Source organism: Roseivivax sp. THAF197b (assembly GCF_009363255.1).
Classification (GTDB): domain Bacteria; phylum Pseudomonadota; class Alphaproteobacteria; order Rhodobacterales; family Rhodobacteraceae; genus Roseivivax.
This window is the reverse complement of sequence record NZ_CP045318.1, coordinates 1,754,088-1,809,946: the sequence shown is the minus strand read 5'-3', so window position 1 is coordinate 1,809,946 and position 55,859 is coordinate 1,754,088. Positions and strand designations below refer to the sequence as shown.

Genomic DNA, 55,859 nt, shown 5'->3' with positions numbered 1-55,859 from the left:
CCGCCGATCCCGCCCGTGGCAAAGACCGAAATGCCCGCAAGACGCGCGGCGATCATCGTGGCGGCCACGGTGGTGGCGCCGGTGCGCCCCTCGGCCATGCAGACGGCCAGATCCGCGCGGCTGAGCTTGGCGACCCGCTCTGCCTCGGCGAGCTGTTCGAGCTGTGCCGCATCAAGCCCCACGCAAAGCGTGCCATCCAGCACGGCGACCGTGGCGGGCACCGCGCCCGCATCGCGCACCACATCCTCGATCTGGCGGGCCACATCGAGGTTCTGCGGCTTGGGCAGGCCATGCGTGATGATCGTCGATTCCAGCGCCACGACGGGCTGTTTTGCCTCCAGGGCGGCGGCAACATCGGGCGAGAGGTGGATCAGGCTCATGAGGGGGTCTCTCCGGATACGTATTGGGCGGCTGCGTCGAGGGCGCGGGCGAGGGCGGTCGCGCGCTCGGCTCCGCGGGCCTCGCTGGCGATATGGGCGGCCATGAACGTGTCGCCCGCCCCGGTGACGCGGGTGACGAGGACTTGCCTTGGCGTTGCGGTCAGAACGCCATCGGTGCTGGCATCGGCAGCGGGTTGTCCACCATCGGTCACGAGCGCGCGTGCCGCGCCCCGTTCAACAAGCGCCGTGGCGGCCTCGGCGGCGGTTGCGAAGCTCTGGTGGCACAGGATGCCCGCTTCTTCGAGATTGACGTAAAGCGTGCCGCGGGCTGCGCGCAGGAAGGGCATCAGACGTTCGGCCTTGCCGGGCGAGGCAGGCGCGATGCGCAGATCCGCGCGGGAGAGGCGCGGATCATGGGCGATTTCCTCGAGGAGCTGCGCGGTCAGGTTGCCGTCGATGGCCACGGGACCCGGATAGGGCGCCTCTGCCGTGCCGAACGCGCCGTCGCCCAGGGGGGCCAGGATTTTGGCCCCTGCCGCTTCCAGCGAATGCGCATCGGCAATCGCCGCGATCAGCCCGTTCGCGCCCTCGACCGCCATGTAGCGGTCCGTCGGCAGGTCGTCGGAGCGGTAGACATACGCCGTCTCGAGCCCGAGGCCCGCGCATTGGTGCAGCAGCTCGTCCCCTTCTGCGTCGCGCCCCACCGCGCTCAGAAGGGCGGGACGCATGCCGAATCGTGCGAGCGTCATCGCGATGTTCAGCGCCACGCCGCCCGGCAGGCGGATGATCCGGCCCGGCACATCCGCACCCTTTTCCATATGGGACGGCGCGCGTCCGATCATGTCCCACAGGACGGAGCCGATGCAGAGGATGTCAGGTGTGCGCGTCATATCTCCGTTCTGACCGAGTGCGCGGATCGCCGCAAGTCATTGGCGGCGGTCGGCTAATTCCCCTCGCGTCATGAGGCCCGCGCCTTGACATCGCGCGCTTTGCGCCACTTGGTTCGGGGCATCTTCCAGTTCACGAAAGTCGTCCCGCATGGTCCGCTCCGTCCTCATTGCCCTCTTCTGTACGCTGGCCGGCCTTGCCACGGCGCATGAGGTCCGGCCGACCATCGCCGATATGACCACCGATGGCGACATGCTGCGCCTGTCGGTCACGCTGAATGCCGAGGCGATCGTGGCCGGTGCGGATCTTGAAGGGGTGGAGGATACCAACGCGCTGGAATTGTCGGACGAGATCGACGCCCTGCGCGCGCTGTCCCCTGAAGAGCTGGGCGCGCGCCTGTCCGAGATGCGCGGCACGCTGACCGATCGGATCGAGATCGACGCGGGCACGGAGGCGGTGCCGCTCACTATGACGGAGATCAGCCCCGGCCCCGTCGGCAATGTCGAGATTCCCCGCGACACGGTGCTCGGGTTCGAGGGCCGGCTGCCCGCAGGCGCCGACAGCATCACCGTGACCTGGCCTGCCGAATGGGGCACGCTGGTCCTGCGCCAGCAGGGCGTCGCGGAACCCTTCACCGGGTTCCTCGAAGGCGGCACACCCTCGGGTCCCATCGACATCAGCGGGGGCGGCGCCGAGACCGGGCTGCAAGCGTTCCTGAGCTACATCCCGGTCGGGTTCGAACACATCCTGCCCATGGGCCTAGATCACATCTTGTTCGTGCTGGGGCTCTTCTTCCTGTCGGCGCGGCTCGGCCCGCTTCTCTGGCAGGTCTCGGCCTTCACGCTGGCCCATACGGTGACGCTGGCCCTTGGCGCGCTCGGCTATGTGAACGTGCCGGGCTTTATCGTGGAGCCTATCATCGCGGCCTCGATCGTCTTCGTCGCGGTCGAGAACATCGTCTCGAAGGGGTGGTCGAAATGGCGGCCGCTGGTGGTTTTCGCCTTTGGCCTCCTGCACGGGCTCGGATTTGCCTCGGTACTGGGGGAGTTCGGCCTGCCCGCGGGCCAGTTCATCCCGGCGCTGATCGGGTTCAATATCGGCGTGGAGCTGGGACAATTGACCGTGATCGGCATCGTCTTCGCGCTGGTCTTCGTGGCCCTGCGGGTCGACGCGCTCGATTATTCGGAGCGCACGGGCCAGGTCTTCTACGGCGTGATGGCGGTGATCTTCATCATATTGACCGTGCTTTTGTCGAGCAGCGGTCTTCTGTCGGGCTTCGAGGCGTCGGCGCCGGTCTTCCTGATCCCGCTCGCGGCGCTCTCGTTGCTGTGCCTGCTGGCGGCGACCAATGTCGACAAGCTGGATGCCTACCGCACCTTTGTCGCCATTCCTGCCTCGGCAGGGATTGCGCTGGTGGGCACCTATTGGTTCGTCGAGCGGGTCTTTCTGTAACCTGCCCAACCTTGCCCTTCATTCGGTGGGCCCGTCTTCGTTGAACATCTCGGGGTCGGTGTAATCCCGGCCCAGATGCTCGACCGACAGCTCCGACAGAATGCCTTCCGCCTTCAGCGCATCATAGGCCGAGGCGACGTCCTGCTGTGCCACGGAGCTGTTCTTCGGCACCGCGATATAGGTCGGTGTGACGAAGACGGTTTCGGATGAGACGGTGATCGCGAAGCCGAGATCCCGAAAATACTCGGCGAAGCGGGCGCTGGTCACACCATGCGTGATGCTGCCATCCGCGGCCACGAGCTGGCGCAGCATGTCGGTATCGGTCGCGAAATCCACGATCTCGGCATCGGGATAGCGCGGCGATCCCATCTCGCCATCGCCGATCATGAAGTTGCCCTCCAGAAAGGCGCGGTAGACACAGCCCGAACAGACGCCGATCCGGTCACCCGGGCCGGGCTGGGGCAGGGGGTCGCCACCGGTCTCCGCCCCGATCAGCACCACGAAATCGTAGTAATAGGCGCCCACGAAATCGAAGACTTCCCGGCGTTGATCGGTGATCGACATGGAGGCCACCGCAAAGGGCCAGTCGTCGGGCCAGTTACCGCTTTGGATCCGGACGAAATCGGCCGGGATGAAGTCCGGCACCAATCCCAGTTTGTCGGACAAGGCGCGCGCCACGGCCACGTCGAAGCCATCGGCCACGCCATCGGGACCACGAAACGACAGGGGTGGATACTCGCTGTCAAAGGGCAGGGTGACGTCCTGCGCCTGTGCGCCGTCGCCGGTGACCAGCCCGACGAACAGGGCGACGCCCAGAGCGACCGATCCCAGGCGCCGCAGGTTAGCTTCCGGGCGTTTGATGCACATCCACACTCTCCTGAGACCAGTCCTTGAGCAGCGTGACGAAGGAGCCGAAGTAGAAGCCGATGATCAGCCCGCCCCAATTGGCCAGCGTCTCCGGCACCTCGTATCCCGGGGACAGGAGCGGCATCAAAGCCACCACACCGATCACCGCCAGCGCGATGATCGACGAGACCGAAACCGCGCAATACACGACAAAGCGTTTCGAGGCCTGATCGAGGCCCACGCGGGTCGTGCGCACCTCCGGCTTGGTGACGGGGGTCGGTGTGTTCATTCCGGGCTCCTTTCTGAAATGCGCAGGGAGATGTCTTTGAGGTCGCGGATGCGGACATCCGGTGCGGCGGTCGCAAATTCGAGCCGCGTCCCGGCGCGCTGACCGGCCTCCGCGAAGGCGGACCATTGCGCTTTCAGGAAGGGTTTTTCGGCGGCATCCGCGATGATCGTGTCGATATCGGGCCCTGTGCCGAAGCCCGACATCTGCTCAAGGCAGGTGGCCCAGTCGAGAAACAGTCGACGCTGGGCCGACCATGCCATGCGGATTTCATCTGCATCGGCCAGCGCGCGGGCTGCGTTTTCTGACAAGGAGATGCAATCGCCCGCACCTGCATGTAGGGCCGAGAGGTGCTGATATACCCGAACGATCGGCAAGCTGGCCAGATCCGCATCCGCCGTCTCCAGCGCCTCGATCATGCTCGTGCCCAGCATCACCGCCGCATCGCGCACAGTACCCGCTGTGCCGTAGGACCGGTCGGGATCGCGGGCGCCTACAAGCGTATCGAGAAGGTCCACGTCGATGAGCCAGCGATTGCCGAAATCGAGCTCGGAATATTTCGGCAGCAGAAGTGCCAATTCCTCTCGCGTGGCGGGGGTATGGGTGAGCCTGCCGCTTCCGCTGTCCAACTCGGCCCGCAGGACCTTTATGAACAGCAGGTAATTGTCGAGATCGGGGGAATAGTCGATCGCGCCCAAGGCCGCCTTGTAGGCCCGTTCGAAATCATCCTCGCCCAGTTGCGACAGGCGCAGGATCTGATTGACCTCAAGGCGGTAAAGCTCTGCGAATTGCGCGCGTGTCTTCAGAACGACCGTGCGCTTGATCGGTGGGCCGCCCAGGTAATTCGGCGTGAGCCGCGCCACCAGAAGCGTGGGATCCGCAGGCAGAAGGTTCTCGAACTGACCGATATCGACCCGGACATAGCTGCGCGTATCGCTGCTGTCCCCGACATGATCGAGCCTGCCCGCGCCATAGACGAACCTGTTGGGATTGCCGGTGGCTTCGGGGTTCTTTGCGTCATAATGCGCATCGAGATCGGCACCCGGTCCCGGCTCCGTCTCGTAGAGGCGGTAATGCACGGCCGGTGCGGTCTGCAACGTGTAGGACTGGTCCTCGATCGTGACTTCGAAACGATATCGGTCCTGCGCCGACCCCGTGGTGCCGAGCGTGGCCGACAGGCTCGCAGCCGCAATTATCCCGAACAGTCGCATCCCGTGATCGTCCCGTCTGAATCGAGACTTTCGCTGCAGCATGTCAGGCCATTGGAAAGCTGGCAGCAATGCAGGGCGGGCCCATCGGCGTCCATGGGCATGCAGGACGGACGCTCTGGCGCGGGAGAAATGACCGCAGACAATAGGAAAATGAGCGACAAATAAGCCATTGCGAAAGGTCTCGGATGTGAAAAACAGTCTTAAAATATGGTATGAGCGTACATGCAAAACGCGAATTTGTAAACGATACTCGCGTTAACCGATTTTCTGCGCTTCACACCCTTGCGAAGCAGGCCCGGCCGGTGTAACGCGCACTCACTTAATCCCGCAGGCGGGGCGGGCGTTCAGGGGAGACATCCCTGACGTCCACCGGTTGTCCGGGGGCAGATGCCCCGGATCACATCCCCGCCAAGGCGAAAACCGGAAAGGAAACGGCATGGCTCTTCCCGAGTTCTCCATGCGTCAGCTCTTGGAAGCTGGCGTTCACTTTGGCCACCAGACGCAGCGCTGGAATCCCCGCATGGGCGAGTTCATCTACGGCGAGCGTAACGGCATTCACATCATGGATCTGACGCAGACCGTCCCGATGCTGGACGCTGCTCTGAACGTCATCCGCGAAACCGTCGCAAAGGGCGGCTCCGTGCTCTTCGTCGGCACCAAGCGCCAGGCCCAGCTGCCGGTCGCGGAAGCCGCTGAGAAATGCGCGCAGTTCTACATGAACCACCGTTGGCTCGGCGGCACGCTGACCAACTGGCAGACCGTCTCGCAGTCGATCAAGCGTCTGAAGTCCATCGACGAGCAGATGGAAGGTGGCGCAGAAGGCCTCACCAAGAAAGAGCGTCTCGGCATGGAGCGCGAGCAGGGCAAATTGCAGGCCTCGCTGGGCGGTATCCGCGAGATGGGCGGCCTGCCCGACCTCCTTTTCGTCATCGACGTGAAGAAAGAGGCGCTGGCCGTGCTCGAAGCCAAGAAGCTGGGTATCCCGGTCGTGGCCGTGGTCGACACCAACTGCTCGCCCGACGGCATCGACTACATCATCCCCGGCAATGACGACGCCGCACGGGCCATCGCGCTTTACTGCGATCTGGCATCGCGCGCGGCACTCGACGGCATGTCCGGCCAGATGGAAGCGGCTGGCGTCGATCTCGGCGCGCTCGAGGAAGCCCCCGCAGAAGAGGCGGTTTCCGAAGAGGCAGCACCGGCCGCCGACGCTTGATCCTTTCGGGCCGCGTCTGGCTCGCGGCCCGAATTCCCATGCGATTTGACCGGGCAGGGGCCTGCATCGTCCCGCCCGATGACCCAATATCTTGAGGAGAGCCCCATGGCGATCACAGCTGCACAGGTGAAAGAACTGCGCGAAATGACCGGCGCTGGCATGATGGATGCCAAGAAGGCGCTGACCGAAAATGACGGCGACATGGAGGCGGCGGTCGACTGGCTCCGCACCAAGGGCCTTGCCAAGGCCGCGAAGAAGTCCGGCCGCACGGCGGCAGAGGGCCTCGTGGCCGTGTCCGTCGATGGCGGCACCGGCGTCGCGGTCGAGGTCAACGCGGAGACCGACTTCGTTGCCAAGAACGCCGAGTTCCAGAACATGGTCTCGGAGATCTCCGGCGCGGCGCTTGGCGTCGACAGCGTCGAGGCGCTGGCCGAAGCCGAGGTCGATGGCAAGCCCGTGAAGGACAAGATCACGGACGCCATCGCCAAGATCGGCGAGAACATGACCCTGCGCCGCATGGCGAAGATCGAAGGCGGTCAGGTCGTATCCTACGTGCACAATGCAGCCGCAGACGGCATGGGCAATATCGGCGTGCTGGTCGCGCTGTCGGGCGACAATGCCGCGTTCGGCCGTCAGGTCGCGATGCACATCGCTGCGGCCAACCCCGCATCGCTCGGTGAAGCCGATCTCGACCCCGCCGTTGTCGAGAAGGAGCGTCAGGTCCAGATCGACATCGCGCGCGAATCCGGCAAGCCCGAGCAGGTCATCGAGAAGATGATCGAAGGCCGCATGAAGAAGTTCCTCTCCGAGATCACGCTACTCGGTCAGGCCTTCGTCATCGACCCCGACAAGACCGTGGCCGAGGCCGCGAAGGATGCGGGCGTCGAGGTCACCGGCTTCGTGCGCATGCAGGTCGGTGAAGGCATCGAGAAGAAGGAAGAGGATTTCGCAGCAGAGGTCGCAAAGGCTGCCCAGGGCGGCTGATCCTGCGCGGCGCATCTTGCGCTGCTCCTTGTGAAAGACGGGAAAAAGCCGCTTCTTTCGAAGCGGCTTTTTCCTTACCAGAGAACTCGTTACGCACCCTTTTTCACCGGTCGCGCAAACCGCGCTGTCTCAGCGCAAGGACCCGACCGATCAATGACATTGGGGATGAGAACAAGATCGGTCGGGCTTCGGCGGCCGGACTGAAAATGCAGCCGACACGTCGAACGGTTTGCACCAGAAACCACGCAGAGCCCTGAAATTGCAGGGATATGTGGCCGTGGACTGTTCCTGACCCTTAGGGCCAACATCGTTGGAACACCGTAAGCGTCTCATTTGACGCAGCGTAAGGAAAGTCCGGAAAACCTGACCTTAAGGTAAGCCGCGCGTATTCGGCCTGTCAGATCAGAGATCGAGCACGAACATCTGGTTCTGAAACGACGCTTTCAGCACCGCCTGCGCGGTCGTCTCGACGTTCAGCGCGGCCCGGGCGAGCCTGAGATGTTTCTCGACCGTCGCGGGCGTCAAACCCATCAGGGCCGCGGTATCCGCCGTGGTCTTTCCATCGCCAACCCATTCGAGCGCTTCGCGCTGGCGGCGCGTCAGTGATTGATTGGGTGGCGTATAGGGCAGGGTCAGGATCTTGAGATGCGCGACATTGCACAGGATCAGGATCGTGTCCGAATGCGCCTCCCAAATGGCATCCACCGCGTCCTGGTCAAGGCCGATCCGTGCGGTCAATGCGATGGCGCCCTTGGCCCGGCGCGACACCGATCTGAACGACACCGAATAACCTGCGGTCACGTTGCGCGCACGATTGAACATCAGAACGCGCCGTTCAGCCGCGCTCAGAACGCCCTCGTCCTCCATCTGCTTGAGGACGTTCCACGAACACGCGCCATCGTGATTGAGGGCCCAGCGGACCATCGGCGCGTCGCGGTAATACTGATCGTCGAAGAAGGCTTGCGTGTAGCTCGGCGGGTGGTTCGTCAGCACGAGGAAATCGTCGGGATCGCCAAGCGATTGTCCGGAGCGGAACTGCGTGAACCCGTAGAACAGCCGGTCGAAACCGTAGCGCGCCATGGCGTCGCACAGATCGGCCCAGACTTCCTCGATCTTCTCATGCTGGGTGAGTGCAAGAACGCGTTTCTGAAGATCGACCGGATCCACCGGGTCGAGCGTTGCCTTCACGTTGATGCAGTCCATGAAAACGTCTCCGTAGAATGCGTCTGTGATAGCGTCAGCTTGCCTTGTCTGTCTAGCGCGGCTTGTCGTCATCCGTGGAGGGGCCAAGAGATGTGCAGGAGGTCTGACCGCGATAGCGCTGGCTTCAGCCACATCTTCTGTTTACATAATACTGATTATGAGACTTACTGGTGTACGCGGGCACATTCTAAACTGGGTTGCGACAAATCCCCTATCTTGCTGGAAAGCAAGGAGAGTGGAATTGGCCCACACAGAACTGGATTTGCGTGAGAGGCGCACAATCGAAGACATGCTGAATGCAGAAGTGCCTGTCAGCAAGATCGCAGCTGAGATCGGCAGGCACCGCTCAACCGTCTATCGCGAGATCAAGCGGAACTATTTTACCGACGAAGAGCTGCCAAATCTGAACGGCTACTACGGCATGAATGCGCAGAAATATGCGTCTGACCGACGCGCTCGAAGGCGCAAGCTGATCCGCCTCGATGGTCTGCGTGCCCATGTCATCGCTCAACTGAAGGTCGGCTGGACGCCAGAGCAAATTGCCGGGCGTCTTGATTTCGATGGGCAGCCAATTCGCGTCAGCCACGAGACGATCTATGCGTATGTCTACAGCCGCGAAGGCCAATCCGAACAACTGGCGCGCCACTTAACAAGCCGACGCAAGAAGCGTCAGCCGCGCTATGCCAGACGCCCCAGAGGCCAAGTATTTCCGCCAGATCGATCGATCCATAAACGCCCGGACTACGTGAAGACGCGCGAGACTTTTGGCGAATGGGAAGGTGATCTGATGATCTTTGAACGTTCCCAAGGCACGATGAACGTCGCCTCACTGGTCGAGCGAAAGACCCGGTTTGCCGTCCTGTTCCGCAACAACGACCGCAGCTCGACACACTTCATAAACAAGCTGATGGACGTGATGGAACCCCTGCCCCAGCCCGCTCGCCGTTCGATCACCTTCGACCGTGGCTTCGAGTTCCGCGCATGGCGCAAGCTGAAGTCCGGCATCGGAACGGAAAGCTGGTTTTGCGATCCGCAGGCACCCTGGCAAAAGGGTTCGGTCGAGAACCTAAACAAACGTGCACGCAGATATCTACCGCGTGACACCCAGCTCGCGGCGCTCTCAAATCGCAATATGAAGGCGATTTGTGACCGCCTGAACGGGACACCCAGAAAATGCCTCGGATGGCGCACCCCAACTGAAGCCTTCAGAGAAGAGATGAAGAAACTGAGATAGCGGAAAACGTCGCAACGACCCTTGAGCCATCAGCGCAAAGTTAGAATGTCCCACATCTGCAAAGTAGAAGTGTCACACTTCCCTGTTGAGCAAGCAGGATTGGAGTGCGTCTGTGGGACTGGTGATCATGAGCGAGCGCGAGCTGAACTGCATAGAAGTACTGAGCCAAGTGACCCAAGGCCGGATGACGTCTGTTACGGCGGCCAACGTGCTCGGATTGAGCCGACGACAAGTTCACCGACTGCTGAAGGTGTTTCAGTCTGACGGTCCGGCAGCGATCCGGCACAAGGCGCGTGGCCGGGCCTCGAACAATCGGATTGATCCGGCGGTGCGTGAGTTCGCTGTCACGCTGGTGCCCGAGAACTACATCGACTTCGGCCCGACCTTTGCAGCTGAGAAGCTCGAGGAAGACCACGGGCTCAAGGTCTCGCGCGAGACGTTGCGCAAATGGATGTCCGGTGCCGGGATCTGGCTCTCGCGCAAGCAACGACGGACATTCCATCAGCCGCGTTTGCGCCGGGAGTGCTACGGCGAACTGATCCAGATCGACGGCTCGGGTCATCACTGGTTCGAGGATCGCGGGCCGTCCTGCACCCTACTCGTCTTCATCGACGATGCGACCAGCACGCTGATGCATCTGGAGTTCGTGGAGTCCGAGAGCACCTTCAGCTACTTCGGCGCGCTTGAGCATTACCTGCATACACATGGTCGTCCCGTGGAGTTCTATTCGGATAAGCACACAGTGTTCCGTGTTGCCCAGCAAGGCGCGAAGTCAGGCCATGGGATGACCCAGTTTGGCCGTGCTCTGAACGAGCTGAACATCGAGATCCTCTGCGCCAACAGTTCCCAGGCCAGGGGCCGTGTCGAGCGCGCGAACCGGACGTTACAGGATCGACTGGTCAAGGAGCTGCGTCTGGCAGGCACCTCGGACATGGGCGCCGCGAACGCGCTCCTTCCCGCCTTCATGGACCGTTACAACGCCAAGTTCGCCAGGACCCCGCGGCGCCGGGATAACCTGCACCGGCCCCTCAATACCGAGCCGGACCGGCTGACCGATATCCTGTGCTGGCGTGACGAGCGCTATGTCGGCCAACAGCTGGCCTTTTCCTATGATCGGTTGCGGATCATTCTCCACGAGAACGAAATCACGCGCGATCTGCCCGGCAAGTACATCGACACCTTCGAGTTCGTGGACGGCCGATTGGAATTCCGATGGAGGGGCGTCTCGCTGCCCTACTCCGTCTTCGACAAGGACCAGCGCGTGACCCATGCCGCCATCACCGAGAACAAGCATCTGAGCGCCGTTCTGGAACACATCAAGGCCGAGCAGGACAAGGCACCGCCGAAGAAACGCCGCGCGGGCAAACAGCGCACCCGCTACGAGCCAACGGGACGTCGAAATAACGGCTGGAACACGCTTTCCGACCAACAGAAAATTGCCAAACGCAAAGCCAGCCAGGGCTGCGATATCTAAGGTCTCCGCCCTGTCAGGCTTTGCTCCCCTCAGCGCCCCTTGGTGACACTTCTGCTTTGCAGAGCTGGTGACATTTCTACTTGGTTGCAACAACTGGCGCACAGAATTGGGCCCCCTGACCATTCAACCACCGCACCAAGACAAGGCGGCAAGTATTTGGCAATCGGCACTTTTCCCAGCGCGTCTGCGCATACCGTCAGAAAAGCGCCCGCGCCGCAGCCACAATGCCATCCCGCGACGGCAAGGTCGCCGCATAAGCCGGGCCCGTCGCGATGAAGCAGTCTTCTGCCGTGATACGCGACACGCCCGTCCGTCCGGCTTCCGCAAAGAGCGTCATCAACCCCTCGGATTGCGATCCGGTGCGGCGGCACTCATCGACGATCAGCACCTGACGACAGCCCTCCGTCGCCGCGACGATCGCCTCCGCATCGAGCGGCGCAAGCCATCTCAGATCGACGATCCGTGCGGATATGCCCTGGGCGTCCAGGTCTTGGCGCGCCTGTTCCGACAGGAATACCCCATTACCATAGGTAACGATGGCCAGGTCCGTACCCTGCCCCAGAACGCGCGGCACCGACAGCGGCGCGGTCTCGTCGGGTTCGGGATAATGCTGCATCCAGCCGCCATCGCCGGGCTCCATGAGGTCGCGCATGGGATAGAGCGCGATCGGTTCGATCATCACGACCACGCTCTGCTCTTCCTGTGCCAGCCGCACGGCTTCACGGTACATGCGAACGGCGTCCGCGCCGTCTGACGGACAGCCGATGATGATGCCGGGAATGTCGCGCAGGACGGCCAGCGAGTTGTCGTTGTGGAAATGCCCGCCAAAGCCCTTCTGATAGCCCAGCCCCGCGATGCGCAGCACCATCGGGTTGCTGTATTGACCATTGGAAAAGAACGGCAGCGTCGCGGCTTCGCCTCGGATCTGATCCTCTGCATTGTGCAGATAGGCCAGGAACTGGATTTCCGGCATGGGCAGATAACCTTGCTGACCCAACCCGATGGCGAGGCCCAGGATGGATTGCTCATCGAGAAGCGTGTCCATCACCCGCATCTGTCCGAACTTGGATTGCAAGCCCTTGGTGATCCCGTAAACGCCGCCTTTGCGGCCAACATCCTCTCCGGCGACGATGATTTCGGGAACGTCCAGCATCAGCTCCGCAAGCCCCAGATTGATGAGCTTGTTCATCGGCTGCTTCTGCTCCATGGCGCGCAGATCCACGGGCCCAAGCGTTTCCGCGCGCGCCTCGGGCGATGGCCCGTTGCGGTGCGGGACGCTGCGGCGTGGCGGGATCAGAGCCGCGCTCACCTCCGCGGCGCTTTCCAGATGCGGACGAGTCATCGCGTGTTCCGCCGCTTGGAAGCATTGTGCTGCAACATCCTCATACGATGAGAGAATATCGGGTTCTTCAAGTCCTGCATGAAGCAGGTGGCGCGCGGTGTAGAGCAAGGGATCGCGCGCCTCGTTCGCGGCGATTTCCGCCTCGCTGCGATAGGCATTCTCCACATCCGCCCCGGCATGGCCGTAAAGCCGCACGCAACTCAGATGCAGAAGACCGGGGCGTTTGGTGCGGCGGATCTCCGCGGCAAGACGGAGTGCTGCGGCATGGGTGGCGACCACGTCGCAACCATCGACACGGGTGTAGGACAGGCCCGGACGCGCCCGCAGGACCGCATCCACCCAGCCCTCCGGCGAGGCGGTCGAAATCCCGATGCCGTTATCTTCGCAGACGAACATCAGCGGAAGCGGCGCGCCCTGCCAGGCGGTCCAGCCCGCGCAATTGAGCGCACCTTGCGCGGTCGAGTGATTGAGCGAGGCATCCCCGAAGGAGCACATCACCAGCCGGTCTTCCGGCTGGCCGCGCCGCCGGTTCAGTCCTAGCGCGAAGGCCGCGCCGACGGCTTTCGGCAAATGTGACGCAATCGTAGAGGTTTGCGGCGGGATGTTCAGGTGTTTTGACCCCAAAACCTTGTGCCGTCCGCCCGATATCGGGTCCTCGCTCGAGGCGGCGAAGGACAGGGCCATGTCACGCATCGCGTCGATGTCTGCCTGCGCGGAGCGCGCGGTCTGAAAGGCACCGTCACGGTAATGCAGGAAGGCCGGATCCTCGACGCGAAGCGCGCCTGCAACCCCAGCCATGCCTTCATGACCCGAGGAGCCGATCGTGTAGAACCCCTGCCCCTGCGCCTGCAGCCAGCGCCCGGCGCGATCCATGTGCCGTGAGACGAGCTGCGCGCGCCAGAGCCCCAGAAGGCCGTCGAGATCGAGGCCCGCATCCCCTGCCCGCACATCCCCGGTTTCCGGAAGATCCCGCGCGCGGACCCGCTCCAGAAATTGCTCATGCACCCGTGTCGCTGCGTCCATAATCGGCCCCAATGCCTTGCATAGAAAAGGGCGCGAGGAAGATCCCCGCGCCCGGCTACCTTGGCCCCCGCGATGAGAGGCCGCAAGGGCTCGAAAAGCTGCGCCTCAGAAGAAGGCCTGCAGGCCGGTCTGCGCGCGGCCCAGGATCAGCGCGTGCACGTCATGGGTGCCCTCATAGGTGTTCACCGTCTCGAGGTTGACCATGTGCCGGATCACCTGGAACTCCGCCGAGATGCCGTTGCCGCCATGCATGTCCCGCGCCATCCGCGCGATATCCAGAGCCTTGCCGCAATTGTTGCGCTTGATGATCGAGATCATCTCGGGCGCGGCCTTGGCTTCGTCCATCAGGCGACCGACCCGCAGCGCGGCCTGAAGGCCCAGCGAAATCTCGGTCTGCATGTCGGCGAGCTTCTTCTGGAAGAGCTGCGTCTGCGCAATGGGCTTGCCGAATTGCTTGCGGTCGAGCCCGTATTGACGCGCGCCGTGCCAGCAGAACTCGGCCGAACCCATGACACCCCATGCAATGCCGTAGCGCGCGCGGTTGAGGCAGCCGAACGGACCTTTCAGCCCTTCGACATTAGGCAGAAGCGCGTCTTCGCCCACTTCCACACCTTCCATCACGATCTCGCCCGTGACCGAGGCGCGCAGGCTCAGCTTGTTGCCGACCTTCGGCGCGGACAGGCCCTTCATGCCCTTTTCCAGCACGAAGCCACGGATCTTGCCGCCATGGGCTTCGGACTTGGCCCAGACCACGAACACATCAGCGATGGGCGAGTTCGAAATCCACATCTTCGAGCCGGTGATCTTGTAGCCGCCGTCGATCTTTTCGGCCCGCGTCTTCATGCCCGCAGGATCGGAGCCCGCATCGGGTTCCGTGAGGCCGAAACAGCCGATCCACTCGCCAGAGGCCAGCTTCGGCAGGTATTTCTGGCGCTGCGCCTCGGTGCCATAGGCGTAGATCGGATACATCACGAGCGAGGATTGCACCGACATCATTGATCGGTAGCCGGAATCCACGCGCTCGATCTCGCGCGCGACGAGGCCGTAGGACACGTAGCCCGCGCCAAGCCCGCCATATTCCTCGGGGATCGTCGTGCCCAAAAGGCCCATCTCGCCCATCTCTCGGAAGATCTCAGGCTCGACGGTCTCATCCTCATAAGCCTTGATCACGCGCGTCTGCAGCTTTTCCTGCGCATAGGCACGGGCGCTGTCGGCGATCATGCGTTCATCTTCCTCGAGCTGATCGCTGAGGCGGAAGGCATCTTCCCAGTCGAATGCGCCAAGGTTGGGGGCGTCCTTGGCCTTGAGTTCCGGCGTCTCTGTCAGGTCTTTCATCGCACGTCCTCCTAAATCGGTTGCCTTGTTCTTACCTTGCGCCCATGGCAACAAAAAGCGACATTACCTCAAGAACCCATGCACGAGACGCAAGTATCCCCCCTGTCGCGGCGTCTGTTGCCGCCATTGACCGCGCTCCGGGCGCTCGAAGCGCTGGATCGGCTGGGCACGGCGTCCGCTGTCGCGCGCGAGTTGGACCTCAGTCAAAGCGCAATCTCGCGGCAGATCAAGACGCTGGAGGAACAGCTCGGCCTGACGCTCGTGAACCGCGAGGGGCGCGCGCTGGCGCTGACGCCCGAGGCGCAGGATTACGCCGCCGAAGTACGCGCGGCCTTGAAGCGCATCGCGCAGGCCTCCCTGACGCTTCGGATGCCCTCGAAGGCAGGCGCCTTGTCGCTGTCGATCCTGCCCTCCTTCGGGATGCGATGGCTGGTGCCGCGTCTGCCCGATTTCACCCGGCGCCACCCGGAAGTGACGATCTCCTTCACAACGCGGCTTCGCCCGCCCGATTTCAGTGCGGAGCCTTTCGATGCCGCTGTGGAGTTCGGGGCCGCTGCCCGACCCGGCACGGAACGACTGTTTCTCCGGCCAGAGCGTGTGCTGCCCGTGGCAGCGCCCTCGCTGCTGCCCGATGGTCCGGTCGCGCTGGCGGCGCTGGCCAAGCTGCCGCTTCTGCATATCGACACCCGACCCACCGCCTGGGAGGATTGGTTCGCCGCCCAGGGTGCAGGCCAGGGCGCCCTGCCCGGCACCAGTTTCGACCAGTTCACCACGATCCACGAAGCCGCCCTTCACGGGTTGGGGGTCGCACTGCTTCCGGATTACCTCATCGAGGAGGACCTCGCCCGCGGCCCGCTCATCCGCGCGACGAATGCACCGCCCGCGACGCTGGGGGCCTATCACCTGGCCTGGCCTACGGACCGGCCCGTCACCCCCGCGCTCAAGGCTTTCCGCGACTGGCTGGCCAACACGGCCGAGGGTGAAGACGACCGTCTACCGCGTTGATCCTATTCAGGTAATGCAAAAACCTGGCCGGGATAAATCAGGTCCGGATCGCGGATCTGGTCGCGATTGGCCTCGAACACCTTCACGAAAAGCGGGCCCTCGCCGTAGCGCTCCCGCGAAATGCCCCAAAGCGTGTTGCCGGGCTGGACAGTGACCGCAAAGACAGGGGTTTCAGCCTCGGCGCTGGCCGCATCGAGCGCGGCGCGGCTTTCCCGTTGGAACGGGCTCTCGATCCGGGCAATCACCCTGCCCTCAGCATCCACCCGGTCAAGCCGAAGCGCGTAGACCCCGGCCTCCGTCCCGGCGAGATCGGTCTGCCACCGCCCGCTATCTCCCACATCCGTCAGCACGATTTCCTGGTTGTCGAGATAGACGCGAAGGCTGCCATTCGGGCTCGCCCGCCCGGTCAGGACCACCTGCCCCGCCGCATCGTAGGAAATGCTGTCTAGCGCCACGAAATCCCCTTCGGGGGGCGTCGCCGGATCGCTTGCGGGCTGGACGATTTCGACGCCCTCGGGGCGCGAGATCAGAACCGCCGAAGGGCTTGCCTGCGCGTCGTCCGGTGCTGTGTCCGTCGTGACCTGGACATCGGGTACGGCAATGGGGTCCGGAGGAGACGGCGGCGCCCTGTCGGGTTCCGCACGTCCAGCACCTTCGGAAGATAGCGCGACCTCTTCGGTCTCATCTGCTGGTGCGGGGGGATCTTGGGCAGGAGCAGAACCGGCATCCGCGCGCTCTGTCTCACCGCTTTCGCCGTCATCGGAAATGGTAGCAACGTCCTCACTCGTGTCCGTGGTTGTCTGGGCCTCATCGTTCTTAGGAGATGGAGCCGCAGGCCGCGCCGCATCCGGTTCTGCACGCGCGACCGCAACACGCGTGCGCGGTGCGAGGATCACCTCGGCCTCCGCCATAACCGGCCCATCAGGCCCCTCCGCCGACACTTCCAGAACACGCGCGTCGGCACTCGTTCCGAGATCCAGGAACAAAACGAAATTTCCAGACGAATCAGCGTTTTCGGTGGCGATGTGGACACCATCGACCGTCACGCTGATCCGGATACCGGGATCGGCGCGCCCGGCGATGACCGCGCTTCCGTCGCGATCCACACGCACGATGTCGATGCTGGGCGCGGTCGGACCTGTCTCCTGCGGGTCCTGTGACGCGCTTTCGGTCTCGGTGGCGGCAGGAGCTACCGACGGGGCGGCCTCCGACGCCTGGGTATCAATCGGTTGGCCCTCGTCAGGCGGCGCTTGCGGCGCGTCGCGTTCAGCCTCCGTGCTCGCCTCTTCCGACCCCACAGGCTCCGGGACGGGTGCGGTCTGGGCCGCCTCATCCACCGACGTTTCAGGTGGCGCCGTCCCCTCGGCGGGACGGGCCGGGACGGCAGCGGCAGCCTCCGTCGCGTCGGCCTCTTCCGGCAGGTCAGGAGCAAGCCGTCCTGTCGCGTAAAGCGCCAGCAGCGACACCCCGAGCACGGCGGCGATCCCCGCCACGATCCCGCCGGGGCCACCTGTAAAGGCGAGCTTTTTCATAAACGTCCGCATCCCCATCGAACGGCTGACCCTGACGGCCAGCGCTATTGCGACACTATATCAACGCGCGTATTCAGGTCAAAAGCCTTGCCACATCCGGAGTGCGCCCATGCCACAGGCCTCAATCTGCGTCTATTGCGGTGCCCGTGACGGGGCACGTCCCGAATATGCCGAAACGGCGGAGGCGCTCGGTCGGGCCATCGGCGCGGAAGGCTGGCGGCTGGTCTATGGTGCGGGCGATGTCGGGCTGATGGGGCGCGTTGCCCGCGCGGCGCAAGGCGCCGGGGCCGACACGTTCGGGGTCATTCCCGACCACCTAGTGAAATGGGAAGTCGGCAAGCGGGACCTGACGCGCTTCGTGGTCACCGAGACCATGCATGAGCGCAAGAAGGTCATGCTGATGAATGCCGATGCCATCGTGGTTCTGCCCGGCGGTGCCGGCACGCTCGACGAGTTCTTCGAGGTGCTGACCTGGCATCAGCTCGGACTGCATGACAAGCCCATCATCCTCGTGAATTCAGGCGGTTACTGGACCAAGCTCATCCAGCTTCTGGATTATGTCGTGGGCGAAGGCTTCGCAGGCGCGGATACCCGTGCGGCGGTTCAGGTCGCCGATGATGTGGGTGGCGCCATCGAAGCCTTGCGCCGCTTCCTGTCATCGCGGAGCACCGCGGTCGAATAGATCGCCAGCGCCGCCCAGATCAACGCGAAGGAAACCGCGTGCGCGGCGCCGAAAGGTTCACGAAAAATCGCAACAGCCACAAGGAATTGCAGCGTGGGGTTCAAGTATTGGATGAGCCCCAGCGTCGCCATGGAGACGCGCTGCGACGCATAGCTGAACAGGATCAGCGGCACGGAGGTCAGCGGTCCCGACAGCATCAGAAGGAAGCTGATCCCCCAATCCTGGCCGAAGATCCCGGTCCCGTCGATCGCATGCAGCTTGAACAGCCAGCCAGCCGAGAGCGGCAGCACCAACAGCACCTCCCCCGCCACGGACATGACCGGCCCCATCTTCAGGCGTTTCTTGGCCACGCCATAAAGCCCGAACGAGACCGCGATGGTCAGCGCGTACCATGGTGGATGGCCCAGACGCAGGGTCAGGATCGCGACGGCGATGGCAGCCAAGGCGACGGCCACGGCCTGCAACCGGCCAAGCTTTTCGCCGAAGGCGGCCATGCCGAACAGCACCGCCACAAGCGGAAAGATGTAATAGGCAAGGCTCGCTTCGGTGGTGCGACCGTTCTGGACCGAAAGGATGAACAGAAACCAGTTCACCGCGATCACGGCGGCGGCAAAGGCCATCGCAAGGAAGGTACCCGGATCGCGAAGCCCTTCGAAGAGCGCCCTCAACCGGCCTTGGATGCCGAGATAGAGAACGAAGAAAATGAGCGCCCAAAAGGTGCGATGGGCCAGGACTTCGAGCGTCGGAACATCCGCCAGAAGCTTGTAATAAAGCGGGGAAAGGCCCCAGAAGGCGCAACACAGCACCATCGCGATGACGCCCGCCCTATGCCCATCCATATCCGTCTTGTCCGTTCGCTGCTGTCTGCGCAAATCACTGGCAGAGCGTGCCGCCAGACGCAACGAAGGCCCGGGCTTGCGCAAAGCAACCGGGCCTTCGGTGATCGCGATATCCGCCTGAGCGTTACATCTCGGCCAAGGTGTCGCGCAGAAGGGTCTCGATCTTGTCGAGCGGATGGTTCGTCAGGGTCTTGTCGACCTCCGCCACGACTTTCGAGCTGACCTCTTCGTGCAGATCGTCGCGCAGCTCACCCAGAACATGCGGAGGGGCCACGAGGACGATCTTGTCAAAGGCGCCCTTATGCGCCTGTTTGTAAAGGATATCCGACAGATCCTTCGCGAAGCGGTCCTTGGCCAGTTCGTGCCAATCCGTGTCGTCCAGTGCGGAGCGCTGGCCCGCACCGCCGTCATTCATGCGACCCGGACGATTTGCGGATTGCTCCATGTCCGAGGGATTGTCCTGCTCCTCAAGACGGACGACGTACAGATCCGGGTTTTCCGCATCCACGTCATTGCGCAGGAAAAGCGCCTTCTCACCGTCGGCGATGAGGACCCAAGTGCCGTTGTCGATGCGGGCCATTACACCTTCTCCTTGTCGCCGCTTCCGTCCTGATCTTGCGCCTTGGGTGCGGTGCGCCCGTTGGAGGTTTCATCAACCGCCTTTTCTTCGTCGCGGGTGCCGACCTTGCGGGCCATCGCGCCGCCACCGCGGCCACCCTGGCTGGGCGCCTGGTCGAGGTTTTCGGGCTTCTGGCCAAGGATTTCTTCTGTCTCGCGGACGCCATCCTTGGATTTGATGCGGTCTGCCATGACTGTCTCCTTTGCTGTATTACGTGTTCAGAATATCAACGCGAGCTGGGCCGTGATGTTCCTCTGGCTGTGCCGAATTTCACCGAAACATACGAAAACGCCCCGGGGGATACCCGGGGCGAAATCACGTTCTCACAATGCCTTACGAGGCGTTCCTCAGGCGATCAGGCCTTGGACAGGCGCTCCGCCACGTTTTCCCAGTTCACCAGGTTTTCCAGGAAGTTGTTGAGGTAGGCCGGACGCTTGTTGCGGAAATCGATGTAGTAGGAATGCTCCCAGACATCGACGCCCAGCAGTGCCGTCTGACCGAAGCAAAGCGGGTTCACGCCGTTCTCGGTCTTGGTGACCTTCAGCCCGCCATCGGTGTCCTTCACGAGCCATGCCCAGCCGGAGCCGAACTGACCGGCACCCGCGGCGGCGAAGTCTTCCTTGAACTTCTCGACCGAGCCGAAGCTTTCGGTGATGGCGTTTTCCAGCTCTGTCGGCATCGCCACATTGTCGGGCGACATCATTTCCCAGAACTGGTTGTGGTTCCAGTATTGCGAGGCGTTGTTGAAGATGCCGCTCTGCGCGACCGCCTTCGGGTCATAGGTGCCCTTGATGATCTCTTCGACGGACTTGCCTTCCCACTCGGTGCCGGCAATCGCCTTGTTGCCGTTGTCGACATAGGCCTTGTGGTGGATGTCGTGGTGAAACTCGAGCGTTTCCTGCGACATGCCCTTGGAGGCCAGTGAATCGTGGGGATACGGGAGGTCGGGAAGTTCGAAAGCCATGACAGTCCTCTTGGTTTGGTGATTAATCTGCGACATAGCGCCGTTGGTGCGCCGACAAGGCTCCGCGGTCAAGTCGCCCGTCCGGAGCCGTCACTGGGACAACTTTCTCGGGGCGCCGTTGTTCCACCGCCCCGCGCAGAGACTGCCACATGGACGCACCGCCCTTCCACAGGCGGTTTTGGCTTTTGATCGCGCCTGCGGAACGATATGCCGTCACTCAGGGAAGAATGGGGAGCAGGCATGATTGCCTTCTGGATCGTGAGCGTCGCCATGACGCTTCTGGTGGCCGCCTTGATCGGCCTGGCCTTGTTGCGCAGGCGGCGCGCGGACAATACCGGCGAGGCGTCTGATATCGGCGTCTATCGCGACCAGCTGCGCGAGGTGGACCGAGATCTCGAACGCGGCGTGATCGGCCCGGAGGAGGCAGAGCGCCTGCGCACCGAGGTGTCGCGCCGCCTTCTGAGCGCGGATGCCGCCGCTCAGGCCAAGGCCGCCCAATCGACCGAGCCGCGCGGCCTGACTTTGGCCATGGCAGTGCTGGTCCTGTCCTTCCTCATGGGCGCGAGCCTTTATCTTTACGCCAATCTGGGCGCGCCCGGCTACGGCGATCTGGGCCTCGCGGACCGCATCGCGCAGGCGGAGGAGGCGCGGGCAAACCGCCCCGATCAGGAAACCGCCGAAGCGCAGGTGCCCGCAACGGCGCCCACCGAGCCGCCCGCGCCCGAATACCTGGAACTCGTGGAGCGGCTGCGCAACGCGGTGGCCGAGCGTCAGGATGACCTTCAGGGCTTCCAGCTTCTCGCCCGGTCCGAGGCCGCGCTTGGCAATTACCGCGAAGCCTATCAGGCGCAGGAACGGATCATCGCGCTCAAGGGCGATGCGGCCACGGCGAAGGATTACGTCGATCTCGCGGACATGATGATCCTCGCCGCAGGCGGTTACATCTCGCCCGAGGCGGAGCGCGCGTTGCAGGCGGGCCTTGCACGCGATCCCGAGAACGGCGTGGCCACCTATTACGCGGGTTTGAGCTTTGCGCAGACCGGACGTCCCGATCGCGCCTTCCGCATCTGGGACGGCCTGCTGCGCCGCTCCGGCGCGGACGATCCGTGGGTCGCGCCCATCGCCAGCCAGATCGAGGAGATGGCCTGGCGCGCAGGCGTGAACGATTATACGCCGCCCCTGCCCGACCCATCCCTGCCAGACGCGCCCCTGCCCGGCCCGAGCGCGGATGACATGGATGCGGCAGGCGACATGAGCGCCGAGGACCGCGAGGCGATGATCGCGGGCATGGTCGCGCGCCTCTCGGACCGGCTCTCGCGTCAGGGCGGCACGCCCGAGGAATGGGCGCGTCTCATCACCGCCTACGGGGTTCTGAATGACACCGATCAGGCGCGTGCGATCTGGAACAACGCACAGGAAGTGTTCCTCGGCAATGAAGCGGCACTCGAAGTGGTCCGCGAAGGCGCGATCAGCGCGGGCGTTGCGCAATGATCCATGAAACCGTCGAGGACGCGGTGGAGGCCCTGCCGCCCATGCGCGCACTTGCGGGCCTCGATCTCGGCGACAAGACCATCGGCGTCGCGGTCTCGGATCGCCTGCTGTCCGTCGCCACCCCGCTCGAGACGATCCGTCGCAAGAAGTTTACCCTCGATGCCGAGGCGCTGATCGCGATCCTGACCGCGCGCGAGATCGGTGGCATCGTTCTGGGTCTGCCGCGCAACATGGACGGCACCGAAGGGCCGCGATGTCAGAAGACCCGTGCCTTTGCGCGCAATCTCTCGGGGCTCTGGGACGGGCCGATCACTTTCTGGGACGAAAGGCTGTCCACCGTGGCCGCCGAACGCGCCCTGCTTGAGGCCGATACGTCGCGCAAGAAACGCGCGGCCCTGATCGATCACGTCGCCGCCTCATATATCTTGCAGGGTGCGCTCGACCGAATTAGGCATATACGCCAGGGAAAGGGATAGGATCGACAATATGGCCGACCGGCAGACGCCGTCAGACAAGGTCTGGCGCCGGAACGAGATCGAAAGCCCGTGTGTGCAGACCTGCGTCGTCCATCCGGCCGAGCGGCTCTGTGTCGGCTGCCTGCGCAGCATCGAGGAAATCACCGGCTGGTCTCGCATGTCCGCCGAGGAGCGTCGCGCCATCATGGCCGAGTTGCCCTCGCGTGCGCCACGCCTGAAAAAGCGCCGCGGCGGCCGTCAGGCACGATTGACGCCCGACACCTGAGGGCGCCGGACGTCGAAGCTTTCGATAACTCACCTTCGCGCAGTCCTCAGACGGCCGTAACGGGCACCGTCTCCTCGGCAATGGTGACCACGTTCTCAAGCGTGAAATTGTTGGTGATGCCGTTCACGATCCGCACGATATCTACCGCATCGGCCCCCTCGCCGAGGCTGATGATCGCATCGGCGCCATCTGCCGTAACCGAAAGATCATCGGGTGAATCCTCCGCGCCCAGGAAGATCTGCAAGAGGTCCTCCTCTTCCCCGGAGGTGACGAAATCGGTGATCGTCGCGGTGTTCTCCGGCGCGGCTTCCCCATCCTCGCGCTGCAGGGACACGACGAAGGTGTCGCTCTCCGTGCCGCCGGTCAGCTGATCCTCATCGGCACCGCCATCGAGGATATCCGCCCCTGCACCGCCGCTGAGCGTGTCATTGCCATCGAGGCCCAGAACGGTGTCGTCGCCGTCATTACCGCGCACCACGTCGTCATTGGAGCCGCCCTCGACCAGATCATTGCCGTCACCCCCGTCGATCACGTCCTCACCAAGACCTCCAAGGAGGGAGTCGTCGCCTGAACCGCCAGTGATTGTGTCGTTCCCGACACTTGCATTGGCGGTATCGTTCCCGGCGCCGCCATCGAGGCTGTCATTGAATCCGCCGCCGATCAGCACGTCGTCGCCATCACCTCCTTCGAGCGTGTCGTCATGTGTACCGCCATCCAGCGTATCGTTTCCCGTGCCTCCCAGAAGAGTGTCTCGCCCTTCGAGCCCGAGAAGCTGATCGTCGCCATCGCCACCACTCAAAGCGTCATCATTCGCACCGCCATCGACCAAGTCAGCGCCCGCGCCGCCGTCTATGTCATCCTCACCAAGGCCGCCCTGAAGTGTGTCGTCGCCGTTCTCGCCCTTGAGCGTGTCGTCGCCGTCATTGCCCTTGATGGAATCGTCGCCATCGTCGCCGTCGATCACATCGTTGCCGGTGCCGCCCAGCAGGTCATCGTCATTGATCCCGCCATCGAGCACGTCGTTGCCGGGCCCGCCATCCAGCGTATCGAGGCCGCCCTCGCCCAAGAGGCTGTCGTCTCCATCACCGCCGGACAGCGCGTCGTTGCCCGAGCTTCCCTCGATGAAGTCATTCCCGCCGAGGCCACGGATGATATCGTTGCCGGAGCTGGCATCGAACCGGTCGTCTTCCTCCGTGAGGTCAAGATCGTCATCCACCCCGCCGGAAAGGGGCGGTTCGCCGATATCGGGGTCATCATTTCCGTTCGACGCGTTGTCGTCGTCGTCATCATCATCGTCGTCGCGAAAAACGAGCGTCGAAATAAGCAAAAACGGCAAAGCGCTCAGCAGCCAAATCATGAACCGATCCCCCGGGGCCATTATTAACGTGGCGATAATCCGGCAGAATTACAGGAATTCATAGCTTTAAGTGCTGTTGTTGCGGATGTGGAAACGAAGGCGTGAGACGGCCCGGATTGCGCCACATTTCCGCCATACTTGGCTCACGCCGCGTCGCGGGCCACCTGCATCTCTTCGAGCGCGCGGTCGATCAGCCGGCCATCCGCCTCCGGACGGGTCGCATTCTCCGACAGCACGCGCCGCCAGATACGCGCGCCGGGCCGGCCGGTGAAAAGCCCCAGCATGTGGCGTGTGATCTGGTGCAGCTTGCCCCCGCCCGCGATGTGATCCGCGATATAGGGTTGCATCGCGCAGGCCGCATCCTCGGGCGCAATGGGGGCGCGATCCTTGCCGTAAATCGCCCGGTCGGCATCGGCCAGAATATCCCACGGCCGGTGATATGCGGCGCGCCCGATCATCACCCCGTCGAGCCCTGCTTCGAGGAAGCCCTTTGCGGCGTCCAGCGTTTCGATGCCGCCGTTGATTGACACGTGCATGTCCGGGAAGGCCGCCTTCATGCGATGCACGAGGTCGTAATCCAGCGGAGGAATGTCCCGGTTCTCCTTGGGCGACAGGCCCTGCAGCCAGGCCTTTCGCGCATGCACCGTCACGCGCGTGCAACCCGCATCGCGGATCTGCGCAAGGAAGTCCGGAAGGACGGTTTCGGCATCCTGATCATCGACACCGATGCGGCACTTCACTGTGACCGGCACGTCCACGACGTCCCGCATCGCGCTCACAGCGCGCGCCACGGTTTCGGGCGCCTTCATCAGGACCGCTCCGAAAGTGCCCGACTGCACGCGGTCCGACGGGCAACCGCAATTGAGATTGATCTCGTCATAGCCCGATTCCGCCCCGAGCCGCGCAGCTTGGGCCAATTCAGCCGGATCGCTGCCGCCGAGTTGCAGCGCCAGAGGATGCTCGACGGGGGCGTGATCGAGCAGATGCAACGCCCCTCCCCGCACAAGTGCCGGGGCGGTGACCATCTCGGTATAAAGCAGCGTCTCGCGTGAGAGCACACGATGGAACACCCGGCAATGCCGGTCGGTCCAATCCATCATAGGGGCACAGGATAATCTAGCGTGTTGATTTATTTGCATTTTTTGTGTATCTTCAAACTGTTGGCGGCGGATGCTGCTACGCTGGAATACGCCCCAATATCCCCGAATTTGCCCCTCTACGACGACTCATTGCACACACAGCGCACACGAAAATGGCCTCCATCACCAAGCTCCCCTCCGGTGCATACCGGGTCCAGATCAGACGAAAGGGCCGCTACGCGAGCGAGACGTTCCTCCGCCGCGACGACGCCCATCGTTGGGCCCGCCAAGCGGAGACCCGGGTCGATCAGGGGCTGGCGCCGAACAAGTCGTCCGTTTCCCGCCTCCAGACCTTTGGCGACCTCATCGACCTTCATATAACCGATATGTGCGAGGTAGGGAAACCGCCGCGTCGCAGCAAGGCCGCCACGCTCACGACGCTCAAGCGCGATCTGGGCAAGGAGAAGATCGGACACCTCGACCGGCAGAAGCTGATCGACTACGGCAAGATGCGCGCGGAGCAAGGTGCGGGTCCGGTGACACTCGGGATCGACATCGGCGTGATCAAGATGATCATCACCCACGCTGCAGCCGTGCACGGGCTCGACATCTCTCCGGAACCCGTTGATCTGGCGCGCGTTGCGCTCAAGCGGCTTGGACTCATCGGCAAGGGTACGGAGCGGGATCGGCGCCCGCGCACGGATGAGTTGAACCGCCTCTTCAGCTGCTTCGATGATAACGAACGGCTCACCCTGCCGATGACACGCATCGTGAAGTTCGCGGTGGCCACGGCGATGCGGCTCGACGAGATTTGCCGCGTCGAATGGACCGATCTCGACGTCGACCGCCGGATGCTCCTGATCCGCGACCGAAAAGATCCGCGCAACAAGACCGGAAACGACCAGCGGATCCCACTCTTCGCCGTCACGGGGTTCGACGCCTGGGCGCTGGTCACCGAACAGGCAAAGGAACTCGGGCACGCAAGGGGCCGGATCTTTCCCTACAACTCGAAATCGGTCGGAACGGCCTTCCGGCGCGCCTGCGTCGAGGTCAGCGTGAAGGACCTGCATTTTCACGATCTACGCCATGAGGGCACAAGCCGCCTGTTCGAGGCCGGCTTCGCGATCGAACAGGTCTCGCTGGTCACCGGCCACAAGGATTGGAAAATGCTGCGCCGGTACACGCATATCCGCCCGGAAACGCTGCACCGGCTTGCCGCGTCGCGCGCCCCTTCCCGGCTCGAGACCCGCGCAGCCGAGTGATCCGAGAGTCAGAGGGGTGACGTCCCGGCCCGTGACGGGTTTGGAGGTCGAGAGAGAGGCTTTCGGCCGCCCGTCGCGGGAGAAAACCCATGAATACCGAGACTATCGATACCGGGCGTGATATGAGCGGCGGCTACAGGGTGGATGTGTCGCGCGGCACCAATGTGGACCGCGTGTCGTCCGAGTGGTTCTCGCGGCCGGATGACGAGCGGTATCTGTCACTCGACGATCTGTTCGCCTCGGTCAAGGGCCGTGCGGAGCGGAGCCGGACGCGCACGGTGGAGAGCGCCGCGATCCGGGTCGAGGCGCATCGCGACAACCCGGAGAAGCTGGGCATTGTCGTGCCAGGCACGGATGAACCCATCGCGCCGACCCATTGGTCCTTCGGCCAGCTCTCGAGCCTTGTCGGCGCGCCCGCGGCCTATCTGCGGCAACTGCCCGCGCCGCTGGCGGGGATCAACCTGCAATACGGTCTGACCAACCACCGCGCGGAGCAGATCAAGACCATGGAAGTCGCGAATGGCCGCACGGAACTGCGCGCCGTGACCGGCCCCGATTATGGCCGCATCTACGACCATGAACTGGTCTCCGCCGTGCAGCGCATCGCCGGCAACGGGACAGGCGACACGCGTTGGAAGGTCCCCGGCGTCCTCGACTGGTCCACCGGCATCTACAACCCGCGCGTGGACGTCACGAAGGAGACGACGACGCTCTACGCCTCGGACCGCGACGTTTTCCTGTTCCTCGTCGACGACCTCAACCCAATCGAGGCGGGGCTGCTGCCCGACGGCTCACCCGACCTCTATTTCCGGGGGTTCTACTGCTGGAATTCCGAGGTGGGTGCCAAAACGCTCGGCATCGCCAGCTTCTACCTCCGTGCCGTCTGCCAGAACCGTAACCTCTGGGGCGTCGAGGATTTCCAGGAGATCACCATCCGGCATTCGAAATACGCCGCCTCCCGGTTCGCACATGAGGCTGCTCCGGCGCTGAGCCGCTTCGCCGAGTCCTCGCCCGCGCCTTTCATCGACGGCATCCGCGCGGCGCGCGAGAAGATCGTCGCGCGGTCCGACGAGGACCGTCAGGATTTCCTGCGCAAGCGCGGTTTCTCGAAGGCGGAGACGGGGCGGATCGTCGAGACGGTGCTGGCCGAGGAAGGCCGCCCGCCCGAGAGCGTCTTCGACTTCGTGCAAGGGATCACGGCGGTGGCCCGGTTTAAGCCGCAGCAGGATGCGCGGCTGGTCATGGAGGGGAAGGCGAAGGCGTTGTTGGAGAAAGCCTAATTGCGCTGAATATAAATTGGGATCAACGCCCTATCGTGATAATCTCAAGCACTGAATGAAGATATCGAGGGGCGTCACAGCCCCTCGATCGTAAATTCCGGCGCGCCTTGCCAGACAAGCTTCCAGCTCGCGCCCGGACGGACATTCTGGATGATACCGGGATCGAAGGCGACGAAGCACCGCCCGCCCGGGTGGCGCACGGATGGGTAGATCAGTCCACGATGCCCCTCTGCCCTCAAGTCGGCGGCAAGGCGCTGCCCGGCCGGGTAGCCCCGCTCGGGGACCGAATCGAGCGCCGGATGCGCCTCTCCGTGCAGATCCGGGAAATCCCCGATAAAATCCGCCAGCAGTTCCACGTAGCGCGCCTCGTCCTCGTAGCGGCCGATGAAGCCCAATTCACGGGTCCGGTGAAATCCAACTTCCTGCGCGCTCGTCAGCATGTTCCAGGCGCAGTACCACGCACCGCGGTCGCCAGTGTTGAACCGGTTGCCCTTGGGCCTCGTGTAGGTGAATGCCGCGTTGATATGGCTCTGACCGTAAAGGGTCAGGTCATGCGACCGCCGCGCGAAGGCGAGTTCGCGGCGGTCGAGCGCGGGACTGCCCTGCGCTTCGGCGATCAGGCGGGCACTGGTCTCGCCTTCGATCTCGGCGAGAACCGCGGCCTCCTCGTCGCTGTCGACCAGCCCCCTCAGCACTGGGGGCTTGTGATGGGTCTCGGAAATCAGCCTGACAAGAGCACGGTCATTGACCGACGTGATCCTCAAACCCCGCCCCGCAGCGCATCAACATAGCCCCGCACGCGCAGGATCCTGGGCAATCCCCCTTCAATCATCGCGTCAACGGGCCGCGCGCCGTCGAATTCCGGACCCCGGTTGGGCAGCTTCACCCAGTCGCGCGAGATCGGCTCATTGAAATAGAGCTCGAGCGACTTGTAGAGGCCGATGAGCGCGGACAGGCGCAGCATCTGGTCGCGCGTCAGATCTCCGGCAAAATCAGGCTTCTTGGCCCGTTTCCAGGTGGATTCCGACATATCCGCCAGCGCCGCGGCCTCCCGCAAGGTGAGTGACCAAGCGTCCGCGATCCGCGTGAAGGCCTTGAGCGCGACCCCCTGCCGATCCGGCGCAGGACGTTCCAGAACAACGTTTTCCATGTGTTGGCGCTCCTTCCTAGTTTGATTGATAAGATAAGATCATATGGATTTCTTTGCAAGTCCATATGAGCTCTGTGCTGCCTCGAGAGTTAGAGGGGTGCCGGGTTTTCCGTGACGGGTTTGGAGGTCGGGAGAGAGGCTCCCGGCTGGCCTGTCGCGGAGATATCCCGATGACCAAGCAACAGAAAATCACCCTCAGCGCCTCGCGCGACATCCCCTTCAACAAGCTGATGCTCAGCCAGTCGAACGTGCGCCACGTCAAGGCCGGCGTGTGGATCGAGGAACTGGCCGAGGACATCGCGCGGCGGACGCTGCTCAGCTCGATCACCGTGCGGCCCGTGCTGGACGACAGTGGCGCCGAGACCGGCATGTACACGATCCCCGCCGGCGGGCGGCGGTTCCGGGCGCTCGAGCTGCTCGTGAAACAGAAGCGCATGAACAAGACAGCGCTGGTGCCCTGCATCGTGCGCACAGACGGGCTCGCCGAAGAGGACAGCCTGGCCGAGAACGTCCAGCGCGCGCCGTTGCATCCGCTCGACCAGTTCCGCGCCTTCCAGGCGATGCGCGAGAAAGGCCGCACCGAGGAGGAGATCGCCGCGGCCTTCTTCGTCTCGGCCAGCGTGGTCAAGCAGCGGCTGAAGCTGGCTGCCGTCGCGCCCTCGCTGCACGATGCCTATGCCGAAGAGGAAATGACGCTCGACCAGCTCATGGCCTTCACTGTCAATCCCGATCACGCACGGCAGGAGCAGGTCTGGGAGGCGCTGCAGCGGCACTATTCGCGGCAGCCCTACGAGATCCGCCGCATGCTGACCGAGGACGCGGTGCGGGCCTCGGACAAGCGGGCGCAGTTCGTGGGGCTCGACGATTACGTCGAGGCCGGGGGTGAGATCATGCGTGACCTGTTCCAGCAGGACGATGGCGGCTGGCTGCAGGATTCCGCCCTGCTCGACGTCATGGTGCGCGAGAAACTGGCCGAGGAGGCCGAGGCAGTCCGTGCCGAAGGCTGGAAATGGGTCGAGGTCGATACCGAGTTCCCCTACGGCCATACCTTCGGGATGCGCCGGGTTCATGGCGAAGCGGTGCCGATGAGCGACGAGGAGGCTGCCCGCTATCAGGCGCTGAAGGCCGAATACGACGCGCTTGAGGCGGAGCATGCGGAGGCCGACGAGCTGCCCGACGAGGTCGATACCCGGTTGGGCAAGATCGAGGAGGCGATGGAGGCGTTCGAGGCGCGTCCGATCCGGTTCGAGGCGGAAGACCTCGCGCTGGCTGGGGCCTTCGTCAGCATCGACAGTTCCGGGCGGTTGCGCGTCGAACGGGGCTATGTGCGGCAAGAGGATGAGCCGGTCGAGGAGGTGGAGGGCGCCGACGAGGTCGCACCGCAAGCGGCGCCGGTCGAGGACACCGACGATACCGTCACTTCCACCAAAGACGAGGAGGAAGAGGATGACGGCCTCAAGCCGCTTTCCGACCGCCTCGTCATGGAACTGACGGCCCATCGCACGCTGGCATTGCGGAATGCGCTGGCCCAGGACCCGCAGGTCGCCTTCCTCGCGGCGCTGCACGCGATGGTCCTGCGGCTCTTCTACCGCTACGCCGTCGACAGCTGCGTCGAGATCGAACCGCGCAACGCGGCCTTCGGATCGCAGGTGCCGGGCCTTGGCGACACGGCCTATGCGCAGGCCATCGACCAACGCCACGAGACCTGGGCGCGCAACCTGCCGAAAGCGCCCGAGGACCTCTGGGAGGCCCTGACCGAGTTCGACAGCTGCAGCCGCGAGGCGCTCTTCGCCCATTGCGTGGCGGTGACCGTCAATGCCGTCCACGACCCTTACCAGCGCCGACCGTGTGCCATCGTGCATGCGGATGTGCTGGCCGGGACCGTCGGGCTCGACATGGCCAAGGCGGGCTGGACGGCGACAGGCGACAGCTACCTCGGTCGGGTCACCAAGGCCCGCATCCTCGAGGCAGTTCGCGAAGCGAAGGGCGAGGACGCCGCTGACCGCATCGCGGGGCTGAAGAAGGCCGAGATGGTGACGGCAGCGGAGGACCTGCTCTCCGGCACCGGCTGGCTGCCGGACCCGCTGCGCACGCCGCCGTTGCCGGAAGAGGACGCGCCGGAGATCGAACTGGTCGACGATGCGGACAGCGCCGATGGAGAACCTTCGGACGACGATCCTGAAAGCGGCGAAGCGCAATCGGCGGAAAACGGCGGCGAACCGGCTATCGGAGATTCCGACCCCATGGAGGAAGATGATCCCGTCGCCGGTGACGCTTTCGCCCGGACAGCCGCCGAGTGACCTTCGAGCAGGTCAGAGCTCCTTCCCCCGAGTTCCGGCAACCGGGGTCCGCCAGAAATGGCGGGCCCCTTTTTCCATCCACGACAGGAGGCACAAAGCATGCACAGCCCCGCCGCCAACATCGCCCGCCGCCTGGCCGAGGATGCCGAGGCCGTCTGCCGTCACTACCTCACGAACGGGCGCAAACAGGGCCGCTACTGGATCGTAGGCGATGTGCAGAATACGCCGGGCCGCAGCCTCTACGTTCGGCTGACCGGTCCGAACTCCGGCCTTGGTGCGGCTGGCAAGTGGACCGATTCCGCAACCGGGCAGCACGGAGACCTTCTGGACCTGATCGCCCTGAACATGGGGATCACCACCCTGAGGGACACGCTGGACGAAGCGCGCAGGTTTCTCAGCCTGCCGCAGACGGACAGGCACCGCGCCAACAATCCGCCAGCCTCTCGCGGCTCACCCGAGGCCGCGCGGCGGCTCTGGGCCATGGGCCAGCCAATGTCGGGCACCTTGGCGGAACGCTATCTCGCAGGGCGCGGCCTCACCGGGCTGGGCCATCACGACAACTTCCGGTTTCACCCGAACTGCTTCTATTGGCGCGAGGATCACGCGCTGACAGACCCGCCCGAGAACTGGCCCGCCCTACTCGCCAAGGTGACGGACCTCGACGGACGGCTTACCGGCCTGCACCGCACCTGGCTTGACCCCGCCACTGCGGACAAGGCCCCGGTCATTCCACCGCGCAAGGCGATGGGCAATCTCCTCGGCCATGGTGTTCGCATCGGCAAACCGGTCAGCGTGCTGGCCGCAGGCGAAGGGCTGGAGACCATGCTCTCCCTGCATCTGGCCCTGCCGGAGTTGCCTGCGGTGGCGGCTCTGTCCGCCAATCATCTCGCAGCCCTGCAGCTACCCGCCGATCTTCGCCGCCTCTACATCGCCGTCGATGCCGACCCGGCAGGCCTGTCCACCGCGGACCAACTGGCGTATCGGGCCAGAGGGGCCGGGATCGACGCCGTCCATCTCTCCCCCTGTCTCGGCGATTTCAATGACGATCTGCGAGCATCTGGCCGCGACGCGTTGCGCGCGCATCTGCGTCCGCAACTGGCGCCCGAGGATGCCGTGACCTTCCACGACCACGCCATCGATTGATCGGAGTCAGCGCAGTCGGCCAGCGCCTCCGTGATCAGAGCCACGCCTTCCGGCCTTCCGAGAGCGGGCAAAACGGAGCAGAGCCCGGACGGGCCCGCAACGGCCATGGCCGTCCTCCGCTGCGCTCCGGTTCCACCCCATCGCGTGGGCGCAACGGGGACCCCTGAGAATGCAGACCCGTCCGGCCCCCGCTTTTCCGTTGCCCGGGAAGGCCGCGAGAGGCGCGGTCTTCGACAACCGGAGACGACATCATGACCGACACACATCTTCAAACCCGATCCTCCACCGCCGTTGTGCTCGAGGAACTGCAGCTCTACGGCTGGCGCCCCTTCACCGACGAGCCCGATCCCCGCCCCTTGCCGGAACCCGACGCCATTCGCACCGCCGTCGTCGACATTTTCGACGCGCTCGTCTCGACGCTGTCCGACACGCGCCTAGAGCCCGACCTTGAAGACCTGCTCTGGTCCACTACGAACCTGTTTCACCGTATGGCGACGCGGACTGGCCGGGATCTCGACAGCAACGAACAGGCACAAAAACGCGCGCAGCGCGAACAGGACGGATCCGAAGTCCGCTCGGTCGAACTGGAAACCCTGATCGCGGAGGGCATCACGCTGCTCGAACGGCGCAACGCCTACGAGGCCATGCGCGATCTCGCGGCAGATCTCTTCGAGACCCATCTCGGCCAGACCTGGCACCCAAGGGCCGGCAGCCATGTGAACCGCCGCACACTAACCGCCTCATTGATCGACAGTCGGGACCACCTGGCCGCAAAACGCCGCGCCGATCTGGAACCGCTCCTGCCGCAGGGCACGAAGATCGCCTTTAGCGGCGGGCTCGACTGCAACGATCACACGGCCATCTGGGCGGCCCTCGACCGCGTCCACGCGAAACACGCCGATATGGTCCTGCTGCACGGCGGCGCGCCACGCGGGGCCGAACGCATCGCCGCTGGCTGGGCCGACAACCGCAGCGTGACGCAGACCGTCTTCAAGCCCGACTGGACGCGGCATGGAAAGTCGGCGCCCTTCAAGCGCAACGATCAGTTGCTCGATACCCTGCCCATCGGCCTCATTGTCTTCCCGGGCTCCGGCATCACAGAAAATCTCGCCGACAAGGCCCGCGCGATGGGCATTCCCCTCTTCGACTTCCGGCCGAAAGCCGCCCCACCGGCATGACCGGATTTCCGCCGACGCACGCCCCGGACTCTCCCGGGGCGCGCCGTTTTCTGCTATGATCCGCCCGTGCCAGTGGAGGAGGTGGCGGCGCGATCCTTGTTCTCGAAAGGAGTGCCTCATGTTTTTCTCCACCCTCTTCACGCTGTTCGGCCTTGGTGCCCTCTGCTGGATCCTGTTCAACCTGGCTGTCTACGCCCTGCCCTTCGCGATCGGGCTGACGTCCGGCATGTATCTGTATGAAACGGGCCAAGGCGTTTTCCTGTCGATCATTGCGGGCCTCTTCATCGGCGGCTTCGTCGCCGCTCTCGGAGAATTCGCCTTTGACCGCATCCGTTGGGCCCCGCTCAAACTCGCCATCGGTCTGATCTACGCGGTCCCCGCGGGTATCGCCGGATTTCATGCGGCAAAGGGTCTTGCCGAATTCGGCAGCGCGGGCGCTGCGACCATCACCCTCCTGTCTTGGCTGGGCGCGCTCATTATCGGCTGTACAGCTTGGGCGCGGTCATCGGGCTGGTCCGAGGTCAACGCCATGTCAGACCCGCATCCGCACAGGTCTTTCGACGAACACTGAACGCCCTGTTAAGCTTGCGCCGGTGCGTGCCGTCAGCCACATCGTCAGCGTGCGCCGCAACCGATTGCTGAAAAAGGTCTCGATGCTCGCCGTCACCGCAGCGTTGCGGCTCGGCAGGACCAGCGGAGCAAAGCCAGATCGCCAAAACCCACATTGTAGCGCATGGCCCCGGTCGCGTATGCACTTGGATCGTCGGCAGACCGAACGACACGGCAGACAAACACAGACACGGCGAGAGGGGGCAATCCCGGAGTACCGAAGCACGTTCGGGACATGCACCGTTTCCGCCTGCACGCTAAAACCTGTCTTTGCACGACGTCCGCTGCCGGGGTCTTGCGCGATCCAGAGGTAGCCTGTCACCCCCTCTTCCATGGCATGACGCCACGCGTCCCTTGCGGGCCTCTCAGCGGCTGATCTGACCGGGATCGGCTGACGCCTCGACCGCCTTGAACGCAACAGCGCGTCCGGACTTTCTTCCCCTGGCGGACGCCATTCCTCGCGCGGCAAGAAAGACCGGCCTTGCCGTCCTCCGCTGGCGCTTCGGGCCACAGGGGCTGCGTCGGCGGATCGCCCCGGTCCTGACGATCGCCATCGAGGCCGCGAAGGGCGCGGGCTCGGACAAGCCAAAAGGAGATATGACATGGCCACCATCGGAACCTTCAAGAAGACCGGCAGCGAATACGTCGGCGAAATCGTCACCCTAAGCGTTCAGGCGAAAGCCGTCCGCATCGTCCCCGAGGACAGCACCCCGAACGACAACGCCCCCTCCCACCGCGTCTTTGTCGGCCGTGCCGAGATCGGCGCCGCCTGGTCCCAGCGCTCGACCGAGGGCCGCGACTACCTGAGCCTCAAGCTCGACGACCCGAGCTTCACGCAGCCAATCTACGCCAACCTCTTCGACGACACGGTGGTCGAAGGCGGCGAAGAGACCTTCAGCCTCATCTGGTCGCGCCCCAACACCCGCCGCAACGGCGACTGACAGCAGACCGCCCCGCCCGGGATCGCCGGGCGGGGTGCGCTTTGCTCTCGGTGGTTTGGCAACGAGCGGCTTGGAGTCACATTTGAAGCTGACAAGTCCGGACTCTCAATGCCCTGCTTGGATGCTGCGGTTGCAGCCCGCAAAGCCGACATTAGAGTTGCTACGCACTGGCGGGCGTAGGGCGAGTGTGCACTGTCCCTGGTACTTCTTGACTCCAACCTAACACATTCGACAATCTGTCGGTGCGTCCAGAGCATAAGGCAGCGCCGGACGCCTCGCTTCACGTCTGCCGATAAGAACCCGGCACCGGACCATTCCGGGGAAGGCCGAGACACCCTTGCACTGGAGAGCAAGATGCCATCCTCGAAAACGCCTATGGGCGAGCATGACCACCTGCTGGAGATCTACGAAACGGAAGTCGAGGTCGAATATCGCGGCGAGCGATACTGCGTCCGTGACAACGGCGCAGTCTATCGACTGAACGAATTCCGGAAACGCCCCCGTCCGCTTGACAAAACATGGACCTTCGGACGCCAAAACCTCACGACCGGCTATCACCTTCTGGCCGGTGTGCCGATCCACCGCATTGTTTGCAGCGCCTTCAACGGTCCGCCACCCTCTGATCATCATGTTGTCGATCACATCGACACCAACAGGGCGAATAACAGGCCCGAGAACCTACGCTGGCTCACTAGGCTTGAAAACGCACTCCTGAACGAAATCACCGCACGCCGCATTGAGCTGGCCTATGGTTCGATAGAAGCGTTTCTCGAAGATCCGTCCAGACCCATTAACGAAACGTCCTTTCCCGATATCTCATGGATGCGGACTGTGACCAAGGAAGAAGGTGCCAAAACCAAGTCTCGTTTCGAGGCGTGGGCGAAGAGCGGATCGGTCCCAAGCGGAGGCGCAATCGGCGAGTGGCTGTACGGCACCCGTGAGCGAGCGGACTTCGAGCCGGAGCCGGAAGAGTATGAAAGCCTGACACCATCGGCGATCCAAGTGAAGTGGAAGGTCCCGACCGAGTTTCCCGGATGCCCAGAGGCGGTCTCGGAAGATGGTTTGGAGCGATACGCTCAGAACCTCCGGTTCGGCGGGGTCTTCGCCCGGAACGATATCTACCAGAGCTTGGTCGTTCAGTGCGCCCTCGTCGAAGACGGGCTGGTAGTTCTTACCCGTGCTGCGGAAGCTGACGCGATCAAGGACTGGGCTGTCGCCATGATTACGATCCGTGGTGAGCTGTTCGTTCACCGCAGCGAGCATCAGTATTTCACGCTTCAGGGAGCGCTGAAGACCTTCTGCGAGCTGACCGGCGAGAGTTTGGAGGACAGCATCGACGACTATACGTGAAGGGCGCACCATGCATCTTGGTGTATTTGTCAGGCCAGCTCAAATGCCGGGCCGGCCGAAACCTGACCTTCGCCCTAGCTTCCAAATGCTGCAGCGCTACTCTCGTAAAGCTGTCATCGGATTGCTCCGTATCAAGGATGCCAGCGTTCGCCCACTGCCGCCTGCTCGTCTTCTCGACGGGCATCCCATTCATACCCTTCTGCAATGGATATAAGGCTTTCCGACAACCGGGGGTGGGAATTACCATATCTAGCTGCCAAGTCTCGATAACGCTCTGCAAGTCTGCGCTCTTGCTCTCCGCCATCATAGGGGCTGCGCGTGGTTACACCTCGTGCATTTCTGACCCCCATACCAAACCGTTCCCTTAGTCCAGCGTGTTCAGAGCGATCTAAAAAATCCAAGATGACGTCAGGCAACCAGTCATCCCATGGCCGTCTCCTCGCCATTCGTGCCAGCAAAGCCCCAAAATGGATTTCAGCTACTTCCTTGCGGTCAGCTTCCGCCGCAAGTCGAAGGGCGCTATCTGCCCATGTGGTGAATTCATCCGGAGACACTACGCCGTTCTCATCGCATCCGGGAACTCTTTTCCAACCCTCCAGAGAGTGATAGGCTAGCTCGGCAAGGAACTTGCGCCTCTCCGCCGATAGCTTTTCTCGCTCGGGTTCGTCCGCGCCATCGCGCCGATGATATTGCCAGCAGAGCAACTCAACAAAGAGATTTGGATCCCGAGAAAGCTGCCGGTGCAAAGCCAGCGTTCGCTCGTAATCTCGATGACCGTATGAGCACAGGAGCTTGACGAAGGGCAGTTCTAGATTGGCGATTTGGTCGTCGGAGATCGCTTCGTCTTCATCAAGGAGCTGAAACACCTCATCTAGGCTGTACGAACTTGGAAAAGGCCCATCCACTTCCTCGCCGCGAGCAACAGCTTGTAGGATATCCAGCCAACGGTTGGCTGGCAGCTTGTTCCTCCACAAAGAAACGGCTGAGAACGCTGATCTCGGTCGCTGATATTCAAGAAGCTTTGTAACGGCGTACTCCACTTCGTCGGGTGGCGTGTCATCCCAAATATGAATTGATGCCGAATTCCAAAATGCAGAAGCCACTTCTTCGCCCAAACTTTCTGCCACCTGCCAGCCAATTGAACGACCAGGAAGGTGTTCGGCAAATCTCAGACGCTCCACTTCACTGTTCAGAACCCCTTGGGCCTCTAGGCCAGCCACAACTGCGGCAAGGTCGATCCATCCTGCACTCCATAGCAGTTGCCGCAGAAAAGCATCGGATTGATCATTTGCATCGGTGCGCAGCGCAGCCGAGACCCAGTGGGTCGCAGTTTCCACTGCCGCATCTTGCGGGACCAAGACTTGAGCCACTAGTTCGGGTTGCTTCACGCTAAGCGCAAACGGAAGAACCGCTTGATCTCCCAATTGCTCCCTGATTTCATCGAGTGCGTTGCGGCGGCGCTCTTCGACAAGTGCGTTTCGCTCCTGCCATGACAAGCGCCCATTTCCTTCGTCTTCCACCAGCGCACGCCACTCGATGTGGGAATTTTCAAACAGCCAACGGTGGCGAGCAGTAGGAGACTGAGGGGACAAAGCCTCTTCCATGCGCCGAAGCGCGGCTGCCAACTGATCGTCCTCTTCACCTTCCTGATAAGCACGAAGAACATCGCGCCGACGAAGGTTGTGCCGAAGATCAGCTTTGTCCTCATCGGTTGCTGTGGCTGACCAGTTCTCGACTTCTATGACCACGCGAGACAGATCATCAGGATGAATACGTGTCGCAACTTCTAACAGCTGTTCAAGCTCCAACTTTTCAAATGGAGCCAAGTCGAGCATTAGGCGGCTGGCTTCGACCGCCGCTGCGCGGACATCCGCATCTGTCGGTGACGGCACTTCTGCATCCAGCGCTCGCCATTGCGGCCTCGCGGTGCGTGAAGCGAAATTTGGGCCACCTCCTGGAAGAAGAGAGATGCAGACGTCCAGCACAGCATGTCGAAACTGCGCGGACAAGCGCCGTAAGACAGCCATCCTTTCCGCAGCACTGAGAGCGGTGGCAGGCAGCCAAGCCCTGAACAGAGAACGGGCGGTTGATTTCGGCGAGTTTGACCAGTTGTCTTCCACCTCCAGACGGCGAAGGCCAAAAACAAGCTCTGCTACACGAGAAAAGTGGACAGGGTGCCAAGCCAAAAGTTCAAGCGCCCAAAGCAAATTGGTCCGCAAGCACTCACCACTCACCAAGCCTTCAGTGGTTCCCATGATGGCGCGTATGGCAGGTTCTGGCTCTCTAAGTTCAGCTTCAAGGCAATCAAGGAACGCAGACGGAGATGCCTCCGCCAATGTTCGTAGGTGCCCCCGAATAGAAAGCCAACGTTCTTGGTCAGCACCTTGTATCAGGGACCGAACGACTTGCGCCGCACGGTATGAAAGGTCAACTCCCAGCCTGTCACCGCAGATTTCTGCACCATGAACGGATAGAATGCACAAAGCGTCGCCGAGACCGGAAAGCAGGGCACCCGAAAAACTTCGTGCATGCCCCAAAACATTGGCCATGTGCCACTGATCTTGAGGTAGGTCTAAGGCGGGGTCTCTATCGCCCAGCAACTCCGGTAAGAGTTGAAAGAATCGGTCCAGATCGTCTCGATCTATGTAAGGACCTACGGCAAAAAGCGCGTCGATTTGAGATACAACGACATTCACATGCCCATAGCGCGCAATTGGTGCGTCGTTCAGAGCGAGCAGTTCGTCTCGAACTGGTGCTACTTCACCATCCCGAAAATCACCTAATAGCTGCAGAATTGTGCTGTCATCCAGGTTCTCGCGCTCGACCCACGAGCCTGCCAATGCAAACGGGAGAACACTTTTGGCTGCTGCACGATCTCTGACCCAACTTGGACGCCGAACTTCGGGATCGCCTGAGAGCTGACGCCGCAATACGGGAACAGAATGGCCGACCTTGATAGCGAGGATATCCGCGTCATCGCGCGACAGCCCCATGCTCTCAAGTTCACTGCGAAAGGTTTCTGAGGGTACGTGGGAAAGCAGCAGCGCCTCCTGGACGTCTAGGCGACCCTTCGGATAGGCGCGGACAATAGTCAAATTCCGTCGATCACCGAAGTCCAGCTCCTCCCCATCTTCGACATCCGCGACGACAATAAGGTGGTTTGCGCTGGTAGGAATTCTGACATCGCGAGATGTGGCAATAACTGTCGTATCAAGAAGATCGAGGGCATTGGCCTCGATCATTGTCGCAACGACAAATGCGACGGCCTCCCCTCTATCGTCAGCTTGAACCGGGACTATTTGCTCTCGGTCGCGCAGCTTCCGCAACAACACGCTCTGCTCGTTGTGCCTTCTAGAAGAAACGAGTTTGATGGACAATGGCGGCACCGAAGCTGTCGCCCAGCTATTCCACCATTCGTGAGGTGTCTTCAGCCCAGGCCAGGCGACACCCAGCTTTTCACCCAACCAGCGGGCCGTGGCAGGCGCTTCTTCCAGCCAAGTTTCAAGGTCTATGGCGTCGAATGCCTCAACGGTCGCCCAAGCGCCTTCACCACGTCGCTCTTCAAGCCAGTCTTCTTTTCCGTTCCACCTCCTCGGCGTCACGAAGACGAATGCACTATTCTCGCGCTGGTCTTGCGGCGTTTCTTCAGTTCTCTTTCGATAATCACCCTCGGCTTTACTTCGAGGGTCTACATTGCAACCCATTTCCCATACGCTTCGGCCTTCCGGCACCCAGACTGTTCCGGCTTCACATTCCACTTGACCGTCAAGCCCAGGCAAATCGACCGCCTCGTTTCCGGGAAAGCGCATTGAGACAAGGGATTCCGTGGTCTCCCTAATCAGTCGACGAACAAGTATCGGTAGGTGGTTACGACATTCGTGACGGTCGGCCCATTGGCGTATTGCAGTTTCATCAACCGGCATAGTGACCTCATTGGGCTTAGGACTCTGTTCAACCCAGAGTAAGCGTTTGAGTTGATTTGGTTCAATGCGTCCGGTGAGAGTAAAGTCTGCTTTGTGGGGGTGCGAATGAAAATCTCGCGCTTGCAGCTAATGACCGCTCTCCGCCCCTGCCCGAAGAGATTGCGAATCTTCAAGCCTCCGCCTATATGACTAAGTCATACCGTGGAGTCCAGCATGACTGTCAAGACAACCCTCAGCTTCACCGACCGCCACCATCGGTTCCTGACCGACAAGGTGGGCCAAGGCGTCTTCGCCTCGCAAAGCGCGGCTGTGGCGGCGGCGCTGGAGCAGATGATGCGTGACGAAGAAGAGCGCGAGCTGGCCCTTGGCGCTATGGCCGAGGAGATCCGGGCGCGGCTCGACACGCCGCGCGCCGATTATGTCGCGGCCGAGGACGCCTTTGCCGCCGCGCGGGCCCGGCTGCAGGCTGCGCGCGGGGCGTGAGCTATCACATCCGGTTCCATCCTGCGGTCGCGGATGATCTGGACGCGATCACGCGCTGGCTGATCGACTATGCCGGCCCGCAATCCGCCGCGCGCCGACTGGACGAGATCGAGGCCACCATCGCCAGCCTCGCGGACCTGCCACACAAGGGCAGCCGCCGGGACGAGATCGCCCCCGGCCTGCGCGCCATTCCAGCAGGCCGCAAGGCCGTTATCGCCTTCACCGTCGACGATGATGCCCGCGAGGTGCATATCCACGCCGTGACCTATGCCGGGGCCGACTGGATCACGCGCAGCAAGTCGCGTGGGCGCTAGCAGGATGGCACGCAAACCTGTCCACAAATGGGCTTTCAAACCCGGCATACGCGCAAGCGCGTTCGGATGGCGCGGCTCCGCCAAGGCAATCGAGCGGTTGAAATCGGCCAGCGCGGAAATCCGGGCCGTCAATCGCGCGGATCCTGTCACGGCGGCGGACGGCGTGGTCGCATTGGCCGCGCGGATCTGGCCCGCGTTTGAGCATATCGATACGTCGTCGGGCGCACTTGGCAACGCCTTGCGCCGCACACTTGACGACCTTGTGCCGATCCTGATCGCCGCACCTGCCGATGAAAAGACCCGCGCAAAATGGCTGGAACAGCTGCGCACGGCAATCGAAGACGATGGCGTCGACTACCTCGCCCCAATCTCGGAGCGGTTTGGCGAGATCGCCGTGTATCCCGCGCTCATGACCTTTCATGCCGACAGGGATCTCGCCCTGATCCATCGGGCATGGTCGGATTGGGAGCGGTATTCTCATGTCGGCACCGCGACGCTCACGCTGTCCTGCCTGCTCGAGGCCGGACGGTATGACGAACTGCTAGCGCTCCTCGCGGTCAAGAAGACCCGGCTGTGGTTCGATGACAAGTTCGGGGCAGAAGCCTTGCTTCGACAGGGCCGCGAGGATGACGCGCTCGCCTATGCCGAGGCGCTGCTGCAGGCGGACCGCCAGACATGGGGCCATCACGACATCTGCCGCTTTTGCGAGGCGATCCTTATGCGCCAGGGCAAGGCGGACGAGGCCTATCGCCGTTTCGGTCTGCCCGCTGCCAACGGGAACACATGGTTGGCGATGTGGCGCGATCTGGTCAAACGCTACCCTGACCGGGATGCCCGTGCATTACTGGAAGACCTCATCACGCTCCACGGTCGCAAGGGCAAATGGTTCGCCGCGGCCAAGACCGCGACGTATTTCGACATCGCCCTCGACTGCGCGGCCGATCACGAGGCGGCCCCGGCGACGCTCATCCGGGCCGCCCGCGACTTCGCCATCAAGGAACCGGCCTTCTCCGCCGAAGTCGCTCTGCATGCCATCAGGCATCTTCTGGCGGGCCGTGGCTATGAACCCAGCCCGTTCGACATCGACGAAGCGGTCGATCACCTGATGACCGCCAGCACACGCATCGACCGGCGGGGCTGGGCCATCGCGGCGCTTCAGCGACTGATGGAGACCACGCCCGGCGATGATCTGATGCAGCGCCGCCTTGGCCAGAAGATGACCGAACTCAGTGCTGAATAGCGGATTGATCGCAATAGAAGACCATCCTGCCCGGCGCACTGGGTTCGACCAATGCCCTGCTCTGAGCTTGCACGTTTCGACCCAACAGCTGACTGCCCGGGCGAACGATCACGATCATCGGGAACGCACATCGCCTTCGGCGCGTTCTTCGATCAGCTTCGCCGGTGCCACATCCAGATGCGCCGCGACCCGCTGTAGAGTTTGCAACGTGACATTCTGCTGGCCGCGTTCCATGGCGCTGACATGGGCACGGTCGACATCCATCGCCGCCGCCAACGCGGCCTGTGTCAGCCCACGCAATTGGCGGTAGTGCTTGAGATTCCTTGCAAAAACAACGCGGATGTCCATCCGCGAGTAAAGAACCTATCGCGTATTTTGGTGCGACGTATTATAATGCTCATCTGCAGTTTGAATGACCGCAATCCGACCTTGCACATGCAATCTGATGTGCTGTTATGAGCCTTAACGCCCAACGGCGAGGGGGAATCATGTCTGCCACCGGCACCACGCCGATCGCTGATCTCGCACCACAAAGCGATGAGCTGACCGATTACGACCACGCGCATATGACGCTGTACTTGCGCCTGTTTGATGCCGCTGAAAGCGGTGCCAGCCTGCATGAAGTCAGTGAGATTCTTTTCGGTATAGATGCCGCCGAAGAACCAGAGCGTGCCAAAAAGATGTACGACAGCCACCTCGCCCGCGCTCGTTGGATGACGGAGCACGGCTATCGCAAGCTGCTTGAGGGCGGTAACGGCTGAACTTCGCCTTATCCGTAAGACATCGGCGAACACCCGCGCAGGTTGCGCAGGGCAACCGTTCCTGCCGTCGTTTTGACGCGTCACCAAGCTATACTCATTGTCCATCGAAACAGCTGACGCGGAGCTTCGCCATGACCAAAGATTGGCAAGACGAAGCGGCTTACAAGCATTTCGACAGTCTCGACCTGTCCGGGCTGGCCTGGGAATGCTTGCGCCGCAATTCCGACTATCGCGCCAATTACCCGCGAATGCGGGATGGATTGAAATCACCGGCTGCATGGGGGTTACGATTTCCCGGTTGATCCGGACATCGACGCACCCAAAGCACCCGTGTTCTGGAAGCCATCAATCGCCCCGGCAGCGGTCGGGTATGCTGTGCCGGTCCCCGGCGGCGACACCGCCGCGCCGCATATCGATGCAGATGATCTGACCGTCATCGGAACGCAGGACGGCTTGATGTATGTGCGCCTCGCAACGGGCGCGTTGCTCGTGCTGGATGCCAAGAACCTGCACCGGCCCCTCGGCATCCTGGTACCGCTGGACGAGCATTGGACAGCGCGGATCAATTCGCTCGAGGCGCTCCGCGCGCAACTGCTGCATCACAAACGATCCCCTCCGCCCCTGACGGCGCAGCAGCGACGGCGCATCCAGCTTGCACTGCGCACGCTCGACGCGCGCCGGGACCGTGCCAGCTACCAGACAATTGCACCGCATTTGTTCGGCGCCGAGGCTGTGTCGCGCGAGCATTGGAAGACCAGCTCCCTGAAAGCCCAGATCACCCGACTGTCGGCTCATGGAACGCATCTGACCACCAAAGGCTATCGCTTTCTCCTGCTCGGCAAAGGACCAACGGGGCGGTCCAAGCCGCGCAAGTGATCACCGCGCAACCCCCGAAATTCGAAGCCTCATCACTCCCTGATCCTGTTGGCCTTTGGGGGTGACGTTTTCACGCCGCGATCTTCGTCATCCCTCCCTTGGGTTCTTCTCCGTTTTGATGACCTCCGATAGCCCGCGACGCGCCGTCGCGAGGCCTAGCCACCGGAGATGCTAAAATGCCCGACCCAAATGAAGGACTCCCGCCCCGCTACCTCAGAACCCCGGAAGCCGCCCGTTTTCTCGGCCTGTCTGGCCGTACGCTGGAAAAGCACCGGACCTACGGGACAGGCCCGCGGTACTCGAAAATCGGCGGGCGTGTCGTCTACGCGGTCGACGATCTGCAGGCCTGGGTCACACGGGGCGAGAAGACCTCTACCTCGGACGAAACCGAAGACCGCGTCCTACCCGCCAAACGCCATGCCGCCGTTTCGCCAGCCTATCTGCGGCGGGGGCGCTGAGCCGATGCAAACATTTGTCCACCTCACCTGGATCGAAGGGCGCATCGAGCGCTGGATCCGTTTCGGTCGGAAGGCCGAGGAAACTATCCTGATGCGCACGGAAAAGCGCGTGGCCTTCGCCCCCGGCGCAATCTTCGCGCTCGTCCGCTGGTCGTCGAACGAGTACGGCACTGTTGAAAGCCGGATCGATATTCTGCGCGCCGTCGGTGCGGGCGAGCCCTGCTCGACGGTGCCCAGTGTCACGCCCGGTGGCGAGCTTTTGCTGCGCCTCTCCGGTTGGCCCAAGGTCGAGGCGGCCCTGCGGTCCGTCGATATCGTGGAAAGCTATGGCATCGCGCCGGAAGAGGTCTGCCCCGATCATTGGCGGCACGTGCACAACCGCCTGACCGCGGCAATGGAGCCCCGTCCCTACACTCCTGCCCGGCACGTGGCCTGGCTCAAGCGTCGCGTGGTGACGACATGAGCGCGGCGGCCCCTCCCCTCCTCGCGGCCGGTTTGTCCCTCGGCTTGCTTGCAGCCGCACAGATCGACCACGCGCCCTGGCTGGTCTGGAACGCTTCAGCAAGCGTGCCGATCGGCCTCTACCTCGTTCGAGCGTCAAACCCGCCATCGCTGGGCGATCTCTTTGCCGTGCGCCTGCCGGAAGACCTGTCATCCTGGGTGGTTGAGCGCGGCTATGTCGGTGCGGATACCTTGCTGTTGAAACGCGTCACAGCCATCTCTGGCATGACCGTCTGTCGCGACGGTCTCGATATCACCCTCGACGGCAGAGTAGTTGCCGAGGCAGCATCGGCTGACCAACAGGGCCGCCCGCTTCCCAGTTGGACGGGATGTGTCACGCTCGGCTCGGACGAGGTTTTCTTGCTCGTGGTCGGTGTCGCAGACAGCCTTGATGGACGCTATTTCGGCCCTTTGTCAGCGGACACGATCCTCGGGCGTGCCATCCCTCTTTGGACATTTGGAGGGGCGGAAGATGCGTCGTCTTGAACCCGGGCAGAGCCGTCGGCACGCGGGCGTCACGACCGCGATTGTGCTGATCCTCTGCATGCCGATCACCGTAGCACCGTCCGCCGTGATCGCTCAGCACCGCAGTGTTCCAGCATCTGAGCAGCAACCCATCGACATCCATATCGCAGACGCCGCGCGCAGGTTCGGCATCCCGCAGCTCTGGATCCGTGCCGTCATGGAGGTCGAGAGTGCGGGCAATCCACGCGCGGTCAGCCACGCAGGCGCCATGGGGCTTATGCAGATCATGCCCGGCACCTGGGCCGAATTGCGCGCAGCTTATGGGTTTGGCGATGACCCCTTCGATCCACGCGACAACATCCTGGCCGGTACCGCCTATGTACGGCAGATGTACGACCGGTTCGGGTCACCCGGCTTTCTCGCTGCCTACAATGCCGGGCCTGCGCGCTACCAAGAGCACCTTGATACCGGTCGCGCATTGCCGCTTGAAACCCGCAATTACCTCGCCATCCTTGCGCCACTCATCGCCGACGGGACCAACGTCGCGCAGGCAGTCAGCCGCCCGCACAGGATGCAGGACTGGCGCGACGTCCCGCTGTTCGCGGCAATGGCCGAGGAGGGTCAGACCCCCGGCGATGACGGCCAACGGATTGCGTCTGACGCGTCTCAGAACGGCATCTTCGTGCCTCTCAGCCAGGGGCGAACACAATGATCTGCGGAATCGCCCCATGGCGAGGTCTGGAATGCCCGGGCGCAAGAATGTGCCGGAGAGGGTCGACGCGCAGGGTCTCAACAGAAAGAGCGCGAGATAAAAGAGGTGCCGCAAGCGGACCTCAAGCTGTTGTTTCTCTGCGAGGATTTGCGCCGCACATTCAAGCTGCATGCCGCAGGACTTCATCTAAAATTCTGATTTTTCTATATTCTTTGTGCGGCAGCATGTTCTGCGAGCGGGTGCGGCCATGACCGGGCGCGAAAATGACCTGCGCATCCGCCCCGGGCGTATCCGCGACAGCGGCAGGACCTCGAAGCAACCCACCCGTTTCGTCAACGAGGTGATGCGAGCTGCGCGGAAATCCGGACATACCGGCTACCGTATCGGCGCGGGCAGCACGCGCTCCGGCAACACCTCTTTCGGGCGCGGACGGTTTGCCCGGACGGCCAAAGGCCTGACTCGCACCTCCCGGCGGGTCGTAGTGAAGGCCCGCGTCGTGCGCCACCAGGGCAAGCGCTTTCGCTCAGCGCCCATGGCCAAGCATCTCGGCTACTTGCAGCGCGATGGCGTCGGTCAGGACGGGCGCGACGCCGACTTGTTCGGGTCTGACCGCGATGATCTCGACCGAGGCGGCTTTGCGGCGCGCTGCGAAGACGACCGGCATCACTTCCGGTTCATCGTCTCGCCGGAGGACGCGGGCGACTTGGAGGACCTGCGCGCCTTCACCCGGGATCTGATGGCCCGCGCGGAGCGGGATCTCGGAACCGGATTGGACTGGGTCGCCGTCGATCACTGGAACACCGACAATCCGCATATCCACATTTTGGTGCGTGGAAAGGCCGACGATGGCCGCGATCTCGTCATCTCGCGTGACTACATCAGCCGGGGGCTTCGAGCGCGCGCGGAAGACCTCGTGCAACTGGAGCTGGGCCCCCGCAGCGAACGGGAGATTTCCCAAGCGCTCGAAACGCAGGTCACAGCGGAACGCTGGACTGATCTGGACCGGGGCCTACGATCCCTGGCGGATGATTATGCCGGAATCGCCGACCTGCGGCGCGGCACGCCGGGACCCCGCGATCCGCAGCTGCGCCGCTTGATGATCGGGCGTGCCCAGACATTGGAGGGGCTCGGACTCGCCGAACAAATCGCCCCCGCCGTCTGGGAGTTGAAACCGGATGCCGAAGACACTCTGCGCGAGCTCGGGATGCGCGGCGACATCATCAAACGGATGCACCGGGCCATGGGTGCCGAGCACCACCGCGCGGCGGGTGATTTCGCAATCGAAGGCACGCCCACCGCCCCGATCCTCGGGCGGCTCGTGGAACGCGGCTTTCATGATGACCACGCCGGGACCGGCTACGCGATCATCGACGGTGTTGACGGTCGCGTTCATCACCTGCGCTTCCGGGATCTCGATGCGACCGGCGACACGCCGCAAGGTGGCATCGTCGAAACCCGGCTCTGGACAGGGAAGACGGACGGGACACCGCAACTGTCTCTCGTCGGTCGTTCCGATCTGTCGCTGGCCGCCCAGATCGAGGCCGAGGGCGCGACCTGGCTCGACCGCCTGCATCTTGCCCGAGACCGCGCACCGCTGAGCGGTGCCGGATTTGGCGCAGAGGTTCGCCAGGCATTGGAACGCCGCTCGGACCACCTTGTCGCCGAAGGCCTCGCCCGACGGCAAGGTCAGCGGGTCACCTTTGCCCGCGATCTGCTGGCCACCCTGCGCAACCGCGAACTGGACGCCATTGCTCAAGACCTCAACACACAAACCGGCCTCCCCCGTTACAAGCCGACCGAGGGCGAACCCGTCACAGGGACGTTCCGGCAACGCCTCGATCTCGCCTCGGGCCGCTTCGCCATGATCGACGATGGTCTCGGCTTCTCGCTCGTACCCTGGACACCGCAACTCGAACGCCATCTCGGCCAGACCGTCACGGGCACGATGACGCCCGGCGGCGGGATCGATTGGAGCCTCGGGCGCAAGCGCGGGCTGAGCCTCTGAGCAGAAAGGACATCACCATGAGCCGTCAGGACACGTCATCGGCCACCAAGATCCTCTGGGGCCAGATCCTTATCGTCAGTATCGTAGCGCTGCTCTTCGTCTGGGCAGCGACGCAATGGGTCGCGTTTCGTCTCGGGTTCCAACCCCAGCTTGGCGCGCCTCTGACCGCCCTCTTCGGCCTGCCGATCTACCGCCCGTGGCAGGTCTTCACCTGGTGGTACTGGTACGACGCCTACGCGCCCCGCGTCTTCATGGAGGGAGCCGCAATCGCCGGCGCGGGCGGGATCGGCGCCATTGCCGTCGCGATCTTGCTGTCGGTCCTGCGGGCGCGCGAGGCGAGCGACGTGACGACCTATGGCTCGGCCAGATGGGCGGGCACCAAAGATATCACCGACGCCGGGCTGTTCGCAGACGACGGGGTCATGCTGGGCCGTCTCGACAAGCGCTACCTCCGGCATGACGGACCGGAACATGTGCTGTGCTTCGCGCCCACCCGCTCTGGCAAAGGCGTCGGCCTCGTGATCCCAAGCCTGCTGACCTGGCCCGGGTCCGCGATTGTCCACGACATCAAGGGCGAAAACTGGCAGCTGACGTCCGGATGGCGGGCGCGGTTCGGGCGTGTCCTGCTCTTCGACCCGACCAATGCAGCCAGCGCAGCCTACAATCCGCTGCTCGAGGTTCGCCGCGGGGAGCGCGAGGTGCGGGACGTGCAAAACATCGCCGACATCCTCGTCGATCCCGAAGGCCAGCTCGAGCGGCGGAACCATTGGGAGAAGACCAGCCACTCCCTTCTGGTCGGCGCGATCCTGCATGTCCTCTATGCCGAGAAGGACAAGACACTGGCAGGCGTCGCCGCCTTCCTGTCAGATCCTCGGCGTCCCATCGCCGCCACACTGACTGCAATGATGCGGACTGCCCATCTCGGAGATCGCCCGCATCCTGTTGTTGCCCAAGCCGCGCGCGAGCTGCTGAACAAGTCCGAGAACGAACGCTCCGGTGTTCTCTCCACCGCCATGTCCTTCCTCAGTCTCTACCGCGACCCCGTGATCGCCGCCGTGACCCGGCGCTGCGACTGGCGGATCGACGATCTGGTCTCAGATGCGCGGCCGCTCACCCTCTACCTCGTGGTGCCGCCATCGGACATTTCCCGCACGAAACCGCTGGTCCGGCTGATCCTCAACCAGATCGGCCGCCGCCTGACGGAAGAGTTGCACAACACCAACCGCAAGCACCGCCTTCTGTTCATGCTCGACGAGTTCCCCGCCCTCGGCCGTCTCGACTTCTTCGAATCCCAGCTCGCCTTCATGGCGGGCTACGGTCTCAAGGCCTTCCTGATCGCCCAGTCGCTGAACCAGATCGAAAAGGCCTATGGCCAGAACAACGCCATCCTGGACAACTGCCATGTCCGCGTCGCTTTCGCGACCAATGACGAGCGCACGGCGAAGCGCCTGTCCGACGCCCTCGGCACCACGACCGAACTGCGCGCGATGAAGAACTATGCCGGGCACCGCCTGTCGCCCTGGCTCGGGCATCTGATGGTCTCGCGCCAGGAAACCGCCCGGGCCTTGCTTACCCCCGGTGAGATCATGCAGCTTCCACCCGATGACGAAATCATCCTCGTATCAGGTGCATCCCCGATCCGGGCGCAGAAAGTCCGCTACTTCCGCGACGCGCAGCTGAAGGCGAGAATCCAAAAGCCGCCTATCGTAGAAGTATTTGTACCTTTCAGCCCTGCGGGATCCGATGATTGGAGCAGTCTTCAACCGATCACACCGCCTCAGGAAGCTGATACGAACAAGCCGGCTGACGAGGCGGAAGGCGGCATCCGACGAGAGCCTGAAATCCCAGAACATGAGGATGTGGCGCCCGAACTGCCGTTCCCGCGCGAGGAATTCGCGGCCCTCGAAGACGAACCTGACGACGAGACCCAACGCGCCCGCGCCATGCAAACCCGCTTCCGCTCCGTCGCGCATCAAGCGGCCCTCGATCCGGACGACGGCATCGAACTGTGAGGTGACGACATGAAGAAAGCCAAGATCACCGCCTATGTCGACGCAGCCCTCTTCGACGAAATCGACGCACTGGCGACGCGGCGGCGCGTTCCCAAAACCCAGATCATCGAGGCAGCATTGGCGTCGTTCCTGTCACCCGACAGCGCAGAACAGAACGAAGCCGCGATCGTCCGCAGGCTGGACCGCCTGACTCGTTCGCTTGAAAGGCTGGAACGCGATCAGGAGATCACGACCGAGGCGCTGGCTCTGTTCGTCCGCTTCTGGCTGACGACGACTCCACCCTTGCCGGATGACACCTACGCGGCCGCCAAGGCGAAGGGCAAGGAGCGGTATGGTGGTTTCGTTCTAACGCTCTCGCGTCGTTTGGCCAAGGGATCGACCCTGACCAAGGAGCTTTCACGCGACCTATCAGCCTCTGCGGACTAGGGGGCAACCGAGACACAAGCGATCTTTCGCGCCTCTCGACAGAGCAAAGCGGTTGTTCCTAGCGTCGGTTACCAACGTCGCTTGTGCGGACAAAGTGTGCTTTCGCTGCAAGCGCGCCAATGGCCCCTTTGGGGGGGCAATTTCCAAGAATGGGTGTTATGTCCATCGTTGCGATCTTCGAGCCACCCCTACGTTCGGCTGGCGTTTGAGGAACGGCGCATCGAGACAGCATACGAAAATGGAGCTTCGTGAAGGAACGGACGTTCGCGCTGATGTGGCAATCTGGTAGGTTTGGAGCAATGTCCGCCCCCGCTGCAGGCAACATCTATCACCGTTCGATCAGCTGCGGCACATCTTCAGACCCAAGGGACATTTCAGGCAGCCAGGTGATAAGCTGAGGGAACGAGATCAGCGCTGAGATCAATACAATCTCAATGGCTACAAGAGGGACCGCGCCGCGATAGATATCGGAAAGGTTGATACCCTTCGGTGCCGCCATCTTGGCAAAGAAAAGGGCGTAGCCGAAGGGTGGCGTCAGAAAAGACGTCTGCAGGGCCAAGGCAATAAGGCCAGCGATCCAGATTTGCGCAAAGTAGGCAGAGCCGACGTGATCCGCGAAATCGAGCTCTGAAAAGATCGGCATCAGCACGGGTACAAAGACCAGTAGCACCTCGATCCAGTCAAAGACAAACCCAAGTATGATGATCACGCCAAGGAGCATCGCTAGCAGTTCCCACCGAGTGAGATCGAAAGCGGATATCCAGTCGAAGATGACATCTGGTCCACCAACTAGGTGGAAACTCAGCGAGAATACCGATGCGCCGAGGACAATGAAGAAGACCATGGATGTCATCGTACTTGTCTGCACCGTGACAGAGTTCAATGATGAGAAAGACAAACGCTTTCGCACCAGCGCAACCAACAGCGCGCCAAACACCCCTACGCCAGCGGCCTCTGAGAGTGTCGCAAGACCCAGAATAATGCTGAGCGGAATGGATGCGATAACAGCTACAGAAGCGAACACGAACAAGAGGTCTGACCCAAGATTTGTTTTTGGTGCGTCCAATGGGATTTCGACGGTTTTTCGCAAGGTGACAGCAAAGTAAATCGCGAAGGCCATGACCATCAGAAGAACGGGCACGATGAGAGCGACGTACATCAATCCAATGCGCAGGTAGAACACGTTCGAAATGAAGAACAGCATCACGGCTGGCGGAAACACGACGCCCAGTGCGCCCGAAGCCGCGACCGCTGCACCCGCAGTTCGCGGGGCGTAGCCGGAGGCCATCATCGGCGTATAGGCCACCAGAGCCACGGTGATTACGGATGCGCCGATCACCCCGGCGGCTGGCGCGAGTACGAGGCCGATAAGCAGGGTCGCAATAGCAAAGCGGCCCGGAACCGCTGTCAGAAGGCGCCCCAGCAAGCGGAACATGGTTTCGGCAATCCCGCTGGCGTTCAAAACCAAGCCAAGAAAAATCAGCATCGGAACGCTGGTAAACTGGACGGCTTCATTGGTGAGTACGCCACGGGCCCGCAGGTAGATCAATCCAAGGTGCTGGAAATCAGTGATCCCCACCCAGACCGCAGCCACAAATCCCAAAAAGCCTGTCCCTGCGAGGACCAGAGCCACCGGAAAGCCGCTGAAGACCCCGATGGCCATCACGACTAGCATGGCGACGGTGAGGACTTCACTCGCCACTGTGCAATCCGCTCGATTGTTCCGGTGCGCCCTGCGCGCGTTTCCCTGCTAAAAAGGCGATGTTGCGCAGGGCTACGATCACCCCTGCAAGAGCCAGTAGGATAGGGCCGATGACCCCGGCAATGCGTTGTGCCCACAATTGGGTTTCCGCATATCTCGTGGTGCGCATTAAACCGTCCCACCCGTAGTAGGTTAGGATGGCGGCGAGCGGCAGAAGGACAAATAGGCCACCTATCAGTTCGATCCACGCAATGCGGCGCGGGGACCAATGCCTGCGAAGAACATCAACGCGCACGTGACCGTCGCGCAGATAGGTATACCCAAAGGTCAAGAAAATTAGGATGAACAGCAGTGACGTGGACAGGTCCGGCAAATAGCTCGACACGCCAAGTTGTAGCTTGCGATCCAGCATCTGAAGCGCGCCATAAGCAGCAATCGAAACAACTGTCAGCCACGCAGTCACGACGCCGATGCCGCGAATGCCACGGTCAATCCAATCCAAAAATCTCAAGCCGAATTCCCTCCCAAAGTTCTTTGCCTGTTAGCTGTTATCCCCCCGTGACATCTCCCTTGCGATTGTCTTGTTCCCGATTTTCCGGCCTGACTTTCGAGGTGCGAAAGCTGTCCCAGAACAGCAATGCTGCCCCACAAAAGATCGCCACGTCAGCCAAGTTGAAGGACGGCCAGTGGTATGACCCGTAATGGAAGTCGAGAAAGTCAGGGACGGCCTGATAGCGCAGACGGTCAAGGATATTGCCAAGCGCGCCTCCGATGATCAGACCGAGCGCCGCACCTATCAGCCCGTCCGGAGCCTTCCATAGCCAGATCAGCAGCCATGCCACGACCACGGCAGCAAGTGCGACCAGACCCCACCAGGGTACGACCCCGCCGAGCATACCGAAGCTGACCCCATCGTTCAAAACCCGCACGAGGTTGAGAAAGGGCAGAACCTCGACCCCGTTCTCAAGCGCCGGGGTGTTCAGGGCAAGCGCCTTGGTGCCCTGATCGAAACCGAAAGCTGCAATCGCACAGAGCCCACCCAGAACGCGGTTGTTCATGCCGCCGCCTTCAGATCGGACCGCGCGTCGCGGATGATCGACCAGGAAGAATGCAGGAATAACCCGGCGATGCCGAAGGCGACAATGAGGTCGGGCCACGCGCTACCCAGCCAAACCACCAGACCGGCCGCGACAACGACTGCCGCATTGCCAATGGCGTCGTTGCGCGAGAACAGCCAGACGGCACGCATGTTCGCGTCCCCCTTCCGGTAATGCAGCAACGGCAGCACGGAGATGACATTGATCACAAGAGCAATCAGGCCCAGAAGCCCCATCAGCGTGGCGTCTGGGGTTGTCGGCTCGAATGCCCGCATGATGGTTGTCCCAAAGACGCCAAGACCGAGCAGGGCAAGGAAGATGCCTTGGATCAGGGCCGACCGCGCCCGCCAGAGAAGACTCCAACCGATGGCCAGCAGGCCGAGGAAGGTGATCGCGCCATCACCAATAAAATCCAGCGCGTCGGCCTTTACGGCCTGTGATCCGGCAATGAAGCCTCCAATCATTTCAAGAACGCCGTAACCCACGTTCAAGATCACGACGATCCAGAGCGCGCGGCGATAGCCCGGGTCCTGGTGAGCTGCGCTCTGCCGCATGTCTTCGTCGCTTTCAATCCGATCAAAGCCATAGCCGGTCGTTTCGACGGCTTTTTCGATCTCCGGCAAGCGCGCTTCGGGAGCCTTCAGTGTCATGATATGGGTCGCCGCCGACACTTTCACCGCGTCGGGCGCGACCCCGGCAGACTGCGCAGCCCGTTCGATCTGGGCCGCATCCTTGGCGCAATCCATGCCGGAAACCCGGTATCGAAAGGATGGGGCATCTGAGATTGCGCTTTCTGCGTTGGCCATTGTCGCGGTTCTCCTGCTAAAGTTGAACAAAGCAAAATATATCAGTGAGTAATGATATGACGCAACTCGTTGCTGACCACAAGGCCAGTACCATCGAACAACGCGCAAAACTGTTGCGCGGCTTTGCCGACCCAAGCCGCTTGGCCATTCTCGGTACTCTGTGCGAGGGGCCGCTGGTCGTTCACGAACTCGTCGAGCGCACAAAACTGTCACAACCAAACGTATCCAACCATTTGCGATGCCTCCAGGAGTGCGGTCTAGTCAACGGTGACCGTGATGGACGCTTCATCCGCTACCGTATCAGCAGTCCACGCATAAAAGCCCTTTTGAGTGATGTAGACGCACTACTCGATGTGGTCGCAGAGGGTGTTGAGGCATGCGACAATTATCACGGGACATAAGCCGTCGTTATCAGTCAGCTTAGACTGTTTTCGCCAGGGCTGAATTGCACTGCAGTGCCAAGAAGACGGGATTGGCGCTTCTCGGTGTCCGGTTTGCAGCACATGCCGACTTTTTCGGAGGCATCATCCAAAGCGTACTTTCGCTGCATGTTGCTCCCACCTGAAAGACTTGGACATATCGGACTGACGTTCAGTGCTCCCTGCCTGAAGCACACATCACTCGGGGCACCCAACCTTGTACGGTGAAGATAACCCCCCGTGTTCCCGGTTGTCGCGCCCTGATCATTCAATAGTATCCGGCCGTCTCCTTCGTCTCGTGTCAACGAACAGAGCGAGTCAGGCGGCTTCGTAGCTATTAAAAATCTCTGTGCTACCATCGCGGCGGATCAGGAAAACTTCGTAGGCCTCGCGGTTGTCTTCTGGTCCCATACCGGGTGAACCATACGGCATGCCGGGTACGGCGAGGCCAACTGCATCGGGGCGTTCAAGCAGTAGCCTTCGGATGTCGGCGGGCGGGACGTGGCCTTCGATGAAATATCCGTCAGTTTCTCCGGTGTGGCAGGAGATCATCTCTTGAGGGATGCCATTGTCAAGTTTGTGCCGGATCAGCAGCGTGCCATAGCTGGCTTCGGTCGTAACCGCAAAGCCATCGGCCTGCAGGATGCTAACCCAGGCTTCGCAGCAGCCACAGTTCCGGTCCCTCAGGACGTGGATGGCAGGGACGCCTTGGGCGAGGCCCGGAAGCGGGGTAAGGGCCGCCATGCTGGAAGCGCCCAAAAGCAGGGTGCGACGGTTGAGGTGTGGCATAGTGTTTTCTCCGATTTGATTATCCGACAGCTTTGATCCGCCCGCATAAGATGCTGCGGTCGCTAATGTCGCTTTCTCCTCATCTACGCGCAACATAGGGCCTCTAGCCATTAGAGCTTCAAGGGGTTTCAAAATCTTTCGCCCAAGCCCAATCAACCCGTTTTGTGTGGTCGTTGTCAAAAATGGTCGATATCGCCGGTGACAGACACGGTTGGGTTTTGGCGAATCCCTATCGCTGAACTTCGCTTAGTTGTCGGATAAATTTGCGCTGGCGTCCGACAGGTCATGCGTTCCCATACAGAGCCGGTGATTTCCTAGCACTTCGATCACGCGGCACTCCCCGGCATGACCCGGATCCTCCACATGGGCCATCCGCACAAGTTCTTCCCGAAGCTGCGCGAGAATGGTCATGCGCCGGTCCACCGCTGCGAGCTGCTTGCGCGCGATCTCATGGGCAGGTGCGCAGTCCTCGGA

At 62.5% G+C, this 55,859-nt stretch carries 57 protein-coding genes (2 of these 57 cut by a window edge); 32 read left to right on the top strand and 25 right to left on the bottom strand.

Annotation, left to right across the window (positions count from 1 at the left end):
• Positions 1–380, bottom strand: the 5' portion of a protein-coding gene (locus FIV09_RS09045) for a pseudouridine-5'-phosphate glycosidase (protein WP_152449631.1). The gene continues 535 nt to the left of window position 1, outside the view; only the first 380 of its 915 coding nucleotides appear in the window; its start codon is at positions 378–380; its stop codon lies off the left edge, out of view.
• Positions 377–1,270, bottom strand: a complete 894-nt coding sequence (locus FIV09_RS09040) for a PfkB family carbohydrate kinase (RefSeq protein WP_152449630.1) — start codon at positions 1,268–1,270, stop codon at positions 377–379. The genes FIV09_RS09045 and FIV09_RS09040 overlap by 4 nt, the downstream gene beginning before the upstream one ends.
• A gap of 148 nt (positions 1,271–1,418) precedes the next feature.
• Here FIV09_RS09040 and FIV09_RS09035 point away from each other — a divergent pair, with 148 nt between their 5' ends.
• Positions 1,419–2,720 carry a HupE/UreJ family protein gene (locus FIV09_RS09035; protein ID WP_152449629.1) on the top strand — a complete coding sequence of 434 codons (1,302 nt, stop codon included), beginning with the start codon at positions 1,419–1,421 and terminating at the stop codon, positions 2,718–2,720.
• Between the two features lie 18 nt (positions 2,721–2,738).
• Here FIV09_RS09035 and FIV09_RS09030 read toward each other — a convergent pair whose 3' ends face one another.
• The 3 genes from FIV09_RS09030 to FIV09_RS09020 are packed head-to-tail and all read right to left on the bottom strand — an operon-like array spanning position 2,739 to position 5,063.
• Positions 2,739–3,587 carry an ABC transporter substrate-binding protein gene (locus FIV09_RS09030; RefSeq protein WP_152449628.1) on the bottom strand — a complete coding sequence of 283 codons (849 nt, stop codon included), beginning with the start codon at positions 3,585–3,587 and terminating at the stop codon, positions 2,739–2,741.
• On the bottom strand, positions 3,562–3,855 hold the full coding sequence (locus FIV09_RS09025) for a hypothetical protein (protein WP_152449627.1): 294 nt from the start codon (positions 3,853–3,855) through the stop codon (positions 3,562–3,564). Before FIV09_RS09025 ends, FIV09_RS09030 begins: the two co-directional genes overlap by 26 nt.
• Positions 3,852–5,063 carry a hypothetical protein gene (locus FIV09_RS09020; protein ID WP_152449626.1) on the bottom strand — a complete coding sequence of 404 codons (1,212 nt, stop codon included), beginning with the start codon at positions 5,061–5,063 and terminating at the stop codon, positions 3,852–3,854. The genes FIV09_RS09025 and FIV09_RS09020 overlap by 4 nt, the downstream gene beginning before the upstream one ends.
• Positions 5,064–5,499: 436 nt before the next feature.
• On the opposite strand from FIV09_RS09020, the gene rpsB reads away from it, so the two are divergent.
• Together rpsB and tsf are read left to right on the top strand one after the other, a co-directional pair.
• Complete coding sequence (gene rpsB, locus FIV09_RS09015; RefSeq protein ID WP_152449625.1) at positions 5,500–6,279, top strand: 30S ribosomal protein S2; 780 nt, start codon at positions 5,500–5,502, stop codon at positions 6,277–6,279.
• 105 nt (positions 6,280–6,384) lie between these two features.
• Positions 6,385–7,263, top strand: coding sequence for a translation elongation factor Ts (tsf, locus tag FIV09_RS09010; RefSeq protein WP_152449624.1), 879 nt, complete (start codon positions 6,385–6,387; stop codon positions 7,261–7,263).
• A gap of 402 nt (positions 7,264–7,665) precedes the next feature.
• Here tsf and FIV09_RS09005 read toward each other — a convergent pair whose 3' ends face one another.
• On the bottom strand, positions 7,666–8,466 hold the full coding sequence (locus FIV09_RS09005; protein WP_152449623.1) for a LuxR family transcriptional regulator: 801 nt from the start codon (positions 8,464–8,466) through the stop codon (positions 7,666–7,668).
• 289 nt (positions 8,467–8,755) lie between these two features.
• Between FIV09_RS09005 and FIV09_RS09000 the strand changes: the two genes are divergently transcribed.
• Both FIV09_RS09000 and FIV09_RS08995 read left to right on the top strand, forming a co-directional pair.
• On the top strand, positions 8,756–9,700 hold the full coding sequence (locus FIV09_RS09000; RefSeq protein WP_371417774.1) for an IS30 family transposase: 945 nt from the start codon (positions 8,756–8,758) through the stop codon (positions 9,698–9,700).
• A gap of 112 nt (positions 9,701–9,812) precedes the next feature.
• Positions 9,813–11,174: an ISNCY family transposase gene (locus FIV09_RS08995; protein WP_152449621.1), complete on the top strand. Its 1,362-nt coding sequence runs from the start codon at positions 9,813–9,815 to the stop codon at positions 11,172–11,174.
• A 196-nt stretch (positions 11,175–11,370) separates the two neighbouring features.
• Here FIV09_RS08995 and FIV09_RS08990 read toward each other — a convergent pair whose 3' ends face one another.
• On the bottom strand, positions 11,371–13,539 hold the full coding sequence (locus FIV09_RS08990) for a thiamine pyrophosphate-dependent enzyme (protein ID WP_152449620.1): 2,169 nt from the start codon (positions 13,537–13,539) through the stop codon (positions 11,371–11,373).
• A gap of 105 nt (positions 13,540–13,644) precedes the next feature.
• Entirely contained in the window at positions 13,645–14,874 is a 1,230-nt protein-coding gene (locus FIV09_RS08985) for an acyl-CoA dehydrogenase (RefSeq protein ID WP_172975669.1), read from the bottom strand.
• A gap of 78 nt (positions 14,875–14,952) precedes the next feature.
• Here FIV09_RS08985 and FIV09_RS08980 point away from each other — a divergent pair, with 78 nt between their 5' ends.
• Complete coding sequence (locus FIV09_RS08980) at positions 14,953–15,879, top strand: LysR substrate-binding domain-containing protein (RefSeq protein ID WP_152449619.1); 927 nt, start codon at positions 14,953–14,955, stop codon at positions 15,877–15,879.
• A gap of 2 nt (positions 15,880–15,881) precedes the next feature.
• Here the strand turns inward: FIV09_RS08980 and FIV09_RS08975 are convergent, their stop codons facing one another.
• Positions 15,882–17,411 (bottom strand): LysM peptidoglycan-binding domain-containing protein, encoded by a 1,530-nt coding sequence (locus FIV09_RS08975; RefSeq protein ID WP_152449618.1) that lies wholly within the window; start codon positions 17,409–17,411, stop codon positions 15,882–15,884.
• A 109-nt stretch (positions 17,412–17,520) separates the two neighbouring features.
• Between FIV09_RS08975 and FIV09_RS08970 the strand changes: the two genes are divergently transcribed.
• Positions 17,521–18,093: a TIGR00730 family Rossman fold protein gene (locus FIV09_RS08970; protein WP_152449617.1), complete on the top strand. Its 573-nt coding sequence runs from the start codon at positions 17,521–17,523 to the stop codon at positions 18,091–18,093.
• Here FIV09_RS08970 and rarD read toward each other — a convergent pair.
• The 4 genes from rarD to FIV09_RS08950 all read right to left on the bottom strand — a co-directional run bounded on the left by rarD (position 18,015) and on the right by FIV09_RS08950 (position 20,515).
• Positions 18,015–18,932 (bottom strand): EamA family transporter RarD, encoded by a 918-nt coding sequence (gene rarD / locus FIV09_RS08965; protein ID WP_254702337.1) that lies wholly within the window; start codon positions 18,930–18,932, stop codon positions 18,015–18,017. The genes FIV09_RS08970 and rarD overlap by 79 nt on opposite strands.
• Positions 18,933–19,056: 124 nt before the next feature.
• Positions 19,057–19,512 (bottom strand): host attachment family protein, encoded by a 456-nt coding sequence (locus FIV09_RS08960; protein WP_152449616.1) that lies wholly within the window; start codon positions 19,510–19,512, stop codon positions 19,057–19,059.
• A complete protein-coding gene (locus tag FIV09_RS08955) occupies positions 19,512–19,742 on the bottom strand; it encodes a hypothetical protein (protein ID WP_152449615.1) in 231 nt (76 codons plus the stop codon). The genes FIV09_RS08960 and FIV09_RS08955 overlap by 1 nt, the downstream gene beginning before the upstream one ends.
• Positions 19,743–19,906: 164 nt before the next feature.
• On the bottom strand, positions 19,907–20,515 hold the full coding sequence (locus FIV09_RS08950; protein ID WP_152449614.1) for a superoxide dismutase: 609 nt from the start codon (positions 20,513–20,515) through the stop codon (positions 19,907–19,909).
• A 240-nt stretch (positions 20,516–20,755) separates the two neighbouring features.
• Here FIV09_RS08950 and ccmI point away from each other — a divergent pair, with 240 nt between their 5' ends.
• From ccmI to FIV09_RS08935, 3 genes are read left to right on the top strand one after another with little or no spacing between them, the layout of a single operon-like run.
• On the top strand, positions 20,756–22,006 hold the full coding sequence (gene ccmI, locus FIV09_RS08945) for a c-type cytochrome biogenesis protein CcmI (protein ID WP_172975668.1): 1,251 nt from the start codon (positions 20,756–20,758) through the stop codon (positions 22,004–22,006).
• Positions 22,003–22,482, top strand: a complete 480-nt coding sequence (ruvX, locus tag FIV09_RS08940) for a Holliday junction resolvase RuvX (RefSeq protein WP_152449613.1) — start codon at positions 22,003–22,005, stop codon at positions 22,480–22,482. The genes ccmI and ruvX overlap by 4 nt, the downstream gene beginning before the upstream one ends.
• A gap of 10 nt (positions 22,483–22,492) precedes the next feature.
• Entirely contained in the window at positions 22,493–22,747 is a 255-nt protein-coding gene (locus FIV09_RS08935; protein WP_152449612.1) for a DUF1289 domain-containing protein, read from the top strand.
• 46 nt (positions 22,748–22,793) lie between these two features.
• Here FIV09_RS08935 and FIV09_RS08930 read toward each other — a convergent pair whose 3' ends face one another.
• Positions 22,794–24,104 carry a calcium-binding protein gene (locus tag FIV09_RS08930; RefSeq protein WP_172975667.1) on the bottom strand — a complete coding sequence of 437 codons (1,311 nt, stop codon included), beginning with the start codon at positions 24,102–24,104 and terminating at the stop codon, positions 22,794–22,796.
• 143 nt (positions 24,105–24,247) lie between these two features.
• Positions 24,248–25,204 carry a tRNA dihydrouridine(20/20a) synthase DusA gene (dusA, locus tag FIV09_RS08925; RefSeq protein ID WP_254702336.1) on the bottom strand — a complete coding sequence of 319 codons (957 nt, stop codon included), beginning with the start codon at positions 25,202–25,204 and terminating at the stop codon, positions 24,248–24,250.
• Between the two features lie 152 nt (positions 25,205–25,356).
• On the opposite strand from dusA, the gene FIV09_RS08920 reads away from it, so the two are divergent.
• On the top strand, positions 25,357–26,445 hold the full coding sequence (locus FIV09_RS08920) for a site-specific integrase (protein ID WP_152449609.1): 1,089 nt from the start codon (positions 25,357–25,359) through the stop codon (positions 26,443–26,445).
• A gap of 89 nt (positions 26,446–26,534) precedes the next feature.
• Positions 26,535–27,725: a DUF932 domain-containing protein gene (locus FIV09_RS08915; protein ID WP_152449608.1), complete on the top strand. Its 1,191-nt coding sequence runs from the start codon at positions 26,535–26,537 to the stop codon at positions 27,723–27,725.
• Between the two features lie 74 nt (positions 27,726–27,799).
• Here FIV09_RS08915 and FIV09_RS08910 read toward each other — a convergent pair whose 3' ends face one another.
• Entirely contained in the window at positions 27,800–28,489 is a 690-nt protein-coding gene (locus FIV09_RS08910; protein WP_152449607.1) for an RES family NAD+ phosphorylase, read from the bottom strand.
• Positions 28,486–28,875 carry an antitoxin Xre-like helix-turn-helix domain-containing protein gene (locus tag FIV09_RS08905; RefSeq protein WP_152449606.1) on the bottom strand — a complete coding sequence of 130 codons (390 nt, stop codon included), beginning with the start codon at positions 28,873–28,875 and terminating at the stop codon, positions 28,486–28,488. The genes FIV09_RS08910 and FIV09_RS08905 overlap by 4 nt, the downstream gene beginning before the upstream one ends.
• Positions 28,876–29,045: 170 nt before the next feature.
• Between FIV09_RS08905 and FIV09_RS08900 the strand changes: the two genes are divergently transcribed.
• The 6 genes from FIV09_RS08900 (at position 29,046) to FIV09_RS08875 (ending at position 36,396) form a co-directional block, all read left to right on the top strand.
• Positions 29,046–31,175: a ParB/RepB/Spo0J family partition protein gene (locus FIV09_RS08900; RefSeq protein WP_152449605.1), complete on the top strand. Its 2,130-nt coding sequence runs from the start codon at positions 29,046–29,048 to the stop codon at positions 31,173–31,175.
• A 99-nt stretch (positions 31,176–31,274) separates the two neighbouring features.
• Positions 31,275–32,318 (top strand): toprim domain-containing protein, encoded by a 1,044-nt coding sequence (locus FIV09_RS08895; RefSeq protein ID WP_152449604.1) that lies wholly within the window; start codon positions 31,275–31,277, stop codon positions 32,316–32,318.
• Between the two features lie 251 nt (positions 32,319–32,569).
• Complete coding sequence (locus FIV09_RS08890) at positions 32,570–33,496, top strand: DUF2493 domain-containing protein (protein ID WP_152449603.1); 927 nt, start codon at positions 32,570–32,572, stop codon at positions 33,494–33,496.
• A gap of 118 nt (positions 33,497–33,614) precedes the next feature.
• The gene (locus FIV09_RS08885; RefSeq protein ID WP_216646969.1) at positions 33,615–34,067 is read left to right on the top strand and encodes a hypothetical protein; all 453 of its coding nucleotides are present in this window, start codon (positions 33,615–33,617) and stop codon (positions 34,065–34,067) included.
• A 640-nt stretch (positions 34,068–34,707) separates the two neighbouring features.
• Positions 34,708–35,046, top strand: a complete 339-nt coding sequence (locus tag FIV09_RS08880; RefSeq protein WP_152449602.1) for a DUF736 domain-containing protein — start codon at positions 34,708–34,710, stop codon at positions 35,044–35,046.
• A 354-nt stretch (positions 35,047–35,400) separates the two neighbouring features.
• The gene (locus tag FIV09_RS08875) at positions 35,401–36,396 is read left to right on the top strand and encodes an HNH endonuclease signature motif containing protein (RefSeq protein ID WP_152449601.1); all 996 of its coding nucleotides are present in this window, start codon (positions 35,401–35,403) and stop codon (positions 36,394–36,396) included.
• A 131-nt stretch (positions 36,397–36,527) separates the two neighbouring features.
• Here FIV09_RS08875 and FIV09_RS08870 read toward each other — a convergent pair whose 3' ends face one another.
• Positions 36,528–40,319 (bottom strand): hypothetical protein, encoded by a 3,792-nt coding sequence (locus tag FIV09_RS08870; protein WP_254702460.1) that lies wholly within the window; start codon positions 40,317–40,319, stop codon positions 36,528–36,530.
• 213 nt (positions 40,320–40,532) lie between these two features.
• Between FIV09_RS08870 and FIV09_RS08865 the strand changes: the two genes are divergently transcribed.
• The 3 genes from FIV09_RS08865 to FIV09_RS08855 are packed head-to-tail and all read left to right on the top strand — an operon-like array spanning position 40,533 to position 42,356.
• Entirely contained in the window at positions 40,533–40,802 is a 270-nt protein-coding gene (locus FIV09_RS08865; RefSeq protein ID WP_233128121.1) for a hypothetical protein, read from the top strand.
• On the top strand, positions 40,799–41,116 hold the full coding sequence (locus FIV09_RS08860) for a type II toxin-antitoxin system RelE/ParE family toxin (protein WP_076978350.1): 318 nt from the start codon (positions 40,799–40,801) through the stop codon (positions 41,114–41,116). The genes FIV09_RS08865 and FIV09_RS08860 overlap by 4 nt, the downstream gene beginning before the upstream one ends.
• A gap of 4 nt (positions 41,117–41,120) precedes the next feature.
• Complete coding sequence (locus FIV09_RS08855; protein ID WP_152449600.1) at positions 41,121–42,356, top strand: hypothetical protein; 1,236 nt, start codon at positions 41,121–41,123, stop codon at positions 42,354–42,356.
• Positions 42,357–42,470: 114 nt separating this feature from the next.
• Here FIV09_RS08855 and FIV09_RS08850 read toward each other — a convergent pair whose 3' ends face one another.
• Positions 42,471–42,704, bottom strand: a complete 234-nt coding sequence (locus FIV09_RS08850) for a helix-turn-helix domain-containing protein (RefSeq protein ID WP_152449599.1) — start codon at positions 42,702–42,704, stop codon at positions 42,471–42,473.
• 140 nt (positions 42,705–42,844) lie between these two features.
• Here FIV09_RS08850 and FIV09_RS08845 point away from each other — a divergent pair, with 140 nt between their 5' ends.
• The 10 genes from FIV09_RS08845 to FIV09_RS08805 all read left to right on the top strand — a co-directional run bounded on the left by FIV09_RS08845 (position 42,845) and on the right by FIV09_RS08805 (position 50,572).
• Complete coding sequence (locus tag FIV09_RS08845) at positions 42,845–43,117, top strand: DNA -binding domain-containing protein (protein ID WP_152449598.1); 273 nt, start codon at positions 42,845–42,847, stop codon at positions 43,115–43,117.
• 131 nt (positions 43,118–43,248) lie between these two features.
• On the top strand, positions 43,249–43,419 hold the full coding sequence (locus tag FIV09_RS20360; RefSeq protein WP_157802032.1) for a transcriptional regulator domain-containing protein: 171 nt from the start codon (positions 43,249–43,251) through the stop codon (positions 43,417–43,419).
• Between the two features lie 154 nt (positions 43,420–43,573).
• Positions 43,574–43,993, top strand: a complete 420-nt coding sequence (locus tag FIV09_RS08840; protein WP_152449597.1) for a DUF2285 domain-containing protein — start codon at positions 43,574–43,576, stop codon at positions 43,991–43,993.
• Between the two features lie 176 nt (positions 43,994–44,169).
• Positions 44,170–44,451: an AlpA family transcriptional regulator gene (locus FIV09_RS08835; protein ID WP_021100692.1), complete on the top strand. Its 282-nt coding sequence runs from the start codon at positions 44,170–44,172 to the stop codon at positions 44,449–44,451.
• Between the two features lie 4 nt (positions 44,452–44,455).
• Positions 44,456–44,914, top strand: coding sequence for a DUF2840 domain-containing protein (locus tag FIV09_RS08830; RefSeq protein WP_152449596.1), 459 nt, complete (start codon positions 44,456–44,458; stop codon positions 44,912–44,914).
• A complete protein-coding gene (locus FIV09_RS08825; protein ID WP_152449595.1) occupies positions 44,911–45,438 on the top strand; it encodes a S26 family signal peptidase in 528 nt (175 codons plus the stop codon). The genes FIV09_RS08830 and FIV09_RS08825 overlap by 4 nt, the downstream gene beginning before the upstream one ends.
• Complete coding sequence (locus tag FIV09_RS08820) at positions 45,425–46,129, top strand: lytic transglycosylase domain-containing protein (protein ID WP_172975664.1); 705 nt, start codon at positions 45,425–45,427, stop codon at positions 46,127–46,129. The genes FIV09_RS08825 and FIV09_RS08820 overlap by 14 nt, the downstream gene beginning before the upstream one ends.
• Before the next feature lie 247 nt (positions 46,130–46,376).
• Positions 46,377–48,134, top strand: a complete 1,758-nt coding sequence (locus FIV09_RS08815; protein WP_152449594.1) for a DUF3363 domain-containing protein — start codon at positions 46,377–46,379, stop codon at positions 48,132–48,134.
• Between the two features lie 17 nt (positions 48,135–48,151).
• Positions 48,152–50,146 carry a conjugal transfer protein TraG gene (locus FIV09_RS08810; protein ID WP_152449593.1) on the top strand — a complete coding sequence of 665 codons (1,995 nt, stop codon included), beginning with the start codon at positions 48,152–48,154 and terminating at the stop codon, positions 50,144–50,146.
• 9 nt (positions 50,147–50,155) lie between these two features.
• Positions 50,156–50,572 (top strand): ribbon-helix-helix protein, CopG family, encoded by a 417-nt coding sequence (locus FIV09_RS08805; RefSeq protein WP_152449592.1) that lies wholly within the window; start codon positions 50,156–50,158, stop codon positions 50,570–50,572.
• Between the two features lie 328 nt (positions 50,573–50,900).
• Here the strand turns inward: FIV09_RS08805 and FIV09_RS08800 are convergent, their stop codons facing one another.
• The 4 genes from FIV09_RS08800 to FIV09_RS08785 are packed head-to-tail and all read right to left on the bottom strand — an operon-like array spanning position 50,901 to position 54,177.
• The gene (locus FIV09_RS08800) at positions 50,901–52,274 is read right to left on the bottom strand and encodes a TRAP transporter large permease subunit (protein WP_254702459.1); all 1,374 of its coding nucleotides are present in this window, start codon (positions 52,272–52,274) and stop codon (positions 50,901–50,903) included.
• Positions 52,264–52,785 (bottom strand): TRAP transporter small permease subunit, encoded by a 522-nt coding sequence (locus FIV09_RS08795; protein WP_254702081.1) that lies wholly within the window; start codon positions 52,783–52,785, stop codon positions 52,264–52,266. Before FIV09_RS08795 ends, FIV09_RS08800 begins: the two co-directional genes overlap by 11 nt.
• 37 nt (positions 52,786–52,822) lie before the next feature.
• Positions 52,823–53,332 (bottom strand): signal peptidase II, encoded by a 510-nt coding sequence (lspA, locus tag FIV09_RS08790; RefSeq protein WP_152449590.1) that lies wholly within the window; start codon positions 53,330–53,332, stop codon positions 52,823–52,825.
• Positions 53,329–54,177, bottom strand: coding sequence for a cation transporter (locus tag FIV09_RS08785; protein ID WP_152449589.1), 849 nt, complete (start codon positions 54,175–54,177; stop codon positions 53,329–53,331). Before FIV09_RS08785 ends, lspA begins: the two co-directional genes overlap by 4 nt.
• Positions 54,178–54,233: 56 nt before the next feature.
• On the opposite strand from FIV09_RS08785, the gene FIV09_RS08780 reads away from it, so the two are divergent.
• The gene (locus FIV09_RS08780; protein WP_152449588.1) at positions 54,234–54,578 is read left to right on the top strand and encodes a helix-turn-helix transcriptional regulator; all 345 of its coding nucleotides are present in this window, start codon (positions 54,234–54,236) and stop codon (positions 54,576–54,578) included.
• Positions 54,579–54,914: 336 nt separating this feature from the next.
• On the opposite strand, the gene FIV09_RS08775 is transcribed toward FIV09_RS08780, so the two are convergent.
• Both FIV09_RS08775 and FIV09_RS08770 read right to left on the bottom strand, forming a co-directional pair.
• Positions 54,915–55,385 (bottom strand): DUF411 domain-containing protein, encoded by a 471-nt coding sequence (locus FIV09_RS08775; protein ID WP_152452473.1) that lies wholly within the window; start codon positions 55,383–55,385, stop codon positions 54,915–54,917.
• A 246-nt stretch (positions 55,386–55,631) separates the two neighbouring features.
• On the bottom strand, positions 55,632–55,859 hold the end of the coding sequence (locus FIV09_RS08770; RefSeq protein ID WP_152449587.1) for a helix-turn-helix domain-containing protein. 228 nt of this gene lie beyond the right edge of the window; only the last 228 of its 456 coding nucleotides appear in the window; the start codon falls outside the window, past its right edge — the gene reads right to left on this strand; the stop codon is at positions 55,632–55,634.

Coding starts and splice junctions, on each gene's coding strand:
- FIV09_RS09040 (WP_152449630.1), bottom strand. CDS start 1,270: ATGACGCGCACACCTGACATCCTCTGCATCGGCTCCGTCCTGTGGGAC.
- FIV09_RS09035 (WP_152449629.1), top strand. CDS start 1,419: ATGGTCCGCTCCGTCCTCATTGCCCTCTTCTGTACGCTGGCCGGCCTT.
- FIV09_RS09030 (WP_152449628.1), bottom strand. CDS start 3,587: ATGTGCATCAAACGCCCGGAAGCTAACCTGCGGCGCCTGGGATCGGTC.
- FIV09_RS09025 (WP_152449627.1), bottom strand. CDS start 3,855: ATGAACACACCGACCCCCGTCACCAAGCCGGAGGTGCGCACGACCCGC.
- FIV09_RS09020 (WP_152449626.1), bottom strand. CDS start 5,063: ATGCGACTGTTCGGGATAATTGCGGCTGCGAGCCTGTCGGCCACGCTC.
- rpsB (WP_152449625.1), top strand. CDS start 5,500: ATGGCTCTTCCCGAGTTCTCCATGCGTCAGCTCTTGGAAGCTGGCGTT.
- tsf (WP_152449624.1), top strand. CDS start 6,385: ATGGCGATCACAGCTGCACAGGTGAAAGAACTGCGCGAAATGACCGGC.
- FIV09_RS09005 (WP_152449623.1), bottom strand. CDS start 8,466: ATGGACTGCATCAACGTGAAGGCAACGCTCGACCCGGTGGATCCGGTC.
- FIV09_RS09000 (WP_371417774.1), top strand. CDS start 8,756: ATGCTGAATGCAGAAGTGCCTGTCAGCAAGATCGCAGCTGAGATCGGC.
- FIV09_RS08990 (WP_152449620.1), bottom strand. CDS start 13,539: ATGGACGCAGCGACACGGGTGCATGAGCAATTTCTGGAGCGGGTCCGC.
- FIV09_RS08985 (WP_172975669.1), bottom strand. CDS start 14,874: ATGAAAGACCTGACAGAGACGCCGGAACTCAAGGCCAAGGACGCCCCC.
- FIV09_RS08980 (WP_152449619.1), top strand. CDS start 14,953: ATGCACGAGACGCAAGTATCCCCCCTGTCGCGGCGTCTGTTGCCGCCA.
- FIV09_RS08975 (WP_152449618.1), bottom strand. CDS start 17,411: ATGAAAAAGCTCGCCTTTACAGGTGGCCCCGGCGGGATCGTGGCGGGG.
- FIV09_RS08970 (WP_152449617.1), top strand. CDS start 17,521: ATGCCACAGGCCTCAATCTGCGTCTATTGCGGTGCCCGTGACGGGGCA.
- rarD (WP_254702337.1), bottom strand. CDS start 18,932: ATGGATGGGCATAGGGCGGGCGTCATCGCGATGGTGCTGTGTTGCGCC.
- FIV09_RS08960 (WP_152449616.1), bottom strand. CDS start 19,512: ATGGCCCGCATCGACAACGGCACTTGGGTCCTCATCGCCGACGGTGAG.
- FIV09_RS08955 (WP_152449615.1), bottom strand. CDS start 19,742: ATGGCAGACCGCATCAAATCCAAGGATGGCGTCCGCGAGACAGAAGAA.
- FIV09_RS08950 (WP_152449614.1), bottom strand. CDS start 20,515: ATGGCTTTCGAACTTCCCGACCTCCCGTATCCCCACGATTCACTGGCC.
- ccmI (WP_172975668.1), top strand. CDS start 20,756: ATGATTGCCTTCTGGATCGTGAGCGTCGCCATGACGCTTCTGGTGGCC.
- ruvX (WP_152449613.1), top strand. CDS start 22,003: ATGATCCATGAAACCGTCGAGGACGCGGTGGAGGCCCTGCCGCCCATG.
- FIV09_RS08935 (WP_152449612.1), top strand. CDS start 22,493: ATGGCCGACCGGCAGACGCCGTCAGACAAGGTCTGGCGCCGGAACGAG.
- FIV09_RS08930 (WP_172975667.1), bottom strand. CDS start 24,104: ATGATTTGGCTGCTGAGCGCTTTGCCGTTTTTGCTTATTTCGACGCTC.
- dusA (WP_254702336.1), bottom strand. CDS start 25,204: ATGATGGATTGGACCGACCGGCATTGCCGGGTGTTCCATCGTGTGCTC.
- FIV09_RS08920 (WP_152449609.1), top strand. CDS start 25,357: ATGGCCTCCATCACCAAGCTCCCCTCCGGTGCATACCGGGTCCAGATC.
- FIV09_RS08915 (WP_152449608.1), top strand. CDS start 26,535: ATGAATACCGAGACTATCGATACCGGGCGTGATATGAGCGGCGGCTAC.
- FIV09_RS08905 (WP_152449606.1), bottom strand. CDS start 28,875: ATGGAAAACGTTGTTCTGGAACGTCCTGCGCCGGATCGGCAGGGGGTC.
- FIV09_RS08900 (WP_152449605.1), top strand. CDS start 29,046: ATGACCAAGCAACAGAAAATCACCCTCAGCGCCTCGCGCGACATCCCC.
- FIV09_RS08895 (WP_152449604.1), top strand. CDS start 31,275: ATGCACAGCCCCGCCGCCAACATCGCCCGCCGCCTGGCCGAGGATGCC.
- FIV09_RS08890 (WP_152449603.1), top strand. CDS start 32,570: ATGACCGACACACATCTTCAAACCCGATCCTCCACCGCCGTTGTGCTC.
- FIV09_RS08885 (WP_216646969.1), top strand. CDS start 33,615: ATGTTTTTCTCCACCCTCTTCACGCTGTTCGGCCTTGGTGCCCTCTGC.
- FIV09_RS08880 (WP_152449602.1), top strand. CDS start 34,708: ATGGCCACCATCGGAACCTTCAAGAAGACCGGCAGCGAATACGTCGGC.
- FIV09_RS08875 (WP_152449601.1), top strand. CDS start 35,401: ATGCCATCCTCGAAAACGCCTATGGGCGAGCATGACCACCTGCTGGAG.
- FIV09_RS08870 (WP_254702460.1), bottom strand. CDS start 40,319: ATGCCGGTTGATGAAACTGCAATACGCCAATGGGCCGACCGTCACGAA.
- FIV09_RS08865 (WP_233128121.1), top strand. CDS start 40,533: ATGACTGTCAAGACAACCCTCAGCTTCACCGACCGCCACCATCGGTTC.
- FIV09_RS08855 (WP_152449600.1), top strand. CDS start 41,121: ATGGCACGCAAACCTGTCCACAAATGGGCTTTCAAACCCGGCATACGC.
- FIV09_RS08850 (WP_152449599.1), bottom strand. CDS start 42,704: ATGGACATCCGCGTTGTTTTTGCAAGGAATCTCAAGCACTACCGCCAA.
- FIV09_RS08845 (WP_152449598.1), top strand. CDS start 42,845: ATGTCTGCCACCGGCACCACGCCGATCGCTGATCTCGCACCACAAAGC.
- FIV09_RS20360 (WP_157802032.1), top strand. CDS start 43,249: ATGACCAAAGATTGGCAAGACGAAGCGGCTTACAAGCATTTCGACAGT.
- FIV09_RS08840 (WP_152449597.1), top strand. CDS start 43,574: ATGTATGTGCGCCTCGCAACGGGCGCGTTGCTCGTGCTGGATGCCAAG.
- FIV09_RS08835 (WP_021100692.1), top strand. CDS start 44,170: ATGCCCGACCCAAATGAAGGACTCCCGCCCCGCTACCTCAGAACCCCG.
- FIV09_RS08830 (WP_152449596.1), top strand. CDS start 44,456: ATGCAAACATTTGTCCACCTCACCTGGATCGAAGGGCGCATCGAGCGC.
- FIV09_RS08825 (WP_152449595.1), top strand. CDS start 44,911: ATGAGCGCGGCGGCCCCTCCCCTCCTCGCGGCCGGTTTGTCCCTCGGC.
- FIV09_RS08820 (WP_172975664.1), top strand. CDS start 45,425: ATGCGTCGTCTTGAACCCGGGCAGAGCCGTCGGCACGCGGGCGTCACG.
- FIV09_RS08815 (WP_152449594.1), top strand. CDS start 46,377: ATGACCGGGCGCGAAAATGACCTGCGCATCCGCCCCGGGCGTATCCGC.
- FIV09_RS08810 (WP_152449593.1), top strand. CDS start 48,152: ATGAGCCGTCAGGACACGTCATCGGCCACCAAGATCCTCTGGGGCCAG.
- FIV09_RS08805 (WP_152449592.1), top strand. CDS start 50,156: ATGAAGAAAGCCAAGATCACCGCCTATGTCGACGCAGCCCTCTTCGAC.
- lspA (WP_152449590.1), bottom strand. CDS start 53,332: ATGAACAACCGCGTTCTGGGTGGGCTCTGTGCGATTGCAGCTTTCGGT.
- FIV09_RS08785 (WP_152449589.1), bottom strand. CDS start 54,177: ATGGCCAACGCAGAAAGCGCAATCTCAGATGCCCCATCCTTTCGATAC.
- FIV09_RS08780 (WP_152449588.1), top strand. CDS start 54,234: ATGACGCAACTCGTTGCTGACCACAAGGCCAGTACCATCGAACAACGC.
- FIV09_RS08775 (WP_152452473.1), bottom strand. CDS start 55,385: ATGCCACACCTCAACCGTCGCACCCTGCTTTTGGGCGCTTCCAGCATG.